At 44.3% G+C, this 49,764-nt stretch carries 47 protein-coding genes, 1 tRNA gene and 3 pseudogenes; 43 read left to right on the top strand and 8 right to left on the bottom strand.

Annotated elements, in window-relative coordinates; translation table 11 throughout:
* Window positions 1–97: 97 nt before the first annotated feature.
* Window positions 98–631, bottom strand: a pseudogene (locus ACTNDS_RS15040) (hypothetical protein); the annotation flags it as partial.
* Window positions 632–716: 85 nt separating this feature from the next.
* Here ACTNDS_RS15040 and ACTNDS_RS15035 point away from each other — a divergent pair.
* The 17 genes from ACTNDS_RS15035 to ACTNDS_RS14955 all read left to right on the top strand — a co-directional run bounded on the left by ACTNDS_RS15035 (window position 717) and on the right by ACTNDS_RS14955 (window position 13,583).
* On the top strand, window positions 717–971 hold the full coding sequence (locus ACTNDS_RS15035; protein WP_441036648.1) for a hypothetical protein: 255 nt from the start codon (window positions 717–719) through the stop codon (window positions 969–971).
* A 10-nt stretch (window positions 972–981) separates the two neighbouring features.
* Complete coding sequence (locus ACTNDS_RS15030; protein WP_441036647.1) at window positions 982–1,278, top strand: hypothetical protein; 297 nt, start codon at window positions 982–984, stop codon at window positions 1,276–1,278.
* A gap of 52 nt (window positions 1,279–1,330) precedes the next feature.
* A complete protein-coding gene (locus ACTNDS_RS15025) occupies window positions 1,331–2,359 on the top strand; it encodes a recombinase family protein (RefSeq protein WP_441036646.1) in 1,029 nt (342 codons plus the stop codon).
* A 294-nt stretch (window positions 2,360–2,653) separates the two neighbouring features.
* The gene (locus ACTNDS_RS15020) at window positions 2,654–3,250 is read left to right on the top strand and encodes a TetR/AcrR family transcriptional regulator (RefSeq protein WP_441036645.1); all 597 of its coding nucleotides are present in this window, start codon (window positions 2,654–2,656) and stop codon (window positions 3,248–3,250) included.
* A 193-nt stretch (window positions 3,251–3,443) separates the two neighbouring features.
* The gene (locus ACTNDS_RS15015; RefSeq protein WP_441036644.1) at window positions 3,444–4,211 is read left to right on the top strand and encodes an EFR1 family ferrodoxin; all 768 of its coding nucleotides are present in this window, start codon (window positions 3,444–3,446) and stop codon (window positions 4,209–4,211) included.
* 322 nt (window positions 4,212–4,533) lie between these two features.
* Complete coding sequence (locus ACTNDS_RS15010; protein WP_441036643.1) at window positions 4,534–5,694, top strand: linear amide C-N hydrolase; 1,161 nt, start codon at window positions 4,534–4,536, stop codon at window positions 5,692–5,694.
* A gap of 6 nt (window positions 5,695–5,700) precedes the next feature.
* On the top strand, window positions 5,701–6,528 hold the full coding sequence (locus ACTNDS_RS15005) for an alpha/beta fold hydrolase (RefSeq protein WP_154431773.1): 828 nt from the start codon (window positions 5,701–5,703) through the stop codon (window positions 6,526–6,528).
* 122 nt (window positions 6,529–6,650) lie between these two features.
* Window positions 6,651–7,469 (top strand): alpha/beta fold hydrolase, encoded by an 819-nt coding sequence (locus ACTNDS_RS15000; RefSeq protein ID WP_441036642.1) that lies wholly within the window; start codon window positions 6,651–6,653, stop codon window positions 7,467–7,469.
* Window positions 7,470–7,517: 48 nt separating this feature from the next.
* Window positions 7,518–8,273 carry a lysostaphin resistance A-like protein gene (locus ACTNDS_RS14995; protein WP_441036641.1) on the top strand — a complete coding sequence of 252 codons (756 nt, stop codon included), beginning with the start codon at window positions 7,518–7,520 and terminating at the stop codon, window positions 8,271–8,273.
* 6 nt (window positions 8,274–8,279) lie between these two features.
* Complete coding sequence (locus tag ACTNDS_RS14990; protein WP_441036640.1) at window positions 8,280–8,696, top strand: hypothetical protein; 417 nt, start codon at window positions 8,280–8,282, stop codon at window positions 8,694–8,696.
* 57 nt (window positions 8,697–8,753) lie between these two features.
* Window positions 8,754–9,353 carry a methyltransferase family protein gene (locus ACTNDS_RS14985; protein ID WP_154431779.1) on the top strand — a complete coding sequence of 200 codons (600 nt, stop codon included), beginning with the start codon at window positions 8,754–8,756 and terminating at the stop codon, window positions 9,351–9,353.
* A 171-nt stretch (window positions 9,354–9,524) separates the two neighbouring features.
* Window positions 9,525–9,722, top strand: coding sequence for a hypothetical protein (locus tag ACTNDS_RS14980; protein ID WP_441018190.1), 198 nt, complete (start codon window positions 9,525–9,527; stop codon window positions 9,720–9,722).
* A gap of 19 nt (window positions 9,723–9,741) precedes the next feature.
* A complete protein-coding gene (locus tag ACTNDS_RS14975; protein ID WP_441036639.1) occupies window positions 9,742–10,386 on the top strand; it encodes a tyrosine-protein phosphatase in 645 nt (214 codons plus the stop codon).
* 41 nt (window positions 10,387–10,427) lie between these two features.
* Window positions 10,428–10,943 carry a GNAT family N-acetyltransferase gene (locus ACTNDS_RS14970; protein WP_441036638.1) on the top strand — a complete coding sequence of 172 codons (516 nt, stop codon included), beginning with the start codon at window positions 10,428–10,430 and terminating at the stop codon, window positions 10,941–10,943.
* Window positions 10,944–10,983: 40 nt separating this feature from the next.
* Window positions 10,984–11,169 (top strand): hypothetical protein, encoded by a 186-nt coding sequence (locus ACTNDS_RS14965; RefSeq protein WP_441036637.1) that lies wholly within the window; start codon window positions 10,984–10,986, stop codon window positions 11,167–11,169.
* Window positions 11,170–11,221: 52 nt separating this feature from the next.
* A complete protein-coding gene (locus tag ACTNDS_RS14960) occupies window positions 11,222–12,274 on the top strand; it encodes a hypothetical protein (RefSeq protein WP_441036636.1) in 1,053 nt (350 codons plus the stop codon).
* A gap of 118 nt (window positions 12,275–12,392) precedes the next feature.
* Complete coding sequence (locus ACTNDS_RS14955) at window positions 12,393–13,583, top strand: erythromycin esterase family protein (protein ID WP_441036635.1); 1,191 nt, start codon at window positions 12,393–12,395, stop codon at window positions 13,581–13,583.
* A 122-nt stretch (window positions 13,584–13,705) separates the two neighbouring features.
* On the opposite strand, the gene ACTNDS_RS14950 is transcribed toward ACTNDS_RS14955, so the two are convergent.
* Entirely contained in the window at window positions 13,706–14,965 is a 1,260-nt protein-coding gene (locus ACTNDS_RS14950; RefSeq protein WP_441036634.1) for an IS110 family transposase, read from the bottom strand.
* Window positions 14,966–15,286: 321 nt separating this feature from the next.
* Here ACTNDS_RS14950 and ACTNDS_RS14945 point away from each other — a divergent pair, with 321 nt between their 5' ends.
* Complete coding sequence (locus ACTNDS_RS14945) at window positions 15,287–15,595, top strand: DUF1697 domain-containing protein (RefSeq protein WP_441036633.1); 309 nt, start codon at window positions 15,287–15,289, stop codon at window positions 15,593–15,595.
* 255 nt (window positions 15,596–15,850) lie between these two features.
* On the opposite strand, the gene ACTNDS_RS14940 is transcribed toward ACTNDS_RS14945, so the two are convergent.
* Window positions 15,851–17,002: an IS91 family transposase gene (locus tag ACTNDS_RS14940; protein WP_441036632.1), complete on the bottom strand. Its 1,152-nt coding sequence runs from the start codon at window positions 17,000–17,002 to the stop codon at window positions 15,851–15,853.
* Window positions 17,002–17,844, bottom strand: coding sequence for a tyrosine-type recombinase/integrase (locus ACTNDS_RS14935; protein WP_441036631.1), 843 nt, complete (start codon window positions 17,842–17,844; stop codon window positions 17,002–17,004). The genes ACTNDS_RS14940 and ACTNDS_RS14935 overlap by 1 nt, the downstream gene beginning before the upstream one ends.
* A gap of 402 nt (window positions 17,845–18,246) precedes the next feature.
* Between ACTNDS_RS14935 and ACTNDS_RS14930 the strand changes: the two genes are divergently transcribed.
* Window positions 18,247–18,852 carry a helix-turn-helix domain-containing protein gene (locus ACTNDS_RS14930; RefSeq protein WP_441036630.1) on the top strand — a complete coding sequence of 202 codons (606 nt, stop codon included), beginning with the start codon at window positions 18,247–18,249 and terminating at the stop codon, window positions 18,850–18,852.
* Between the two features lie 196 nt (window positions 18,853–19,048).
* Here the strand turns inward: ACTNDS_RS14930 and ACTNDS_RS14925 are convergent, their stop codons facing one another.
* From ACTNDS_RS14925 to tnpA, 3 genes are all read right to left on the bottom strand, one after another.
* Window positions 19,049–19,981, bottom strand: a complete 933-nt coding sequence (locus ACTNDS_RS14925; RefSeq protein ID WP_441036629.1) for a transposase — start codon at window positions 19,979–19,981, stop codon at window positions 19,049–19,051.
* Window positions 19,982–20,123: 142 nt separating this feature from the next.
* Window positions 20,124–20,465 carry an IS66 family insertion sequence element accessory protein TnpB gene (tnpB, locus tag ACTNDS_RS14920; protein ID WP_441036628.1) on the bottom strand — a complete coding sequence of 114 codons (342 nt, stop codon included), beginning with the start codon at window positions 20,463–20,465 and terminating at the stop codon, window positions 20,124–20,126.
* Complete coding sequence (tnpA, locus tag ACTNDS_RS14915) at window positions 20,459–20,869, bottom strand: IS66 family insertion sequence element accessory protein TnpA (RefSeq protein ID WP_441036627.1); 411 nt, start codon at window positions 20,867–20,869, stop codon at window positions 20,459–20,461. The genes tnpB and tnpA overlap by 7 nt, the downstream gene beginning before the upstream one ends.
* A gap of 136 nt (window positions 20,870–21,005) precedes the next feature.
* On the opposite strand from tnpA, the pseudogene ACTNDS_RS14910 reads away from it, so the two are divergent.
* The 12 genes and pseudogenes from ACTNDS_RS14910 to larC all read left to right on the top strand — a co-directional run.
* A pseudogene (locus ACTNDS_RS14910) lies at window positions 21,006–21,695 on the top strand (MATE family efflux transporter); the annotation flags it as partial.
* Between the two features lie 149 nt (window positions 21,696–21,844).
* Window positions 21,845–22,525 (top strand): hypothetical protein, encoded by a 681-nt coding sequence (locus ACTNDS_RS14905; protein WP_441036626.1) that lies wholly within the window; start codon window positions 21,845–21,847, stop codon window positions 22,523–22,525.
* 212 nt (window positions 22,526–22,737) lie between these two features.
* Window positions 22,738–24,243, top strand: a complete 1,506-nt coding sequence (malQ, locus tag ACTNDS_RS14900; RefSeq protein WP_441036625.1) for a 4-alpha-glucanotransferase — start codon at window positions 22,738–22,740, stop codon at window positions 24,241–24,243.
* Between the two features lie 162 nt (window positions 24,244–24,405).
* Window positions 24,406–24,936 (top strand): DUF3877 family protein, encoded by a 531-nt coding sequence (locus ACTNDS_RS14895; protein ID WP_441036624.1) that lies wholly within the window; start codon window positions 24,406–24,408, stop codon window positions 24,934–24,936.
* A gap of 255 nt (window positions 24,937–25,191) precedes the next feature.
* Window positions 25,192–26,610 (top strand): pyruvate kinase, encoded by a 1,419-nt coding sequence (pyk, locus tag ACTNDS_RS14890; RefSeq protein ID WP_433845172.1) that lies wholly within the window; start codon window positions 25,192–25,194, stop codon window positions 26,608–26,610.
* A 224-nt stretch (window positions 26,611–26,834) separates the two neighbouring features.
* Window positions 26,835–27,731, top strand: coding sequence for an ROK family protein (locus ACTNDS_RS14885; RefSeq protein WP_441036623.1), 897 nt, complete (start codon window positions 26,835–26,837; stop codon window positions 27,729–27,731).
* Window positions 27,732–27,773: 42 nt separating this feature from the next.
* A complete protein-coding gene (locus ACTNDS_RS14880) occupies window positions 27,774–28,520 on the top strand; it encodes a PIG-L family deacetylase (protein ID WP_441036622.1) in 747 nt (248 codons plus the stop codon).
* Window positions 28,521–28,585: 65 nt separating this feature from the next.
* Window positions 28,586–29,350: a tRNA threonylcarbamoyladenosine dehydratase gene (locus tag ACTNDS_RS14875; RefSeq protein WP_441036621.1), complete on the top strand. Its 765-nt coding sequence runs from the start codon at window positions 28,586–28,588 to the stop codon at window positions 29,348–29,350.
* A 332-nt stretch (window positions 29,351–29,682) separates the two neighbouring features.
* The gene (locus tag ACTNDS_RS14870; RefSeq protein ID WP_441036620.1) at window positions 29,683–30,867 is read left to right on the top strand and encodes a rhodanese-like domain-containing protein; all 1,185 of its coding nucleotides are present in this window, start codon (window positions 29,683–29,685) and stop codon (window positions 30,865–30,867) included.
* A gap of 12 nt (window positions 30,868–30,879) precedes the next feature.
* Window positions 30,880–30,963 (top strand): annotated as a pseudogene (locus ACTNDS_RS14865) (AzlD domain-containing protein); the annotation flags it as partial.
* 12 nt (window positions 30,964–30,975) lie between these two features.
* On the top strand, window positions 30,976–31,737 hold the full coding sequence (gene larB / locus ACTNDS_RS14860) for a nickel pincer cofactor biosynthesis protein LarB (RefSeq protein WP_441036619.1): 762 nt from the start codon (window positions 30,976–30,978) through the stop codon (window positions 31,735–31,737).
* Between the two features lie 2 nt (window positions 31,738–31,739).
* Window positions 31,740–33,092, top strand: coding sequence for a nickel pincer cofactor biosynthesis protein LarC (larC, locus tag ACTNDS_RS14855; protein ID WP_441036618.1), 1,353 nt, complete (start codon window positions 31,740–31,742; stop codon window positions 33,090–33,092).
* A 167-nt stretch (window positions 33,093–33,259) separates the two neighbouring features.
* On the opposite strand, the gene ACTNDS_RS14850 is transcribed toward larC, so the two are convergent.
* Window positions 33,260–35,212 carry a glycoside hydrolase family 31 protein gene (locus ACTNDS_RS14850; protein WP_441036617.1) on the bottom strand — a complete coding sequence of 651 codons (1,953 nt, stop codon included), beginning with the start codon at window positions 35,210–35,212 and terminating at the stop codon, window positions 33,260–33,262.
* Between the two features lie 322 nt (window positions 35,213–35,534).
* Between ACTNDS_RS14850 and ACTNDS_RS14845 the strand changes: the two genes are divergently transcribed.
* From ACTNDS_RS14845 to ACTNDS_RS14790, 12 genes are all read left to right on the top strand, one after another.
* Window positions 35,535–36,923: an alanine/glycine:cation symporter family protein gene (locus tag ACTNDS_RS14845; protein WP_441036616.1), complete on the top strand. Its 1,389-nt coding sequence runs from the start codon at window positions 35,535–35,537 to the stop codon at window positions 36,921–36,923.
* Between the two features lie 69 nt (window positions 36,924–36,992).
* Window positions 36,993–37,703, top strand: coding sequence for a tRNA (N6-threonylcarbamoyladenosine(37)-N6)-methyltransferase TrmO (gene tsaA, locus ACTNDS_RS14840; protein ID WP_441036615.1), 711 nt, complete (start codon window positions 36,993–36,995; stop codon window positions 37,701–37,703).
* Between the two features lie 144 nt (window positions 37,704–37,847).
* The gene (locus tag ACTNDS_RS14835) at window positions 37,848–39,167 is read left to right on the top strand and encodes an aspartate kinase (protein WP_195567094.1); all 1,320 of its coding nucleotides are present in this window, start codon (window positions 37,848–37,850) and stop codon (window positions 39,165–39,167) included.
* A gap of 357 nt (window positions 39,168–39,524) precedes the next feature.
* Window positions 39,525–41,882: an ATP-dependent DNA helicase gene (locus ACTNDS_RS14830; protein ID WP_441036614.1), complete on the top strand. Its 2,358-nt coding sequence runs from the start codon at window positions 39,525–39,527 to the stop codon at window positions 41,880–41,882.
* A 125-nt stretch (window positions 41,883–42,007) separates the two neighbouring features.
* Entirely contained in the window at window positions 42,008–43,501 is a 1,494-nt protein-coding gene (locus ACTNDS_RS14825; protein WP_441036613.1) for a serine hydrolase, read from the top strand.
* A gap of 181 nt (window positions 43,502–43,682) precedes the next feature.
* Window positions 43,683–44,957, top strand: a complete 1,275-nt coding sequence (locus ACTNDS_RS14820) for a sn-glycerol-1-phosphate dehydrogenase (RefSeq protein ID WP_441036612.1) — start codon at window positions 43,683–43,685, stop codon at window positions 44,955–44,957.
* A gap of 2 nt (window positions 44,958–44,959) precedes the next feature.
* Window positions 44,960–45,442, top strand: a complete 483-nt coding sequence (ispF, locus tag ACTNDS_RS14815; RefSeq protein WP_008705528.1) for a 2-C-methyl-D-erythritol 2,4-cyclodiphosphate synthase — start codon at window positions 44,960–44,962, stop codon at window positions 45,440–45,442.
* Between the two features lie 27 nt (window positions 45,443–45,469).
* Window positions 45,470–46,879 carry a cysteine--tRNA ligase gene (cysS, locus tag ACTNDS_RS14810; RefSeq protein WP_062807221.1) on the top strand — a complete coding sequence of 470 codons (1,410 nt, stop codon included), beginning with the start codon at window positions 45,470–45,472 and terminating at the stop codon, window positions 46,877–46,879.
* Entirely contained in the window at window positions 46,864–47,343 is a 480-nt protein-coding gene (locus ACTNDS_RS14805; protein ID WP_022380425.1) for a Mini-ribonuclease 3, read from the top strand. The genes cysS and ACTNDS_RS14805 overlap by 16 nt, the downstream gene beginning before the upstream one ends.
* On the top strand, window positions 47,340–48,077 hold the full coding sequence (gene rlmB, locus ACTNDS_RS14800) for a 23S rRNA (guanosine(2251)-2'-O)-methyltransferase RlmB (RefSeq protein WP_019161073.1): 738 nt from the start codon (window positions 47,340–47,342) through the stop codon (window positions 48,075–48,077). The genes ACTNDS_RS14805 and rlmB overlap by 4 nt, the downstream gene beginning before the upstream one ends.
* 80 nt (window positions 48,078–48,157) lie before the next feature.
* Window positions 48,158–48,760 (top strand): RNA polymerase sporulation sigma factor SigH, encoded by a 603-nt coding sequence (gene sigH / locus ACTNDS_RS14795; protein WP_441036611.1) that lies wholly within the window; start codon window positions 48,158–48,160, stop codon window positions 48,758–48,760.
* Between the two features lie 106 nt (window positions 48,761–48,866).
* A tRNA-Thr gene (locus ACTNDS_RS14790) sits at window positions 48,867–48,938 on the top strand.
* Window positions 48,939–49,764 lie beyond the last annotated feature (826 nt).

The following is a 49,764-nucleotide window of genomic DNA, read 5'->3' as shown; positions in this document are numbered from 1 at the left end:
TTACAGGCGTATCCGCCGATATTTAGTCTGACGCCTAAAGCGTCTGGAAGCACGCGACTTCAGTCGTGTGAGGATAAAGTTTTTAATTCACGAGTGACCACTTTTCCGGATCATGTTCCGGAAGGTTCCGGGTGCGTCCGCCATTGCTTTTGGTTGGTTTACAAGGGCTGCAGAAATAGCGGATCAGGTCTTTGCCTTCTTTAAGCTTCTGATCCTGCAGCTTCAGGACAGCTCCGACACCTTCCAACGAGAGCGGCAGTCCCATATAGGCTGACCAGATCATAGTGCATTTCCAGGATGCCGGATCCAGATACTGACCGGCGGGATCCTCCGGGATGCTGTAGCCGGTGAAATATTCCGGACGATGCTTCTTCAGCCAGTTGGAGAGACAGATGCGCTCAAAGGAAGCATTGAAAGCCCACTTGGTTACATTCTCATCAGATAATGCTGCAAGGATCTCTTTCGGGATAGTATCGCCGCAGGCAAGGTCATACACCGTGATGGGTCCGCTATCTATCGAGACTCCGAAAAGCAGTATCTCAAATTCATCAGACTCAGCGTACTTGTAGGCACCGCACTTGGTGATGTTCACGTCGCTGTAAGTTTCTAAGTCGATTGACATTTCTTTCATCTCATTGTCCTTTCTATGAAAAGAGAAGCGGCAGAAGGGACAGACTTCTGGAAATACAAAGAAAGGATCAGGAAAATATCCAGAAATGTCTGGAACGGATGCGGGAGCTTCGAGAAAATCTTCAGAAGATCTCATCCGAAAATCAGAAGCTACAAGACGAGCTTCAGAAGCTAACCGAGGAAAATCAGAAACTGCAAACCGAATTGTCCAGAACGCAGAATATCAATCTGTCGCTGCAGAGAAGCAACGACGATCTTCGGAACAGGAACGGGCTGCTGAGCAGGAAAGAGCAAGAGCAGTTCGAAGAAAAAATAAGAGACGTACAGGACCGGAACTCTAAACTGGAGAAAATGGTAGTACAGTCTTCTGTGGAGGCTGTTGAAGAGGCACTGAAAAAGCAACAGGAAGCAGAAAAGCGGATGTGTTCATTGGAATTACTGATGAAAATGGAAAGAATAGATGCTGCCTGTCAACTTGAAAAAAACAAAAAGACAAATGAAAAAGAAAACCATGGAGATAGAAAAACAACGAGATTTCGGGTGATTAGGTTTATTAATTTGTTGCTTACTATTCATTATATTTGTTTTCATTTGGTAACGAGTTTATGGAAAAGCCAGTGCTTTAGAATGGTCGGTATAGTGGCGTGAGTATTTTATCCAACAGAATTAAGTGCGGATGCTGCGGAGGATGATAACCATCATGAGTTCCCTGGCACAGGAGGAAAGCCGGAGCATTTCTGAGAACACCACCTGGGGTAAGCGAAAGCAGTTTGCTGATGGCAAAGGCAGTGTTGCCTTCAGCTGGTTCCTTGGGTACGACAAGGATTTCAAGATAAACGAGGAACAGGCAGCCACGGTACGGCTGATTTATCGGCTTTTCATCAGCGGCCTTTCCTTCTACGCTATCACAAAGGAACTGGAAAGCCGGGGTATCAAGTCACCGTCCGGCAAGGACAGATGGCACATCAGCACGGTGAAATCGATCCTTACCAACGAGAAGTACCGTGGGGATGCGCTCCTGCAGAAGCAGTACACCACGGACTTCCTGCAGAAGAAGAGAAAGACTAACAACGGCGAAATTCCCCAGTATTATGTGGAGGAACACCATGAAGCCATCATTCCCCCTGCCCAGTTTGATTTTGTACAAGCAGAACTTGCCCGCCGGGAGCAGAACGGTCGGTACAGCGGAGTGAGCATTTTCTCAAACAAAATCAAGTGTGGGTGCTGCGGTGGATGGTACGGTTCCAAGGTGTGGCATTCCACCGACAAGTACCGGAAGGTCATCTACCGCTGCAATCGGAAGTACGGCAAAGACACCCCGCCCTGCAACACACCGTATTTGAGCGAGGTAGAAATCAAGAAGCTGTTCCTCAAGGCACTGAATGCCCTGGTGGAGGCGAAAGAGGAAACAATAGAGAACCTGCAGGAGTTGATTGAAACGGTCTGCCAGATAGATTCCCTTGGCGCAGAGCAGGAACGGCTGAAACAGGAACTGAGAATTATCGCAGAGAACCTTTCGAACCTCATCCAGAAGAATGCAAGTGTAGCCCTGGATCAGACGGAGCAGGCAGAGAAAGAAAAGAAACTCCGCACCTTGTATGCTGAAAAGCACAGCCGATTTCAGGAACTGGAGGCACTCATCCAGGAAAAGAATGACACGAAGGAGATACTCACGAACTTCATCACTAAGCTGGAAGATTTGACAGGAGAACAGACAGAGTTTCGCTGAGAACTGTGGGGCGGTTTGGCGGATCACATCCGCATTGATGAGAAAGGCAGCACGGTAGTCTTCCGGGGTGGGATTGAGATTACTATTTAATGAGATTAAAATTTAATATGAAGAAACACGATTCGAAAGGGGCATCTGGCAGTTTTGCTGGATGCCTTTTTCTCGTATCGTTCATATTGAACAACAAGGATGAAAGATTGCTGTGATTCGTTTTCATGACATATTGATTTCCTAACGGATATTAGGTATAATATCCCTAACGACTATTAGGAATACAAAGATTGGAGAAACGAAATGAAAAAGATAAAAACAAAGGACAGAATACTTTTCGCAGCGCTTGATTTATTTTCTGAAAAGGGATATGACCAGACATCCATTGATTTAATTGCAGAAGCTGTGGGAATAAAAGGTCCATCCATATATGCGCATTATAAGGGCAAGGAAGACATTCTCGATTCTCTGATTACCATGATGGAACAAAAATATGATGAGAATTTCGGAAATAGCTCTAATTTGGATAAGATACCGGAATCGCTGGATGAATTCAAGGAAGATTGTCTGAGACGAGTTGGATTCACAATGAAGGATCCGCAGATACAAAAGGTCAGAAGATTTTGTGCGAAGGAGCAGTATAGAAATGAAAAGATTGCGGCACTTACATCAAAGCACCAGCTGACCGGAAATCAGAAAATGTATGCACTGATGTTAGATAAACTGATGGAAAAGAAACTGATTCGTAGGTTTGATGCCAATCTGCTTGCTTTAGAAATTGTTGCACCGGTAACAGTGATGATAGAGATTGCAGACCGGGAGCCTGACAGGACGGACGAAATGTGGACGCAGATAGGTGTGCATCTGTCACATTTTGTTGAAATTTATGGGATGAAGTAAGTTGATAGTTCAAACCATCACTAGTGAACAGATGAATGACAGGAAATTACGGAATGTGTAAAAGTAAATATAGGCATTGTGTAGATGAAAATGAAAAGATATTATGACACCGCTTTATGCAATTTCAGCAGTATGTTTTTGGGTAACCGCACTGTAAAAAAGCAAATTCCCATTTAAGGAAGGAGATGCGTTCATGATTGGAATCTATTTTAGCGGAACTGGAAATACAAAACATTGTGTCGAAAAGTTAGTCAAACTGTTGGACGCATCTGCTCAGAGTTTTCCGTTAGAACATACAGAGATGATTCAAATATTGGAAGAGCATGACATCATTGTGCTGGGCTACCCGACGCAGTTTTCCAATGCCCCTATCATAGTGCGTGATTTTATTAAAAATCATTCTTCTCTATGGAATGGGAAAAAGGTCTTTTGCGTCAATACGATGGGGCTTTTCAGCGGTGATGGAACAGGATGTACGGCTCGAATTTTAAGAAAACACGGGGCGACAATACTCGGCGGTTTGCAGATCAAAATGCCGGATTCCGTCTGCGACAGCAAACTGCTGAAGAAAACGCCAGAGGAAAACCGGGAGATCGTCCGTCAGGCCGACCAAAAGATAGAAGCTGCCGCACGGCAGATCAAGCAAGGAAACTACCCCCAGGACGGGCTGTCCTTCTTTTCCCACCTGAAGGGACTTTTTGGACAGCGGCTGTGGTTTTACGGCAAGACGGCGGGATACACAGACAAGCTGAAAATCAGCGAAAAATGCGTGGGCTGCGGGCTGTGCGTCTCTTTATGCCCCACGAAAAATCTCTCCCTGCGAGACGGGAAAGCCACCGCGGAAGACCGGTGTACCATGTGTTACCGCTGTATCAGCTGCTGCCCCCAAAAGGCCATCACGCTGCTCGGGGACGAGGTAATAGAGCAGTGCCGGTTTGAAAAATACGGCTCTGAGGAGTGAAAGTGCATGAGGGCGGAAAGCGGCTTATGGATAGAAAAATTGGGATGTCGATGCGTTTTCGGATGAGGGCAATGAAAAGCCGGTGTGTTTGCAATTTCAAGAGACGAGTGGCTCACCGGAGAATCAAAATTTGCGAGGATATGAAAATGGAGTATAGAACACTATCCGTGGATGAAGCAGAACAATTCTGGAGTTTGATGAACCAATTGGATTACTATATGGCAAGGGTAAGATAAATTCTCGTTTACACGACGATGACTTACGATATAAGCAGGTACAGAATAAAATGATAAATGCGCCCTGATGGGCAAGGAAGGAGTATATGAAAATGATCGTTTCGGAAAAAGAGCTTTGTAAATCGAACGAAGCGGACTCGTCTTCCTCGGAAAGACTTGGAAAGGCGATAATCGCGCTTCTTGTTATTGCGGCTGTGCTGATTGCAGCCCTTGCGGGAGCGTGGACCATGTTCGGCACCCAGCTCACGGCGGCCATGACCATCGAGAAGCTGGATGATCATCTGTGGAGTATGGAATATAAGGGAGACTATGGCTTCGATGGCTTTCTGGAGCAGGGCGGGGCAAAAAGCGACGCCGAGATGGGAGACTACATCGCCTCATTCCTCTCTCACGGCTTCTGGAAGCCGGACACCTCCACCGCCGGGGGAAACTACGGCTGCTCCACCGTCGCGGTGACAAGTCCCGACGGTGCGGCCCTCTTTGGCCGCAACTTCGACTGGGAAGAATGTGACAAAATGCTGGTACATACCATCCCCAAGAATGGCTATGAGTCCATTGCCACCTGCAATTTGGACTTCCTGGGCTTTGGGGAGGACTGGAAGCCCGATGGAAGCATGGGCGATAAGTTCATGGCGCTGGCTTCCGTCTACGCTATCCTGGACGGCATGAACGAAAAGGGCCTGTGCGTGGCTGATCTCATGGTGAGCCACGAGGAGGGTGTCGACCAGAATACCGATAAGCCCGACATTACCATTGTCTCCGGTCTGCGGCTGCTGCTGGACAAGGCGGCGAATGTAGAGGAAGCGTTGGAATTGCTTTCGCAGTATGATATGCACTTTTCTCTGGGCCGGGCGCAGCACTTCTCCCTCTCTGACGCTGCCGGGCGGAGCGTGGCGGTGGAGTGGAAAAACGGCGAGATGGTAGTGACCGACACCCCGGTGGTGACCAACTTCTATCTCCACGGGGACGACGGCACCTCCGGCAGCGGCCAGTCCTATGTGCGTTTTAACACGCTCACCCAGCGGCGGAATGCGGCAAAGGGTGTAATGACCGCCGAGGACGTTCGCGCCGCCCTGGCGGCTGTGGTGCAGAGCAACTTCCCCGGCGAGAACGGCGGAGAGAAAACCTGCTGGAGCTGCGTCTATGACCAGCTGGAATTGACCGCCACCTTCTACGACACCGAGGACTGGGCGCATCCCTACACCCTCTCCCTGGGACAAAAGGATTGGTGCAAAAAGGGAGAGTGAGGAAGTATGAACGAGAAAACATATTCGACACCATTGGGCAAAATCCATTATTGGGTGCATCTGATTTCACCGGACGCAATAACGTTGGTGTTTCTGCCCGGTCTGACGGCGGATCACCGGTTGTTTGAGAAACAAATCGTGTATTTTGAGGGGAAATACAATGTCCTTGTGTGGGACGCCCCCGGCCACGCCGCCTCCTGGCCCTTTGCCTTTGCCTTCGATTTGATGGACAAGGCAAGGTGGCTGGACGGAATTCTGGAGCAGGAGGGGATCACAAAACCCGTTATCGTGGGGCAGTCTATGGGCGGCTATGTGGGACAGGCGTATGCGCAAACTTACCACGAAAAGCTGAAGGGCTTTGTGTCCATCGACTCCGCGCCGCTGCAACGAAAGTATATGACAGAGCCGGAGCTTTGGCTGCTGAAACGAATGGAGCCAGTCTATCGCTACTATCCGTGGAAGGCCCTCTTAAAGTCCGGGACAAAGGGCGTCGCCCTGTCGGAATACGGAAGGAACCTGATGCGGGACCTGATGCTGGTGTATGACGGCGACCAGGAGCGCTACGCAAAGATTGCCGGTCACGGCTTCCGAATCCTTGCCGAGGCTGTGGAACGGGATTTGCCCTATGAAATCAAATGCCCCGCCCTGCTCATCTGCGGCGAACAGGACAAGGCGGGATCTTGTGTTCGATACAACAAGGCGTGGCATAAAAATTCTGGCATACCGCTGGAATGGATCAAAGACGCCGGACACAACTCCAACACCGACCAGCCGGAAATCGTAAACCGGCTGATCGAACAGCTGGCTCAGCGGGCGAAGTGTCTGGAGGTTTGATTTTACGAAATCAGTGACTGAAAAGAGAAGGTGTAAGCGAATGTGGAGTTACATAGCGGGGGGGAGTATTCCTTGCCCTGGCAATGTATTTCATTGTCCAGGGGATACGATGCGGTGCGGCGGTGAGGGAAAGTAAAAATCGTCTTGCCGCTTACAATGCCCAGACGGCGGCATTAAGCTACGGCGAAATAACCTATGTCGATTCGGGTGAGGGCGAGGTGATTTTATCCGTCCACGGCATTTTCGGCGGCTATGACCAGGCTTATGACACCTGTAAGGACTTTTGCTCCGACTATCGGATCATCGCTCCCTCACGGTTCGGATACCTGGGAAGCGACGTTTCCGGCGACGGAACGCCCGCCAGTCAGGCGGCGGCCTATGTGGAGCTGCTGGACAAGCTGGGCATTGACAAGGTGCACCTTCTGGCCACATCGGCAGGCGGCAGCGTCGCGATCCGATTTGCCCTTGATTATCCCCAGCGCACGAAGGGTCTGATTTTATACTGCTCCGCCATGCCGCCTGTGGAGAAGCCGGAGAAATATGCCGAATATGCCGGACCGCCCCCGTTCCTGTGCAACGATTACGTCATGTTCCTGTTAAGCCCTATGTTTGAGCCGATCATGGGGATGGAGCAGTCCACCATTTACAGTATGCTACCCATAAACGACAGAAAAGTCGGCGTGATACTGGACGCTTCCGTTACCAACCCCGATATGGCGAGGGACTTTGGGGAGTATCCGATTGAGGATTTACAGGTCCCCACGCTGATTTTCCACGCAAAGGACGATAAGCTGGCAAGCTACATCGAAACGGAGAGGGCGGTAGCAAGATTCCCAAATTGCACGTTCATTTCCTTTGAAAGTGGCGGGCATTTGCTGACAGGACACGCAGAGGAAATCAAAGAAGCGGTTTCCGATTTTGTGGAAGACAGATCGCATTGACAGAACTTCTTTTGGCACATTGCCGGGGAATGGGACAGGAGGCTCAAAATGAAAATGAAACGGAAAGACAGAATCGTACTGAAAACCGCCGGGGCAATGCTTGTGCTGCTGTTGTTCTTTTTCGCGCAAGGAGCAATCGTGGTGATCACGGGAATAGAGGGCATTCCCTCCGCGCTGATCAGGGGTGCTGTAATCTGGGGGCTTGTGATTATCACATTGGCGAATTCCATCATCCGATACAAAGGAATCTTAAAGCTGGGATTTCGCAGTGCGGAAAAAGGGGCAGCGAAGAGAATGCTCTATTTTTCGCCGCTTTTGCTCATTGCCCTTTCCCCTTTTACGGCGGGAATAAACTTTAACGGTGGTGCGGCATTGATTTTAGCAAACTTGTTTTTGACGCTTGGAATCGGTATGGCGGAGGAAATCTTCTTTCGGGGCATCATCTGCGGCCTGTGGTTGGAGCGCGGCGTGGGAAAGGCAATGATAATCTCATCTGTTCTATTCGGGTTCAGCCATCTCCTGAACATAGCTGGCGGTGCAGAATTGGGGGAAACAGTTCTCCAGATCTGCTTCGCTCTGGTCTACGGGATGGTATTTGCCCTGATTTTCGCTGAAAGCGGCAGTCTTCTCCCCTGCGTACTGCTCCACGCTCTGCATGACTTCTGTTCCTTCATCAGCGGGGAGGCTTCCGCTCAGTTTGAGATATTTCTGGGTGCGGTACAGTTTATCGTCTTGCTGGTCTATTTCCTCTATCTGTCCCGAATAACTGCTCGCAAAAGGGAACCGGCTATGAAAGGCAGGTGAAAACCGATGAAAAAGTATCAGGTCATGTACTATGCGGGAGCTGCGTTCAGCCTGCTGGTGGGGCTGTGGCACTTTACCGTGCCGTGGATGTTTAGCTGGGCTTCCTATATCCCCTATGAGACATTGGTGGTTCCCATCAATTATGTAAACCTGTGCTTTTCCTTTTTGCTGTCCGGGCTGAGCCTTACCGTGATCCTGTGGGGCAAAAAGGTGTTTGCAGGAAACCCGGAGGCGTTCTATCTCTACGGCTTTTTGCTGGCCCTTTGGATTTTCCGGGTGGTTGTGGCGGCGATCTATCCCTGCCCGCCGGAATCAAATGTGTGGATGTCCTACGGGCAGCTGAGCGGCTCTGTTCTGGTATGTTTTCTGCTGCTTGTACCGTTTATCCGAGTGGCCTGCACAAGGAAGAATCAAAAAAAGTAACAGGTTGCCTTGCGCTTTGCTCATGGCTAAAACAAGATTCATTTGAGGAGTTGCATAATGAAATATCCGATGGAAGAACTTCTCCCTTATTCCCTGCTTGCCCTTTTTGTGCTGGCAGTGTTTTACGGCATATATTTTGCCAAGATGCTGGCGCAGAAGCGCCGCGGCATCCGGACGCGGCAAATCGGACAGCGGAAAGAAAAGTCCATTCACACAGTGGAACTACTGATGAGCATGGCCACGCTGGGCGTTGTGATTGCACAGCTTGTGTCCATAGCGTTAGGCTGGAGCTGCCTTGCGGCAAACGCTCGCTTTACCGGCTTTGGCACCGGGATGATCGGTGATCTGATCTTTCTCCTTTCCGTTCTCAGTATGAAGGATAGCTGGAGGGCGGGCATCCCGGATCAGGATCGCACAGAGCTGGTCACATCCGGCATCTATCGGTTCAGCCGCAATCCGGCCTTTCTCGGCTTTGACCTCATGTATATCGGTGTGATGCTGATGTACTGTAACTTGCTGACCGTGCCGCTTACGGTGTTTGCCATTGTGATGCTGCATTTACAAATTTTGCAGGAGGAACGGTATCTGGAGGAAACATTCGGCGCGGCGTACCGGGAATACAAGCGGCATACATTCCGCTATCTTGGGCGGCGATAAAGGATGGTGTATAACCATATTGATTGGACAGATTTTGTTGTAGAGTAAAGGCAACACCTCACAAAGCCGTCAGGCGGTCTTTGCGCAGTGGTGTCTTAAAAGAAAAAGGGAGTGAAAATTTATGCGTGACTTTATGATGGCGGCGCTGCCGCTGGTGGTGGCCGGGATCGCTTGGCTGTGTTCTTCGCCGGACTGGCAGAAAAGAAAAAGAAGCAGGAAAAGAAAAACGGCTATGAGGCCATGGGGATGAGCCTGGGGATGTGCTTCGGGGCCGCCGTTGGCACCATTTTCCCGGAGTACATCGGCGTCACCCTGTCTATGGGGATGCTCGTCGGACTGCTGGTCGGTATGTGCGTAAAAAAATTGTGAGGAGGATACCAATGAATTTTTGCCAAAAGGAGGATTGGAGGGCAGCCGTATGGGTTCTTTGCTGAAATCAACGAGGAATACGAGAGCGCTGCCCACGGGAACCTTGCGGTATATCAGAAGCGATTATCCGGGGTGCCTTTCGGATGAAGAAGTCAGCTGGCTGCGAAAAAATGGCGTTACTACAATCATTGACCTGCGAGATAAGACTGAATATGCAGAAAAGCCGTGCAGACTGGAGACGGAAAGCGGGTTTACCTACTATCATCTGCCTGTTACCGGGGGCGGAGCCGTACCAGAATCTCCGGATTCTGTTGCCGATGCTTATGTCAAGATGATAGATGGACAGATGGAGCGGATCATTTGTGCCATTGTGAAGGCGGAAAGCAATGTGCTGTACTTTTGCGACGCGGGAAAAGACAGAACCGGCGTGGTTTCCGCGATCCTGCTGAAACAGCTCGGATTCAGCGACAGCGTGATCATCGAGGATTACATGAAAACGAAGGACAACCTGTTGGACTTCCTGAAAGCGTTCGCTGCGGAGCATCCGGAGGTAAACATTCATACCATTCTCCCAAGAGAGGAGAATATAAAAAAGGTTTTGGCTGCCCTTTCCCAAATCGAGGAGAAAGCGCAAAGCGTTTTTACCGGAGAAGCGGATATATAGAAACGAAATATCGGATCAAACCTGGAGGTATATAAGTGAGTATGGAGAAAAATGAACCGTTTATGATTACGCAGGCGCGGCCGGAGGACGCCGCCGCCCTGCTGGACTATTTGAAATGCGTCGGCGGAGAGACGGACAATCTCAGCTTCGGCCCGGAGGGCGTACCGCTGGATGTAGAGGCGGAAACGCAGTATCTGGCCGCGCAGGTCGCTTCAAAGGACAATGTGCAGTATCTTGCCTGGGCGGACGGTCAAATCATCGGAGATGCCAGTTTGAACCGCAAGCCGAGGCGCATGAGCCATCGGGGCGAGTTCGGGATCAGCGTGCGAAAAGCCTATTGGGGCTACGGGGCCGCCTCCGCGCTCATGGAAGCCGTTCTTGCGTTTGCTGTGGAAAACGGCTTTGAGCAGATCAATCTGGAGGTCCGAAGCGACAATCTTCGCGCCATCCGGCTCTATGAGAAGTTCGGCTTCCGCAAGCTGTGTACCTTCCCGGCCTTCTTTAAGCTGAACGGGCAGTACATGGACTTTGATCTGATGAACCGGGACATGCGCTAAGCAGTCATGAGTAAGATTTTTTGAAAGAGGAGAAAATGAAATGAAAAAAATATTGAATAAACTTTTCATCATAGCAAGTTTAGGTTTGATCGCAGCGGGTGTGATCTTTCTGTGCGTCAGCATTTTTGACAGAAATGAGACCACGACACCATTGGCAATCGCATTGGCGTGCATATTGCTGTCAAACCTTTTTAATGTGATTCGGATGAATATGGATAAGAAATAGCAACTTGATCATGTTCAATCAAACCAAATCTGAACCCTGAAAGGAAACCATTATGAAACAGCAAAAATTTTTCGTTATTGTTATGACCGTCTGTGCTCTCCTGCTATCTCTGGCCGGGTGCGCGTCTAGCTCCGCCTTTGACGGAAGCAGCGCAAAGAACGCGGATTCATACCACTTGGATGTCAAAATCATGAACGGCACGGACACCCACACCCTGGAGCTGAAGCAGGGTGATACGCTCAAAATTTTATTCGAGACGGTGAAAGGGTCGCTGGAGATGAAGATTACGTCACCGGACGGAACATCGCTCTATCAGGGGGACGGAACCGTGACGGAATTTACCGTGGAGGCTCCTGTGGACGGTCCCTACGCAATCGTCGTTGCGGGGCAGAATGCAAAGGGCAGGATCCACGTTGATGTGGAAAAAGTGCCTGCGAGTACGGAACCGGCGGAGACACCGGAGCCGTCGAATTCCACTGTGGAAGAAGAAATCCTTCCCGCTGAGGCTCCTACCAGGGAAACGACGGACACCTCCGTTTCCATTGTGCCACCGGTGCAGGAGCATAATAATCCGGATGCCGTGACAGCGGACGATTTGGTTGGCCCGTGGCATCTGGTGGAAGATGAAAAAGACAATGCCACCGCTATGGAGGCGATCCCCAGCGCTATGGAGTTCGGCAGCAGCATGGAGATCACAAGCGATGGCCATATCTCATGGTATATCGGAGCGGACGGCGGAACCGGTACATATTCGCTGAGTGGCGATATTCTCTCCTCCGACATGACCAATGACTTTGACCAAAGCTCCATGAAAATGGAGCTTACAGCTGAGAAAACGGATGACGGGACTTTTCTGTACACAGAATATAAGGGGCTCTTGCTTTGCTGGTTGCAGGGCGAGGACGAAACAGGAAAGGGTGGAGACGATGAAGCTGAGTCGGGTTATCCGGGAGCGGATGTGGTAGAGCTTGTGAATCTCCGCGGCGACACGACAACGGTATATAAATTAGCGGACGGCACCTATATGGATCGCATTGAACGCCGTTTTACCTATAACGGTACGGATACATGGACCGACGAGGACGGGGTGGAGTGGAAATTGTAAGTTTTGAAAATGTAAATATCACATATCCTGAACATATACATATTGAGCCGTGTGTGATATCAGGTGTCAGATTTTTCGAAATTATAAGCGTGAAAAGATGAGAGGAGTTGGTTGACGGATGAAAAAAGATCATGCAAAAAAGCGATATATTGGAAAGATAATCGTGGCGTTTCTATTTGGAGCTGCAATCATGGCATTCATAAGATATATATCTTATGGGGGCATGAACTCCGGAACACAGGTAAATAATGAAGAATTTCTGAAAGTTGCAGAGGAAATCGATGATATTGCGATACCGGAAAATGTAAAGATATTTGCTCTTGGAGAGGCGACCCACGGAAATAAAGAATTTCAGGAATTAAAGCTTGATATATTTAGAAAAATGGTAGAGGAATATAACTGTAAGGCCTTTGCCTTAGAAGCAGATTATGGTGGATGCTTATTGGTAAATCAATATATACACGGTGAGGGGAAAAATACGGAAGATGATGCAGTGGAAGCACTTGCTTTTCATATTTACCAGACGGATGAAATGAGGGCATTGATTCGCTATATGGCAGATTATAATAAACAGGCAAAACCGGAAGAGATGTTAAGCTTTTATGGGTTTGATATGCAAAACTCCGACTTGGATCAAAAATGTGTAGATGAAGCGTTTTCAGAACTTAAGATGCAGTATACCGATATGGAAGATGCTGCGGATACTTTAAAGAATATACCGGGGATGGAAATGTATGCGCAGGCAGCGAGATGTTATCTGCAAAATCAGGAGCTTAGTAATGTGTCAAATGTAGATTATGCAAAAATAAGGGATCATTATATGGCTGAAAACATCGACTGGATTTATGAGCATGTTCAGAAAGCAAACGAATCTATGCTTATGATTTCGGGGCATAACGGACATGTGGCAAAGAAGAGTACATATACTACATTCATGGGTGAAGAACTGTTTGAAAAATATGGTGATGATTATTTTGTCATTGGCACAGATTTTTACAAAACAGAATGCAATTTGCCTGGAAAAAATGGAAAAAGAATTACGCGAAAATTTTATTCTGCTGATCCTTTGGCAAATACAGCGTATGCCCTTGGGATGGATATGACGTATCTTGATTTTGATAAACTGCAAAAATCAGAAAAAATAAAGAAAATTATCAATCAGAGTATGCTGATGGGATCACTCGGAGAGGGTTATAGCTTTTTGAATAAGATCTTACCAAATAGCTATAGAATCAATGATGTCCCAGCAGAATTATATGACGGAATGATTATTGTGATAAATGCGACACCAACAGATATAAAGCATTAATGAAAAAATATGGAGGGAGGAAAGTTTGAAACAAATAAGTAGAAGACAACTAAGAAATAAAGGACATAGCAAATAAACCATCTTTCGGTGGTTTGAAAATCAAATATAGGCACAACACCTAATCAGGTAACAGGAAAAGTATCATCTTTGATGACATATCCTCGTTGTTTCAGCAGATTAAGTGCCTGTGAAGTGGTCAATACTTTTGAAGCGTTCACAGGATGTGACTCAAGAAAGCCTTCCGGTGTATATGGCTTTAAATCTGTGAGTATGTGCCAGATAGCGGTCAGGATCATACGACAGATGGCAATGATAGCTTTCTTGTGCCCTCGGCGTGCTTTTATACGTCGATAACGAGTAGTAAATTCAGGATGTTTCTTGGATTTAATTAAAGCATTTGCAACTTGCACCAAAACTGGTTTAAAATAGGAACCAGCACGGGAAATCCTAGTGGATTTGATTTTATGATTGCTTTGATCATTACGAGGACAACATCCAGCCCATGATACGAGGTTTTTAGCTGTGGGGAAGACAGACATATCACCTCCGATTTCAGAGAGCACCTGAATAGCAGTCAATGGGTTCTTATCGAATCCTGGTACAGTTCGTATAAGATTGAGAATGCTTTCATACTTATCACTGAGACGAAAGATTTCCCGTTCTATTTCTGCTTGATGCTTTTCTAATTCATCGATGTGATTCAGACATTGTCTAAGTTTTACAGCCTGTTCCATAGAAATAGCACCATCAACAGCAGCCTGTATTTCTTCAATAGGAGTTTTACACCTGCCGTCAACAAAAGGTGCCACATCAAAAGTTTCCCCAGGGTGTTGTAAAATCTGTTCCGTGATGGAACGTGAAGATTTCCCAAATACATCAGAAAAGACATCGTCAAGTTTAAAGTTGGATACAGTAAGACAATTCTGAGCACGGTTTTTTTCACCGGTAATCATACAGGTAAGTTTGAAACGATATCTTACAAGATCTCTTAACTGACGAATATCAGCTGGTGGTATAAAGGAAGGCTTGACCATACCACACATATATAGATCGCAGATCCATTTCGCGTCTTTGCGGTCAGTCTTATTTCCTTTTTGTGGTTTGGTATATTTAGGATGAGACAGAGTAACCCATAAGTTATTCTTCTCTAAGATATTGAAAACTGGAATCCAATACTTGCCGGTAGATTCCATGCACACATCGTTACAGTTATATTTAACAAGCCAGTCACACAACTCTTGCAATCCTTTAGTAAAGGAAGAAAAGCGAGCTTGCTTATATTCTGTACGTCCGTTGGAATCGGTAATACCAATACAGGCATAGATCCAGGTTTTGTGGACATCAAGTCCGCAACAGTTATTTTTGAGAATTTTAAACGACAATAAAATAACCTCCTGATGATTGTAAGTTTAAAACTGACAGTGACTGGTCATCCGGCAAAATCGAGTCGACTTTGGAAAAGATAAGTTTACGGGCTACGTTATGTGCCAATCATTGATGCCTTAACGGATGACCGACAACATATACAAATGCGAGGTCGCCGCTATACAGCCCCGCCACTCACCTCCACGTGTTCTGTAGTGTGTCAGTCTTATAAAAAGATAATATCAGAAGGAAAATAGATTAGATAGCAAAAGGTCAATGCACTAGTTTCATGACGCATTGGTGCCTTTCGCAGAAAGGCGGATTATACAAATGATGATATGATACAGAAAAGGTTTGGCTTGGATATTCCGGTTTTTGTTATTTTGCAGGAAAAGTTAGAAGATATATTAAGCAAGGCTCCCGATTGGTGGGGAACATCTGACAAAGATATATACGATAATCTAATTTTTGTGATGTCTCCTGCTACCGCTGAAATCATTGCGGAGAAAATTGGAGAACCGACAAAAGAATTGGAACAGATATGTATTTGTGATAACACTATTTTTTGGTCTTTCGACAGGAATAAATATTGTGGATTTGGTAAATCCCGAAAAATTATTTTTTATAGGGAACAGAAACTTGATTAGAAACCAATCGAAGTTGGTGTAAACGATAAAGCAGCTTACATACTTTGATAAACTGCCCTATCGTTTACATCAATTTCGATTTTTCTATAGTGAACAAAGTCGCGTCACCGGAGCCGGTATGTATGGATTTTCAATTATTCCACTTTGCCGAAAAGTAAAGGTTATGTCATTACAGCTGAGAGACTCATTTCAAAATCCAAGCACGACAAATAGACCTCATTGCTGAGGCTTTTGAAGAAATATAAATTCCAAACTTTAAATCCGTAAAGGTATCCGCTGCCTAGGCTTTCCAAGGTGACCACCACAACACTTACAGACAGTAACCTTAATGCCGTAGAGGGTTTCAAGCATCTGTGGTGTTTCCATACTTTTAAGCCTTGAAAGATACTGTTTACAGCCAAGGAGATTTCTGCATAACGTCATATATCTGGTTTTGCTTCTGGTACACAACAGGCCATAATGTCTGATTCTGACAAAGCGCTTGGGTGGCACATGCATAAGGAACCGACGGATAAACTCAATGCCGGAAATGGTAAATTCTTTCCACTTACCTTCTTCCCGGTAATCTTTCACATAGTAAGTAACTGTATCCTCATCCATACGGATAATACGGTGGTTACTGATGGCAATCCTGTGGGTGTATTTCCCAAGGTAGTTAATAACGGACTGAGCACCATTAAAGGTTTTCTTGCAGTGGGGAACCCAGTCTTTGCCATAACAAAGGTTTAGGAGTTCTTTGAAAGTATAACGGTTACGGTACTTTTCACTACTCCCATGAAACTGAAGCTTTTTCGCTTCATACAGAGATTTAAGTTCATCCATGTATTTACCACGGAACAGCTTTGACATTACCTTAACCGGAAGAAAGAATTCTTCACCCTTATCGCGCCATTGATTTTTTGCTGTCAGACCGCCACCAAGAAGAATGACATGAATATGAGGATGATAGTTCATTTCAGAACCCCAGGTATGTAAAACACAAATATATCCGACCCTTGCACCAAGATGCTTCGTATCCTCAGTTAACTCGTTAATGGTTGCCGAGACGCAGCGGTACATGGCATCATAGAGAAGCTGCTGGTTGCTGTAGATTAAGGAGTTCAGTTCCTGCGGTACCGTAAATACTACATGGAAGTAAGGGGCATCCAGAACGTCTTCCCGCCTTTTATCCATCCACTTTTCCTTGGGCAAAGCCTGACACATGGGACAGCACCTGTTGCGGCAGGAATTGTAATGAATCTGCAAATGTCCACAGTCTTCACACATACTTACGTTGGCACCATAAGCACCGGTCTTGCAGTTAATGATACAGTTAGCAACCTTGGACTGCTGTGGTGAAGGAGTATATTTATCGAGGTATTTCGGATAAAACCGTAGAAAGATATCCTGTACAGTAGGACGTTCCATTATGAATCCTCCTGTATGTCAAAGGGACTTTTAATACCAAGCAAAGTTTTGTTACTGACATGAAGATAAATCTCGGTAGACTTAGGATCCAAGTGACCCAACAATGCCTGAATGTATTTAATGTCACATCCGGCCTCCAGAAGATGACTTGCAAAGCTGTGTCTGAAGGCATGTGAAGTGACATGTTTAGGGATTCCTGCCCGTTCGGCACTTCTTCTTAATACTTGATTTACGGCAGAGATATCCAGATATTCTCCGGTCACCTGACTGGGAAACAGAATGTTTCTAGGCTTTCCGCACTTGAACCAGTATTCAGTAAGAATATCAAGAGTCCGGTCAGCAAGAATGGTGTAGCGGTCCATCCTGTTTTTGGTGTTGCGGATGTGAATGGAGTGATTGCTTCGGGATATATCATCATAATGCAAATGGGTTGCTTCAGATACCCGAAGACCGCCGGAGTACATAACAGCAAAGATGGCTTTGTATTTCAGGTTTGTGGTAACATCAAGGATTGTATTCACTTCTGCCCTTGAAAGAACAGTAGGCAGGGAACGGTCACGTTTCATTCTGGGGATTTCATCTTCATCCCAGTTGAGTTTGAGTACTCGCTTGTACATAAAGCGTAACGCACCATAGTAGTGATTGTAGGTTTCGGGCATAATGCCGGCAAGCCTTTTGGCAGTAAGATAATCATCAACATCCGCTATTGTGAGTTCCTGCCAGGGTTTACCAATGGTATACAGGAACGGACTAAGGGCATGACAATACGCCCGTGCGGTGGATTCCTTTAGATTCTTTTTCCGCGCAGCAATAGTAACTAATTCAAAAATATCTTCGTACATAAAATAACCTCCATGAAATAAAAGTAGCAATAGAAACAGTAACTACCTATCATGGAGGAGCATTTGAAAAATAAAACTGCTTGTGTAAGCAGCCTGAAAGTGATATGATTTTCATAGGCAGTTGTCGGGACTACGCCCGTGTATGAAGTTTGTTTTGGGTCGCACTTTAACAATACTATCTTGGGACAATCCTGTCACTGCCTATTTTAGAAAAAACAGAAAAACTGCGCCACAGCCTTGGCAGGCCATCGCGCAGCGATTTTGTTCACTTTGAAGTTTCTTAAGTAAATTACAACTCTACGGAGCGTAGAAACCGCTAAAACTCACCATATTCTATGTTACGTGGGTGTAAATAAACAGTGGAAATTTATACAATGAATCCAGAAAGGAGGACACGAACCTATGGACCAAATTAAGATAGGGAAATTTATTGCTGAAGAAAGAAAAGCAAAAAAATATACTCAACGGGAATTGGCAGATAAGCTTAGTATCAGCGATAAAACAATCTCAAAATGGGAAAGGGGTAATGGTTTCCCAGAAGTATCATTGTTACTTCCACTTTGCAATGAACTAGAAATTACAGTAAATGAACTTCTATCTGGTGAAAGATTGCAAGAGATGGATTATAAAAAGAAAGCGGAGGAAAATATGGTGAATTTAGTGAAAGAAGCTCAAGAGAGTAAAAAGAAGATTATAATGTCTGTAATGGTTGGTGTTTTGGTAATTGTTGCAGCAGTACCTTTATTTGTTGTTGCGGGAATGTTTGAAATGCAGGTATGGACTAGAGTGTTATTGATGGGGATAGGATTTGTAGTAATGGTAATGGGAATCGCTATTGCATGTGTATTAGACAGAGAAGCAGGAGCCTTTGAATGTCCTGAATGCAAGGAGCGATTTGTTCCTGATATGAAATCCTATGTTATGGGACCTCATACAATTACCAAAAGAAAGTTAACTTGTCCAAAATGTGGATGTACAAAATATTGCAAACATGTTTTAACCAGATAAGGTGAAAATTTCAGTTTGTCGATTCGATGCTTGACAAGTGAATTATAATAAGAAGAAAGAGATATTGACCCTTGGCTCGTTGATATCTCTTTTTTCGTAAAAGAAAAGACTGCTCTGCATCGTAACCGCCAAATAATAATGCGGTCAGATATAAAATTACCCCAGCCCTTTGCGAGTTGGAGTAATTCACTATAATTCACATGCGATTTTTGATAGATTGGAGTTTTTCACTCCAAGGTGCAAGCTCTGCGAGCTGATTATCGGTCATCTCTTTCGTTGGCCGATGGTCCAGCAGAAATTTCAGATATCTGTAAACATTCAGGTCATCTGCCATTGCGAAGCTGCGCTTCAGCAGTTCCCGGTGGAAGTAATCATACATTGGCTGAAAGTAATTCCTGGAGCAATAGATGATCCAGTTGGCAAGTGTCGTCCTGCTGATCTGGGCACCATACTGTTTCCAGTCTTTTTCCTGACGGTAAAGCGGAAGTCCATTGGCGTACTTCTGATACATCGTCCATGCAACGGTGGAAGCGGTCGCCGGGCCTTTTCCTACCAGGGCCTGCGGCACCTGAGACTTTACGATCACAGGCTTTTCCGTATCTCCCAATCCTTCCTTACAGGACGGACATCCATAACTCTGGCTGTAGTATTCGATCACTTTGCATGTGGCTGGGATGAATTCCAGCTCACGGCGGACATACTCTTCGCCGATCAGAACCATCTGCGTACCGCAGACCGGGCAGACCTGATCTTCATCCGGAAGAGGGATGACTACTTTTTCAACCTTCAGGCCTTTAAAAAGATCCTCATGGGTTGCTTTCTTCTTGCGGGTATGCTCCCGGATCACGGTCTCTTCTTCCAACAGGGAAGGATCCTGTTCCACTTCCGCTTCATCAAAAAGATGCTGCTGTCCTGGAATGTCATCGGTTCTTCTTTCGCTGGAAGAACCGAAAAGCTTTTTGGTAAGATAGTCCACCTGTTCCTGAAGGGCTTTTTCGTGGCTGGTTTTTTCATCAATAACAAGACGGAGAGATTTGATCAGTTCCGTCTGCTCAGAGATCATTGTTTTCAGCCCGGTTATGGTGTTCTTCAGCTCTCGCAGCTGGATGTCTTTTGCACCGGAAGCCATCGTTCTCTCCTTGGATTTGATGTCTTTATTATACCAGAAACGTAGCCATTTCCAAAGAAAAACAAGTGCTGAAAAACGCTGAATTTATAAGGAAATCTGCCATTTTTCTGTGCAGGATTTTTACCGGGATCCAGATGCTTTTTTACTCTGCTTTGAGTGCTTTTGGCTGGTCGATATCAATTCCTGACATCAGCCAGTCGAACTCCCGCCAGGAAAGATTCCGGACTTCCGACTGCTTCCTTGGCCATTGATAGCCGCCCCGGACAGACAACCGTTTATAGATCAGGACAAAACCATCCGGTTCACGGAACAGAGCTTTGATCCTGTCCCGTCTTCTTCCACAGAACAGGAAGAGCGCACTGGATGTCGGATCCATCTTAAGCTGGTCTTCGATAATGGAACAGAGACCATCGATCGATTTGCGCATATCTGTATAGCCACAGACAATGTAGATTTTTTCGAGGCCGGAGATATCACCTAACATGAGGTCTCCCGGATCAGGCGGAGTGTCCTGGTGAGCAGGACAGGATCGGCATCATTACTGATGCGGATTGTCACATCATTCATGGACACTTCAATCGTATGTGAATTGTCAAGGTTCGTTTGGTGCATCTGCGATGCTATATGCTGCTCCGGAAGGTGATCCGAAACAATGTCAATGGGAACCACGTCCTGCTTTGAGCGCGGAATCTCACAATGACCATAATTCGGTGCGGGGATCTGATCCGCTGCTGCTTTCCTGCAACGGCTGACCCAGTTATAAAAAGTGCTTACTGCGATGTCATTTTCACGGCACCAGTCAGCATCTGCCATACCGCTTTGGCGGCATTCATTGATAAGCCTGATCTGTTCCGCCATCGGAACACGGGCTTTGCGAGTAGTTGCCATAACCTATCCTCCGTAATTGTAGTGAAATAGTCTAAATATCTTTCGCCTACAATTATAGAGGAAATCAGAGTATTAGAAAATCCGCAGGAATATTTGGCGCTTACGTTATAAAAAACAAAATGGGTGAGGAAGAAAGATGGAAGGGAATTTAACAAAAGGTCCTATTTTAAAAACACTGACGAAACTTGCGGTTCCGATTATGGCGTCAGCGTTTCTGGGGACTCTGTACAACATTACGGATATGGCCTGGATCGGTCTGCTTGGATCCAGGGCTGTGGCCGGAGTAGGCGTTGGTGGCATGTTTACCTGGCTTTCACAAGGGCTGGCAGCTATGGCTAGAATGGGTGGTCAGGTGCAGGTGGCACAGTGTATTGGCCGTGGAGACCGGGAACGTGCCCATTGCTTTGCACAGGCTGCAGTACAGCTTTCTGCGTTTATGGGAATAGCATATGCAGTTTTGTCACTGCTGTTTACCAGACAGATGGTGGGATTCTTTCAGCTTGCAGATGCGGAAGCACATGCTGCGGCAATGTCGTATACCAGGATTGCCTGCGGTCTGATCGTATTTTCATTTCTGACATTGACATTGACAGGAATCTATACCGCACAGGGAGATTCAAAGACCCCGTTTCTGGCCAATCTTGTGGGACTGGCTACGAATATGATATTGGATCCTGTTCTGATTCTTGGTCCTGGAATTTTTCCAAGGCTTGGTGTTGCTGGCGCAGCGATTGCAACAGTGACAGCACAGGCGATTGTTATGAGCATTATGATATTAGGGATTATGGTGCAGAAGAAAGAAAATGTACTAAAAGGAATAAAATTATGGTTCTTCCGCATATTTGTATAAAAGTATTTAATAAAATTTGTCATAATGCAGACGAATATTTAAAAAAACACAGGGAGTGAGAGGATGAAAAGTTATTTATGTTATGATTAATTAATTGAAAGGAAGCAGGAATTGAAGCAGGAATTATGAGAGAAAAAAATTACAAACCCCAGATGCCGGATGTTATAGAAGCAATATTTGATGCCGCGTATCTGACCTTCGATCTAATTGCCGGAATTTTATTTTTTGCATTTTCAAAAGGAAATCCATTATTTATTCTTTATGGTATATTAACACTGACACTTTGTGGTGGAGATGCTTTTCATCTGGTGCCAAGGATTACAAGAGCAGTGCATGGAAGCAATGACAGGGTCAAGAGACAGCTGGGGATTGGATTACAGGTATCTTCTATTACAATGACTGTATTTTACATTATTTTAATGTATGTCTGGAAATATACGTTCCCGGAATTGACTGCACCTGTTGCAGTGGAAGCGATTATATGGATCTCTGCAATCATCAGAATTGTTGTATGTATCCTTCCGCAGAACAACTGGTGTACAGATGAGGGAAATATGAAACTGTCCATTATCAGAAATGCAGTTTTTGCTGTTACAGGTATAGGTGTGATCATTCTGTATGCTATTTCAGGAAATACAAACGGATATCATATGACAAGAATGATTGTTGCTATTATTATTTCTTTCGGATGTTATCTTCCGGTTACATTATTCAGTAAAACAAAACCAAAAGTTGGACTACTGATGATCCCGAAAACATGTGCATACATGTGGATCGTTGCAATGGGACTTCAGCTCCTGTTTTAACAGAATCAGAGAAGCCTTCATCGGTTGCTTTATTGTGGAAAAATGGAAAAATGGATAACATGAAAGATATATTGCAATTTGAACAAAAAATAGATATAATAAAAAAACAATTGCGCATAAGGTAGGAAAAAGCTGCTTATATGTAAACTGGTAAGTACGCCGGGATAAAGTATAGGCAGTAAAAGTGAAGAATTGCGAAGGAGACAAGAATTATGGGAAAAAGAGCAGCAGGAATTTTAATGCCGGTCAGCAGTTTGCCGTCAGATTATGGAATTGGATGTTTTTCCAAGAGCGCCTATGAATTTGTAGACTGGTTAAAGGAAGCCGGTCAGACTTATTGGCAGATTCTGCCGCTGGGACCGACCAGCTATGGAGATTCCCCATATCAGTCCTTTTCTACATTTGCAGGAAATCCGTATTTTATTGACCTGGATACACTGGTGGAAGAAGGGGTTCTGGATAAAAAAGACTGTGAGAAAGTAAATTGGGGAAAGAAGCTTGATGATGTAGATTATGAAAAAATCTACAAAGGCCGTTATCCGCTCCTGAGAAAAGCTTACGAGAACAGTGAAATCAGTAAGAATCCTGATTATCAGAAATTTGTAGCAGAGAACAGCTGGTGGCTTTCTGATTATGCTCTGTTTATGGCAGTAAAGGATCGCTTCGAGGGTGTAGAATGGACAAAATGGGCTGAGGATATCAGACTCCGTTGGAATAATGCTATGGATTATTATCGTGAGGAGTTATATTTTGATATTGAGTTCCAGCAGTATATGCAGTTCAAATTCTACGAGCAGTGGATGAAACTGAAATCCTATGCAAATTCAAAAGGAATCCAGATCATCGGCGATATTCCTATTTATGTGGCAATGGACAGTGCAGATGCATGGGCACATCCGGAATTGTTTCAGCTGGATCAGGACAATGTACCGCTGGCAGTAGCAGGATGCCCACCGGATGGATTTTCTGCAACTGGTCAGTTATGGGGAAATCCGTTGTATTGTTGGGATTACCACAGACAGACAGGGTACCAGTGGTGGATTTCCAGAATGAGCTATTGCTTCAGGCTGTATGATGTGGTAAGGATTGATCATTTCAGGGGATTTGATGAATATTTCTCTATTCCTTACGGGGACAAGGATGCCACAGGCGGTCACTGGGAAAAGGGACCGGGGATTGATCTGTTCCGCAAAATCCAGCAGGCTCTTGGATGGAAAGAGGTTATTGCAGAGGATTTGGGATATATGACAGATTCTGTACGCCATCTGGTATATGAAAGTGGTTTCCCAGGTATGAAGGTTCTGGAATTTGCGTTTGACTCCAGAGATTCCGGATGTGCCAGTGATTATCTGCCTCATAATTATCCGGAGAACTGTGTGGCATATACAGGAACCCATGATAATGAAACGATCGTGGGATGGTGGAATAGCATCACAGCGGCTGAGAGAAAATTGGCAAGAGATTATCTGTGCGATCATGCCACACCGGAGGAGGAGCTGTACAAATGTTTTATCAGTCTGATCATGCGCAGTGCTGCGCGTGTGTGTGTCATCCCGATGCAGGACTATATGGGACTGGATAACAGATCACGAATGAATCAGCCTTCTACAGTTGGTACGAACTGGAAATGGAGAATCAAGAAGAGAGAGCTTACAAAAAAACTTCAGAATGAAATCCATGATGTGACATTGCGTTATGGACGTAAGAACTGGGATTAAATACATAATGAAATAATTGGAATGATGACAGCGTTTCGGATATAAATAATATCCGGAACGCTGTTTTCGGATAAGAAATGCATTGATTTTCGGGTAATGTCTGATAAAATATTAACCAGAAAAATAATCAATTAAAACATAACCTGTCAGGAGGAGATGCAGATGAATTATAATAAATTAGAAACCAGTCTGATAAATGTAATTAAAGAAGAACAGGCGAAGCTTGGATATAGGAAGGAGAAGATTAGTCTCTATTATCCGCTTAGTTCCCTGAATCATTTCTTTGGCGGTGAGGCAGATGCAACAGGCATGATGGAGATTTTAAAAGATTTTCCTTCTTATATAGAAGAGAAATTTGGTGAAGTAGCAGTATCACACAGAGGAGATCGTTTCTGCTTCACTGTTTCGGAAAAAGCTTCCGAATATGTACATAATAATATGAAAGAGAATGAATTTATCAAGGCATTGATTGAACTGGTGGGCAGACATGGATGTACAATAGATGAAATTAAAGAACTGTTTCATTCTTATTCAGATAAAATCATTACTGAGCCGATGGATAACGGGGAATTTGATGTGATGATCCGCTTTGATAACGGATCAGATCCTTACTATTATTGTTTTAAGGACGAAGGATGCCATATCATTTACCATAGATTTCTGCCGGAAGACTATGCAGATTTTGGATTCTGATAAGAAGGAGTGAAAAAATTTTCGATTGCTGGATCAGCAAAAATATATGTGACATTTGCTATAAAAGTATGTTATTTTTTTTGTAAAATACTGACAAAAATAAGTCGAAATTCTATATTGACAGATAGTCTCAATAATGGTAATTTTTACTTGACTCCATGTTTTTATTTATAGAAACGAGTAACATTTTATTACATTATTTTACAGGAATAAATACTACATAAAATTGAATTGACAGTTGGAGGGAAAGATAGAATGAGAAAAACCAAAATTATCTGTACAATGGGACCGTCTACTGATAAAGGTGATGTTATGGAGCAGCTTGTGAGAGAGGGAATGGACGTAGCACGTTTCAATTTCTCACATGGACCTCACGATGAACAGAGAGGCCGTATCCAGAAACTGAGAGAACTTCGCAAGAAATATGACAGACCTGTTGCAGCACTTCTTGACACAAAGGGACCGGAGATCAGACTTGGATGTTTTAAGGAAGGAAAGGTTTCCCTGGAAGAAGGACAGCTCTTTACATTTACCAATAAAGATATAGAAGGAACTAACGAGCATGTAAGTATTACCTATAAAGAACTTTATAAAGATGTACAGCCAGGCGGACACATTCTGGTTGATGATGGTCTTGTAGATCTGGAAGTTCAGGATATTCAGGGAAGAGATATTGTATGTAAAGTTATTAATGCAGGTGTAATCGGTGATAAGAAAGGTGTCAATGTTCCAGGGGCAAACCTGAAGATGCCGTTTATCAGCAAAAAAGACCATGATGATCTTCTCTTCGGTATTCAGGAAGGATTTGATTTCGTTGCAGCATCCTTTACACGTACTGCAAATGATATCCGCGAAGTAAGAAAAATCCTGAAAGAAAACGGCGGTGAGGAGATCCAGATCATTGCAAAGATTGAGAATCAGCAGGGTGTTGACAATATTGATGAGATTATTGAAGCAGCAGATGGTATCATGATCGCCAGAGGTGACATGGGTGTTGAGATTCCGCCGGAATATGTACCGGTTATCCAGCAGAAGATTATCCAGAAGGTTTACACAGCAGGCAAACCGGTTATTACTGCAACACAGATGCTGGATTCCATGATCTCTCATCCAAGACCAACCCGTGCAGAGGCTTCTGACGTAGCAAATGCCATTTATCAGGGAACAAGTGCTACTATGCTTTCCGGAGAAACTGCAGCAGGTAAATATCCGGTACAGGCACTTCAGATGATGAGCCGTATTGCAGAGCATATGGAACAGAATATTGATTATAATGCAATTTTCAAGAAAACAGACAGAAATGAGAATCCGGATATTACAAATGCGATCGCACATGCAACCTGCCTGACAGCAATTGACCTGAAAGCCAGTGCAATCCTTGCAGTGACAAAATCCGGAAGCACAGCTCATATGATGTCCAAACACAGACCAGGATGTCTGATCGGTGCATGCACAAGCTCTGAGAGAGTTCTTCGCCAGCTGAATCTGTCCTGGGGTGTTTACCCAATGCTGATCAAAGAAGAATACAGTTCTGAGATTCTTTGCCTGAGAGCGATCGAAGCAGCACAGAAGCATAAACTTGTAAAAGTTGGTGACACTGTTGTATTCGCTGGTGGTGTACCGCTGGGAATTCCGGGAAGAACCAACCTGATCCGTGTCTGCACAGTTGATTAACCGAATTAATCAACCGAATTAATCAACCGCTTGACTAAAGACATAATTGCCGTAGTAACTATTTGAAAAAGTAGTTATTGCGGCTTTTTATGTTAAGAATCCCACATTGCAGGTTAATAGGGAATGTGATATACTGAAATCTGACTAAATCAGAGCAGCTCTCTGCGAGGACTGTTACAGAATAATATACAAAAGTCAATATTTGGAAAAAACGGGGGTTGGTTATGAAATATGCGGTGGCAATTGACGTTGGAGGAACGAATACAAGAGTAGCACTTGTGAATGAGCGGCTGGAAATCACAGACAGACAGCAGTTTTCTACGAATCCCGAAAACCCTGGGGAAACTTTGAGTAAGATTTCAGAGGTAATACGGGATTATGGAGAAAAAATCGTAGGTGTGGGAATGTCCTGTCCAGGACCGCTGGATCTTATTCATGGACAGATTTTAACTCCTCCAAACCTGCACGGAGATTGGCAGCATTTGTTTGTAGCCAGAGAACTGAGTACTCTTACCGGACTGCCGGTATATCTGAACAATGATGGAAACCTGGCTGCCCTTGCTGAGGCAGTTGCCGGAGAAGGAAAGGATTACCGCTATGTACAGTTTTTGACGGTATCTACAGGAATCGGTTCTGGGTTTGTAATTGACAGACAGATTTATCAGGGGGCTCATGGATGGGCGAATGAGGTAGAGAATACTGTTATGTGGGAAGGCGGACCTTGTCATGGCACGATCCTGCCCGGAGGTATCGAAGGAATCAGCAGTGGAACTGCGATTACCACCAGGGCAAAAAAAGCAGGATTGCAGGTAAAGCATGCAGGAGAGGTAAACGATCTGGCAAAGTCTGGAAATGAGGTTGCTGAGAAGATCATGACAGATGCAAAATTGCATCTTGCTAATTTTATTGCCGGAATATATAATCTGACAGATCCGGATATTGTAATCCTGGGAGGCTCTGTAGCGATTAAGATAGAGGGATTTGTAGAGGAAGTAGAGGTATTGGTGAAAAGTAAGGTTTATGAAGCACAGAGAAGCTTTATTAAAGTCAGAAAATCCATATTAAATGAGGATTCCGGACTGATCGGTGCGGCATATCTTGCTTTTTCAAAGGAAAAATAGAGCATTGTCTGAAGAGAAGGGGAAAAGTAGAATAAAGGAACAGTGAATGAAAATGGATATTTTACAGAAGTTGAAAAGATACAGAAAAAAATCTGGCTGTTTTTTCTGCTGACTGTTTTTTTGTGTGGAGCCTGTAGAACTGCCTATGTGACCGGAGCCAGATCCGGACATGTTACAATCAGGGAACTGGATAGCCTGCAGCTGGAAGACTGCACCAAACTGATGGTTGTGGCACATCCGGACGGTGAGACTCTCTGGGGTGGTGCCCATTTATTGGATGGAAAATACTTTGTAGTATGTCTGACTGATGGATATAACAAGGTCAGGAGACAGGAGTTTTTGAATGCGATCAAAGAATCCGGGAATAAGGGACTGATTCTCAGATATCCGGATAAGGTTCGTGGAGAGCGCTCCAAATGGGTAGGAGATAAGAAAGATATTATCAAAGATTTGGATACAATCCTTACCTATAAACATTGGAATATGGTGGCAACTCATAATCCTGAGGGAGAATATGGACATATCCATCATCAGATGACCAGTCAGCTGGTCACACAGGAATATTATCGTAATTATCAGATAAATAACCTGTATTATTTTGGAAAGTACTATAAAAAGAAAGTTCTTCCGGATATTGCGGATTCGCTTCCGAGAATATCGGCTAAGAGTGAATCAGCTAAAAGAGAACTGCTGCTTAACTATAAATCTCAGAAAAAAGTTGAAAATATGTTTGCCCATATGATTCCTTATGAGGACTGGAGCCAGTCAGGGGAGATCTGGGCAAAATAAAGGATCGTTCAATGTCTTTATCATAAGATTTTGAACTGTGATAAATAATAATTGGAGAACAAAGAATGCTGAATCAATTTTCTAGAACAGAGCTTTTGCTTGGAAAAGAAGCTATGGACAAATTACAGAATTCCAGAGTAGCCGTGTTTGGAATCGGCGGGGTAGGAGGATATGTGTGTGAGGCACTGGTCCGAAGTGGAATAGGTGCCTTTGACCTGATCGATGATGACAAAGTATGCCTGACTAATCTTAACAGACAGATTATTGCTACCAAAAAGACGGTAGGCCAGTATAAGACAGAAGTAATGAGAGACAGGATTCTGGAGATTAATCCCAAGGCAGAGGTGATAATCCATAATTGTTTTTATCTTCCGGAGAATGCAGATGATTTTGATTTCAGCGAGTATGATTATGTGGTGGATGCGGTGGATACTGTAACTGCCAAGCTTGAATTGATCATGCGTGCCAAAGAGTCCGGGACTCCGGTCATCAGCAGTATGGGTGCCGGGAATAAGCTGGATGCCAGTGCGTTTCGGGTGGCGGATATTTATAAGACGAAGGTTTGTCCGCTGGCGAAGGTTATGCGCAGGGAGTTGAAGAAGCGTGGCGTGAAGAAGCTGAAGGTTGTTTATTCGGAGGAGCAGCCGATCAGACCGGTTGAGGATATGGCGATCAGCTGTAGGTCGCATTGTATTTGTCCTCCGGGGGCAAAGCATAAGTGTACGGAGCGCAGGGATATTCCCGGCAGTGTGGCGTTTGTGCCGTCTGTGGTGGGATTGATTATTGCGGGAGAGGTTGTTAAGGACTTGACTGCGGAGTGCAGGAGATAAAAATGTTTATGTGGATGTGTATTGTATCAGAGATGGTATGGTGCACATCTTTTTTTGTTTGGGGGCAGGGGACGCGCAGAAAAATAATTCATTTTGTGTGCACACAAAATTTTTGCGGGGTGTTGAGGTGGGGAGAGGGATGGAGATGGAATAGAAGTGAAAGTTGGCTGCTATTCGGAGAAGTGTGGTGATGAGAAAGGGTCAACAGAGAGGGAATGTGTTGACTATCATAGGGTTTCAAAGTATAATGATGGCTGGTGAATTGGGCGGAAATATAGGGTGATTCATCAGACGTAGGCGATTGATTTTTAAGAGATAAAGGCAGGTTATATATGAATACAATTAGTGTGGAAGAGTTGGAGAAGATTGATGCTTCTGAGATTACGATCGTGGATGTGCGGCCGGCGGATCAGTATAGTAGGGGGTCTTTTCCTGGGGCAGTGAATATTCCGCTGGATGAGTTTGATGAGAAGATGGAGGCTGTTGATAAAGATAAAACAGTATATGTTCTCTGCCATACGGGGGACAGAAGCCGGGATTGTGTGGAGAAGCTGAGCGATGCAGGGTATGAGGCTGTGAATATTGAAGGTGGATATCGTGCCTATCTGAGACTTTCTCTGAGCCGTTTTATGGAGAATGATGCTAAGGATCAGAAGGAACTGAAGACGAAGGAGATTGAGCACAGTATTATCAAGACGTTCAGAAAGACAGTCTGGAGACCGTTTACCAAGGCTTTGAATGAGTATCAGCTGATCCAGGAGGGGGATAAGATTGCTGTCTGTATTTCAGGTGGTAAGGACTCTATGCTGATGGCGAAGCTGCTTCAGGAGCTGAAGCGTCATGGAAAGATTCATTTTGAACTGGTGTTTTTGGTAATGAATCCGGGCTATAATGCGGATAACTGGAAGATTATTCAGGATAATGCAGAGCTTCTGGGAATTCCTCTTACGGTTTTTGAAAGTGATATTTTTGATACAGTGGCAGAAATTGAGAATAATCCCTGTTATCTTTGTGCGAGAATGAGACGTGGTTATCTGTATTCTCATGCCAAGGAGCTGGGATGTAATAAGATTGCGCTGGGACATCATTTTGATGATGTGATCGAGACGATCCTCATGGGTATGCTGTACAGTGGTAAGGTGGAGACTATGATGCCGAAGCTGCACAGTCAGAACTTTGAGGGGATGGAATTGATCCGCCCTATGTATCTGATCAAGGAATCTGCAATCAAGGCATGGAGAGATACCAATGGACTGCATTTCATTCAGTGTGCATGCCGTTTCACCGAGAACTGTGTAAGCTGTGGAGGCGGACGTGGTTCCAAGCGTGATGAGATGAAAGAGTTGGTTGCGCAGTTTAGAAATACAAGCAGTGTGATCGAGACGAATATCTTTAACAGTGTGCGGGATATTAATCTTCGTACTGTTATGGGATATCATAAAGATGGAGAATATTATAATTTCCTGGATGACTATGATCAGCGTGGAAATAAGGGCGCTGATAAGGAAAAAGAATGATAACAGCAAAATCTTCATTTGTGGAAGAGAAATACACTGCTCAGTATTATAGCGGGAACGGCTGTCTATATGTTTCTGGTGCAGGTGGTGTTCTAAAAGGAGGGATTCATGACCTTACAGGAGATTCTTGAAAGTGTAAAAAGTGGTTCTGTATCTGTAGAAGAGGCAGAGAGAATCCTTAAGAAAGAAAGTTATGAAGAAATGGAATATGCGAAGCTGGATACAAGCCGCAAGGCAAGAACCGGTTTCGCAGAAGTAATCTACTGCAGTAATAAGGCAGATGAACATCTTCTGAATATTTTTGAAAGATTATACAGAGAAGACGGCGAGGTATTTGGAACCAGAGCTTCCCAACATCAGTATGAACTGGTGAAAGAGAAGTTTCCGGAAACAGAATATGATCCGATCTCGCGTATCTTAAAAGTTGAGAAGAAAGATAAGAAGCGTATTGGTAAGATTGCGGTGTGTTCAGCAGGAACTGCAGATATTCCGGTTGCTGAGGAAGCTGCACAGACAGCGGAATATTTTGGCACAAATGTTGAACGGATTTATGATGTGGGAGTCAGCGGAATGCATCGTTTATTCTCCAGACTGGAGACGATCCAGAGTGCGAACTGTGTAATTGCAGTTGCGGGAATGGAGGGAGCTCTTGCCAGTGTGATGGGCGGTCTGGTGAGCAGACCGGTGATCGCAGTACCGACTTCTGTGGGTTATGGTGCAAGTATGCATGGTCTTTCGGCACTTCTTACCATGATCAATTCCTGTGCGAACGGGATTGCTGTGGTGAATATCGATAACGGCTACGGTGCCGGCTATCTGGCAACACAGATCAACCGTCTGGCAGCAGGTACAGATGAGAAAGGAAATTGATTATGGGAAAAACATTATATCTGGAATGTTATTCAGGGATAAGTGGTGATATGACGGTTGCGGCTCTTCTTGATCTGGGGGCTGACCGCTCAGTGCTGGACAGGGTGCTGAAGAGTCTTAAGGTATCAGGATTTGAGACAAAGATCAGCAGAGTTGTAAAGTCCGGAATAGATGCATGTGATTTTGATGTTGTGCTGGATAAAGAGCATGAAAATCATGACCATGATATGGAATATCTGCATGGACATCATCATGAAGGTCGTGAGTGCAATCACGCCCATGGCACAGGAATAGCGCAAGACCATCACCATCACGAACACCGTGGAATAAAAGAAATTACCTATATTATAGAGCATAGCGCAATGACTGAGAATGCAAAGAAGATCGCATTGCGTATATTTGAAATTCTTGCAGAGGCAGAGAGTAAAGCACACAATGTGCCTGTGGATCAGGTGCATTTTCATGAGGTGGGAGCAGTGGACTCTATTGTGGATATTGTGTCTGTGGCGGTCTGTCTGGATAATCTGGATGTTACAGAGGTTATCGTTCCTGTTCTCTGTGAGGGACGTGGAACTGTCCGTTGTCAGCATGGCATCCTGCCAATCCCGGTTCCGGCAGTTGCAAATATAGTAAGTGCCAATCATTTACATCTGAAAATGACAGAGGTAGAAGGTGAACTTGTAACGCCTACAGGTGCGGCGATAGTGGCAGCAGTAAAAACAAAGGATAAACTTCCGGAAACATTTGAAATCCAGAAGATTGGAATCGGTGCAGGTAAACGCCAGTATGAGTGTCCGGGAATCCTAAGGGCAATGATTATCTCACAGAGCGCAGAAATAGATGAAGAAAAGGCTCAGACAGAAGAATTCAAAAACCCGGAAATCAGAAATAATCCGAAAGCTGAAAATCAGGAAATCAAAGATACGATTATCAAGATGGAAACAAACATTGATGACTGCAGTGGAGAAGTTCTGGGATTTGTCATGGAACGTCTGATGAAAGCCGGTGCCAGAGATGTGCATTATGTGCCTGTTTTTATGAAAAAGAACAGACCTGCATGGGTTCTGAATGTGATCTGTAAGGAAGAAGATATGGAAACGCTTCAGAATATTATTTTTGAAGAAACTACTACGATTGGAATTCGTTATAGCAGAATGGAACGTACGATTCTTCCCAGAGAAACGAGAACCCTTCCGACTCCATGGGGAGAAGTTCAGGTAAAGGTATGCACTTTGAATGGAAAAGAGCAGCTTTATCCGGAATATGAGAGCGTTGCACAGCTGAGCAGAGAAAAAGAGATTCCATTTGAAGAAATTTACCGTTATATTGTTTTGGCAAATAAAGATAAAGAATAACAATGTAAAAGAAAACAGTCACATACTTGAGTGAATGTCTCAACATTCATCAGATGTATGTGACTGTTTCTTTTTATTATTTTTATAAGGTGACTTCTGGTTCAGTTCTATCTGCTGCCTGGTACTTTTTGCAATTCAGGCAGGAAAAGCTGTCTGATTCGGTTAAATTACAAAGTGCTTACACCGTCATCATCATAACGGTCATATTCAGCTCCCTCATATCCGATCATGCGGATAGTAGAAGAATCGATATCCTTTACTGTCTGCGCAACATCAGCAACCGGGATTGCTTTTCCTTTGCGAATAAACAGTGGAACTTCATTCAGGGCGACTTCTACATAGTGATGTCCTTTTTCAAGAATCTCCTGAGAAATTGTTCCGTCAGGCAGGAATTTTACGAACATCATTTCTTCTGGCAGATATACATAGCGGCCTTTTGCATTCTGTGTGTAAACTGGTGCGATCATGATTTCGTTTCCAAGGAGAAGCTGGTCCTCTACCTGAGTTGCGAATGCATCCTCTGTGTAGTCAAATGCCAGCGGACGGAACATCATATCATCGTTTAATGCTGCTTTCATGTATTCACTGTACAGATATGGAACAAGGCGATATCTGACACCGATCACATGACGGAAGTCTTCGATATTTTCAAACTGGTAAGCTTCCTGTTCTCTGGTTCCCAGAGCGGAGTGGTTTCTCATAAGAGGTGTGAATACACCCAGTGCCAGCCAGCGAAGTACCAGGTCACGTGTGGTATCTGCGCCGAATCCGCCCAGATCTGCACCTGTGTAAAGGAAACCGCACATATTCAGGGATGGAAGCATCTTTAAGTTCAGAAGGATGTGTGACCACCAGGATTTATTGTCTCCCATCCAGATTCCGCCGTATCTGTGCATTCCCACATAGGAGGAACGTGAGAACATCAGGAAACGTTTGCCAGGTGCGATTTTTTCAAAGGCTTCACCTGCTGCACGGGTCATGTTATAGCCAAACAGGTTATGTACTTTGTCGTGGCGGATTTTCTGACCGTTTACATTGTGATAGAAGCGTTTGTAATCTTCCGGATTATTTGCAAGTCCTTCTACCTTTGCACTGAGAACGAATCCAGGTGCTTCTTCCTTGTCCATGAAGTTATCTTTGATGTATTCTTTTAATTCAGCAACGCCTTCCGGTGTGCAGAACATTGCAGGCTCGTTCATGTCATTCCAGAAACCGTCGATTCCTTTGGAAATGAGACGTTCATATTTCTGTCCGAACCATGCTCTGGCATCTGCGTTCAGGACATCCGGGAAATGAGTCCAGCCCGGCCATACAGCGGAAACGAAATCACTGCCGTCTTCACGTTTGCAGAAGTAGTTCTTCTCAACGCCTTCTTCATAAACATCATAGCCAGCCTCTACCTTGACACCTGCATCGATGATCGGGACAAGATGGATGCCTTTTTCTTTCATTTCATTGACATAGGCCTCAAAGTCAGGGAAGTTTTCCTGATTGACTGTGAAATCTTTGTAGTCTTCCATGTAATCGATATCCATGTATACCATATCGATTGGAATATTGTTTTCACGATATCCGTCAGCAGCTTTTCTGAAGTCGTCAGCAGTTGTATATCCCCAGCGGCTCTGACCGAAACCAAATGCGAATTTAGGCGGGATATAGCTTCTTCCGATGATTTTGCGGAACTGTTTTACGATATCGTAAGGGGTTTCACCCTCGATCACATACAGATAAAGATCTGCATCCTCACAGGTGATCTTTAACTGGGAAGAGAGTGTGTAACCGATATCAAACTTCAGTTTTCCGGGATAATCAACGAAGAGACCGAAAGTCTGTTTTCCGGAGATTACGAGGAAGTTGTGTGCTCCGTAGAGGGAGATTTTATCTTCTGTATGGTTTGGCTGGTCGGAACAGTTGCTCTCATAAACGTATCCACGTTTGTTGATTCCGCGGTTTGATTCGCCCAGACCATAGACAACATCGTTGTCATCCATGTCATAAGTAAAAGAGAAGCTGTTCTCTGTGGAGATAGTTCCGTATGCAGGAGTTCCCTCAGAAGCCGGGATGAAAGTTACGATGGCATCGGTTTCAAACGGGGTTCCGTAAGTATATTTCTGAATCATTTTGTCATGTCCTCCTTAGGTTGAAAAATGTTAAATAAATAACTGAAACGATTAAGCACTATTGGAAAATACACATATGTTTTCCTTGATTTCATATTTACAATAATAGAGGTTTGGGTGAGGAAATGCTACTGAAATTATGACAAATTTATACGTTATTTTGACTTTTGCTCAAACTGTGAAGCAGTGGAGCGGCTGATCGTATCTGTTTGCGCTGTTAACTTATTGTGCTTTAATGCTTTATCTTAATAGAATTTTTCTGTACATACGGTGAAAAAAGTGCTAAACTGTTATTATTACACGAAAGAAAGGTTTATTTAACATGCTTCAGACAATTGAATCCATCAATAACGTCGTAAATAATTTTATCTGGGGTGTCCCGGCTATGATTTGTATTATCGGCGTAGGGCTTTACCTGAGCCTGCGGACCGGGTTTGTCCAGATCCGCAAATTCCCGTATGCGCTTAAAACCACACTGGGAAGAATTTTTAAGAAGAAGGAGGCCTCTGACGGTTCCATGACACCTTTCCAGGCAGTCTGTACTGCACTGGCAGGTACAGTAGGTACTGGAAATATCGCCGGTGTTGCCGGAGCTATTGCTATCGGTGGTCCGGGAGCTGTATTCTGGATGTGGGTTTCCGCGCTCCTTGGAATGTGCACGAAATTTACAGAGGTTACCCTGGCAGTTCATTTCCGTGAGAGAAACAGACATGGAGATTATGTAGGCGGACCTATGTATTATATTAAGAACGGATTGGGAAAGAACTGGAGATTTCTTGCAGTTCTTTATTCTGCATTCGGTGTACTGACTGTATTTGGAACAGGTAATGCTACTCAGGTAAATACCATTACAACAGCAATTGATACAGCTCTTATTAACTTCAATGTGATCTCAGAGTCTTCCACAGGCAGACTGAATCTGATTCTTGGAATTGTGATCACGCTGCTGGTTGGTATGGTACTGCTGGGCGGTATCAAGCGAATCGGAAGTGTTTCTGAGAAGCTGGTGCCCTTTATGGCATTGTTTTATATTGTACTTGCATTGGGCGTTGTGATCTTAAATATCGGAAGAGTTCCGGCAGTTTTCCGTGATATTGTTTATGGAGCTTTTAATCCGTCAGCAGTGACAGGCGGTGTGATTGGAAGCTTTTTCCTCAGTATGAAAAAGGGTGTTTCCAGAGGTATTTTCTCCAATGAAGCAGGACTTGGTACAGGGTCTATCGCCCATGCCTGTGCAGATACAAGCAAGCCTGTAAAACAGGGTATGTTTGGTATCTTTGAGGTATTTGCAGATACAATCGTGATCTGTACTCTGACAGCACTTGTGATCCTTGTAAGCGGCGTGCCGGTAAATTACGGTGCAGCGGCAGGTGCAGAACTTACAATTTCCGGATTTACTGCTACATATGGAGGCTGGGTTTCCATCTTTACGGCAGTTGCCATGTGCTGCTTTGCATTCTCAACGATTATCGGATGGGGACTTTACGGAGCACGCTGCATTGAATTCTTATTCTCTGCAAAAGTTATCCGCCCATTTATGATCGCATATTCATTAGTAGCAATCCTTGGCGCAACTGTAGATCTGGGGCTTCTCTGGAGCATTGCTGAGACATTCAACGGTCTCATGTCAATCCCCAACTTAATTGGTGTATTTCTGCTTTCAGGAACTGCCATTACACTTACGAAAGAATATTTTGCACAGAAGAAATAACAATAATAGCCCGGAGAGTTATTTTTCCGGGCTATTGTTTTATCAAAAGGTAAAAAGGAGAATAATACAATGGTTCCAATCGCACATATAGAAAATGATTTCCCGACCAAATTCGGTATTCCCAGGCAGAGTGGACGTGTAGGGGCGCTTAAAGCGAGAATCGTATTCGAGCCGGAATATCGTAATGTGGATGCCTGCCGTGGCCTGGAGGAGTTTAGTCATATCTGGCTGATCTGGGAGTTTTCGGAGGCAAAGAGGACAAAGTGGTCACCGACTGTCCGCCCGCCCAGACTTGGGGGAAATGTGAGAAAAGGAGTTTTTGCCACAAGATCTCCCTTTCGTCCCAATTCCATAGGATTATCCTGCGTGAAGCTTGAAAAAGCAGCTCTGGATGAGCCGGACAGCCCTGTACTCTATATAGAAGGTGCAGATCTGATGAATGGAACACCGATTTTCGATATTAAACCATATATTCCTTATGCGGATTGCCATCCGGAAGCAACAGGAAGTTTTACCGAATATTCCAAAGATCATCATCTGAATGTAGAATTTCCCAAGGAGCTTCTGGAAAGAATACCCGGGGAAAGCAGAGAGGCTCTGATCGCAGTGCTTGCAGATGATCCCCGTCCTGCTTATCAGAATGATCCGGAACGGTCTTACGGAATGCCTTTTGGAGAGAAGGACATTCATTTTCGTGTGGAGGGAGATATCCTTCGTGTTTATAATGTGACAGAATTTGTAAAAAAACAGCAGGAATCTTCGGCAGATTGTGGAAAATAACCATTTTCGGATATTTCTGTAAGAAAGGCTTGCAAAATTGGCGTTTATTCAATACAATATTAAACAGACTTTATGTTGGTAGAGTGACAAAGACTGATGGGAGATCGGTCTGAAAATATTTAGTGACATATGAGGAGCAGGAAAATGAAGAAAATTGTTAAATTCGGAGGAAGTTCTCTGGCAAATGCAGAACAGTTTCAGAAAGTAGGGGAGATCATCAGAAGTGATGAGAGCAGACGTTATGTGGTTCCGTCCGCTCCCGGAAAGAGATTTGACGGAGATACAAAGGTTACAGATTTACTTTATAAATGTTATAATACTGCAGTTGAAGGGGAGGATTTCATACCGATCCTGCAGGAGATCAAGGGAAGATATTATGAGATCATCCGCGGACTGAACCTTGATCTTTCTCTGGAAGACGAATTTGTTCAGATCGAAGCTGATTTCAAGGCACAGGCAGGCACAGATTATGCAGCATCAAGAGGAGAATTTCTCAATGGTAAGGTGATGGCAGCATATCTGGGTTATGAATTTGTTGATGCAGCAGATGTGATCCGTTTTGATAAGAACGGAAATCTGGACGCCGAGAAGACAGACAGACTTCTGTCCAAAAAGCTGGCAAAATGTGAACGTGCCGTTATCCCTGGATTTTATGGCGCTGGTGAAGATGGAAAAGTTAAAACTTTCTCCAGAGGAGGTTCTGATGTGACAGGTTCTCTTGTGGCAAAGGCTATTAAGGCAGACCTCTATGAAAACTGGACAGATGTTTCCGGTTTCCTGGTAACAGACCCACGTATTGTTAAAAATCCGGAAGTGATCGAGAGCATTACCTACAGAGAACTCAGAGAGCTTTCTTATATGGGTGCAACTGTTCTTCATGAAGATGCGATTTTCCCGGTTCGTAAAGAGGGAATTCCAATCAATATCAAAAATACAAACAGACCGGAAGATAAGGGTACTTTTATTGTTGAGAGTACATGCAAGAAGCCGAAATTTACAATTACAGGTATTGCAGGTAAGAAGGGATTCTGCTCTATCAATATTGAGAAATCCATGATGAACAGTGAGGTTGGTTTCGGACGTAAGGTACTTCAGGTATTCGAAGATCAGGGAATCAGCTTTGAGCATGTTCCATCAGGAATCGATACAATGACTGTATATGTACATCAGGATGAATTCGAAGAAAAGGAACAGCAGGTAATTGCCGGAATTCATCGTGCAGTACAGCCGGATTTCGTAGAAATGGAATCTGACCTTGCACTGATCGCTGTTGTAGGACGTGGTATGAAATCCACCAGAGGTACAGCAGGAAGAATCTTCTCAGCACTTGCCCATGCAAATGTAAATGTGAAGATGATCGACCAGGGTTCCAGTGAACTGAATATCATTATCGGTGTGGAGAACAGAGATTTTGAAACTGCGGTAAAGGCAATTTATGATATCTTTGTAATTACTCAGATCTAATTGAGAATTGCAGGAGCTCCTTCACAGCGGAGCAATTTGTGGATATGATGTTTACCAATTATAGGATAAATAAAATAATGGACCGTCAGAAATCAGCATAGAGATTTCTGGCGGCTTTTTATATTATGGGAAATTACTCCGTAATGTTCCTATAACATAAAAAAGCCCTCCGGGAAGGATCGCACTGCGACGGAGCGGAATTATGTCACTGAAGCGACCTGTTGTAGGCGGAGAATCCTGCAAGGAGGATTCTTTCTTGAATTCAGGAGTTTTTACATGATGATGAATTCTGTGTTATAATGAACGGACGATGTTGGGTAACTATTTGATAGCTATTGTTGCGTGAGGTGTTTTCATATGGATAAGCCGGTGGTTCGTATTTCCGTCAGAAATCTGGTGGAGTTTATATTAAGAAGCGGGGATCTTGACAACCGGGGAGGATCTTCTGACAGAGAAGCAATGCAGAAGGGCAGCAGACTGCACAGAAAAATACAGGGCAGGATGGGAAGCCATTACAGAGCGGAGGTTTCTCTTAAATATAAAACAGAATATGAAGATGTAAGTATCCAGGTAGATGGCAGGGCTGACGGAATCTTCACAGAAGATGGACAGTATTGGATCGATGAGATCAAGGGTGTTTATGCAGATGTCAGTCAGTTGGAAAAGCCTGTGGAGGTTCACCGTGCACAGGCAATGTGTTATGCCTGGATCTACGCACAGGAGCAAAAACTGGAGAAGATCGGAGTGCAGATGACATATGGGAATCTGGACACAGAGGAGCTTAAGTTTTTCAAAGAGGAATATACTCTGGAAGAGCTCAGTCTGTGGTACCAGGAGCTTCTGGACAGATATCATAAATGGATCGCATACCAGCTTGCATGGAAAAAAGAACGGAATGCGTCCATGAGTGATCTGGAGTTCCCTTTTGAATATCGTGAGGGACAGCGAAAAATCGTATCCGGTGTATATCACACTATATCCACAGAAAGACAGATTTTTGTCCAGGCACCTACAGGAGTAGGAAAGACCATGTCCACGATCTTTCCGGCAGTGAGAGCAGTTGGTGCAGGACTGGGGGAAAATATTTTCTATCTTACAGCAAAGACCATTACCAGGACTGTGGCTGAAGAAGCTTTCTCTATATTAAAGGAGCATGGACTGAAATTTAAAGTGATCACCATTACTGCGAAGGAAAAGCTGTGCTTCTGCGATAAAACAGAATGCAATCCTGAGAACTGTCTGTGGGCGAGAGGACATCTGGACAGAGTGAATGATGCTGTTTTTGAATTGTGGACCACGCAGGACAGCTATGACAGGGATACTCTGCTGGAATATGCGAAGAAATGGCAGGTGTGTCCCTTTGAAATGTGCCTGGATCTGGCAGTCTGGGTGGACACTGTAATCTGTGATTATAATTATGTATTTGATCCCAATGTTTATCTGAAAAGATTTTTCGGGGAGGGTACTTCCGGAGAATACATTTTTCTGATCGATGAAGCTCACAATCTGGTGGACAGAGGAAGGGAAATGTACAGTGCCTATGTGGACAGAGCGGATGTGCTGGAGGCGAAGAAGCTGGCTGCTGATTACAGCAAAGGTCTGGTGCGAGCACTGGAAAAAGTGAATCGACAGCTTCGAACTCTGGAAAAGGAGTGTACAGAGTACAAAATCCTTCCAAATCCCGGAGCGGTTTCCCTGGGAATGCTTCAGGTGATGGGGGAGATGGACAAGCTTCTGGAGGAACTTCATGGAAAGGAACTTCCGGAGCAGCTGCTGGAATTTTACTTCTGTGTGAGAGATTTCCTGAACATTGATGAACTTCTGGATGAAAATTATGTGGTTTATACAGAAATAGGAGAAAGGGGAAAGATGATCCTGCGGCTTTTCTGTGTAAATCCTGCAGCAAATATCCACAGATGTCTGGAAAAGGGAAAAAGTGCGGTTTTCTTTTCTGCGACCCTGCTTCCTATGGACTATTACCGTACACTTTTAAGCACCAGAAAGGATGACTATGGGATTTATGTGACCTCCCCTTTCCGGCAGGAGAACAGGTGCATTCTCACAGGACGGGATGTGAGCAGCAGGTATACCAGAAGAGGATATGAGGAATATCACAGGATCGCATCTTACATTGCCAGAACTGTATGGACAAGAAAAGGAAATTATATGGTATTCTTTCCTTCTTATAAATTTATGGAGGATGTTCTGGAGGTGTATGAGAATGAGTTTTCGGCAGAATGGGTTCGTTGTATTTCGCAGACATCGGGAATGAATGAGAGGGAGAAAGAGGAATTTCTGGAGGAATTTTCTGCATCAGAGGGAACACTGGTAGGATTTTGCGTAATGGGCGGGATTTTTTCAGAGGGAATCGATCTGATGGGAGAGAAGCTGATCGGAGCGATCATCATAGGAACTGGTCTTCCTCAGATTGGAACAGAAAGAGAGATCCTCAGGCAGTATTATGATAAAAAAGGTGTGAACGGATTTGATTATGCATACAGATATCCGGGGATGAATAAGGTGCTGCAGTCAGCCGGTCGTGTGATCAGGACCCAGGAGGATACAGGAATCATACTTCTGCTGGACGAGAGATTTACAGGGAAAGATTACAGGAATCTGTTTCCTGCTGAATGGTCAGACAGGGGAAACTGTACTTTAAATACTGTGGAAGAACAGCTGGGAAGCTTCTGGAACAGGATAAGAGAAAAGAGCTGAACACTGATACTGAGATTCTGGTCTTTGCTGGAAAAGAGATAAAAATCTTGATATCCTGAATAAAACAATATATACTTTGCTTACTGTGAATGGGATGTGAAAAGAAACCGTAAAAGGAGTTTTGCATGAAAAAAAATAGACAAACAGCGAAATATTATATTAAAAGTTATATCATAGCCGGAAGTCTGGCCGGAGCCATTTCCATGGCACTGGCTTTGCCGGCTTCTGTTATGGCTGCACAGCAGAGTCTTGCATCTGTCACCGGGCAGGCACAGATTCAGCCAATGGGAGATGGAAGCGGGAAATATATGATGAAGAGTGACGGATTTTACTGTCTGGATGTGAATGGTGCCGGAAGTAACCAGACAGAGATCCATTATTTTCAGGATTATGAGATAGACGGAACTGTATTTGACGGATATTATTACCATGATGCAGATGGGAAATTCAAAGCCTGCAGTCCTCATATGGAGCATCTGAAAGGTGTTGCAGTGTTTGGGGATAAGACAGATGAGGAATCTGATACACAGAATGCCCAGGAGGCAGAGAAATTTGACGGATATTACTTTGTGAACAATCTGGGGCGTCTGTCAGCAGCACCGCAGGTAAGGTATATTGACAATCTGGCAATAGACGGGATTACTCTGAACGGATATTATTATTTTGATGAAAATGGCAGACTGGTAACAGAACCTGGCATCCATTCGCTTGAAATGGACTGTTATGAGATGAATTTTGACGGGAGCTATTATTTTGGCGGTACAAATGGCGCCCTGCTTCAGGAAAGCACAGTGACGGATGATGGTTTTATTGTGGATGATACGGGAAAGATCGTGAATATGGATGATCTTGGGATAGATAATCTGAAGCCCCAGCTTGAGAAGATGCTGTCCGGATATCAGGGAACCTGGAGTGTTTATGTGAAAGACCTTAATGAAGAAAAGGAAATCCTGATCAATGATACTTCCCTTTATTCTGCAAGTCTGATCAAAGCCTTTGTAATGGCAAAGACCTATGAGGATATGGAGCAGGTAAAGGCAGATGAGGCAAAGAAATTAAATACTGCAGATACAAAAACTGTAGATGTAAAATTAAATGACCTGCTGTGGAATATGATCACAGTCAGTGACAATGAATCCTGCAATGAACTGGTGAAGCTTCAGACAGATTCCCTTGATTTCAAAAAAGGTGCGGAGGATATTAACAAATATCTGGAAAAAGAGAGCTATACAGAGACAAGTGTGCAGCACACCCTCCATCCTGCAGCATCCGCACAGGAGAGTCTGGGTGGCAGAAACATGACTTCTGTAAAAGATTGCGGCACTCTGCTTGAAAAAATCTACAAGGGGGAATGTGTCAGTAAAGAGGCGTCAGAAGAAATGTTAAATCTTCTGTCAAATCAGGAAAACACCTGGAAAATCCCCCAGGGACTTCCGGATGGAATAAAATCTGCCAACAAGACCGGCGAGACAGATCAGGATCAGCACGATATCGCAATTGTCTATGGCGAAAAGACAACATACATTCTGTGTATTATGTCAGAAGGCTGTCCGGAGGAAACGGCGGTGACGAACATACAGAATATTTCAAAGATTGTATATAATTATTTGAACCTGTAGCCGCCAGACCTGCGCGGAATGATTGATTTTTACAGGAAAATCATGTATAATACCAATGAACTGTGCCTATAGAAAAAAGTTTAACCGAATCAGGCTGTGAAACAACTATTCAATTATGAGCAGATAGTCATGTGGATGATTTTATCCGCTTGATTCAGGAAAGTCAGGAGGAAGAATTTAAATGCGAGTTGATGCGGACGATTTTGCCCGACCTTGCAGCTGCGGCAGGGAACACCAGATTGCAGTGAAAGAGATTTTGATAGAAGCCGGAGCTGTAGAGAAGCTTGAAGAAGAGATGTCAGAGGGAATGCTCAGAGAGTACATATCCCCGCTGGTCATCTGCGATACCAATACCTATGCGGCAACAGAGGAACTTATGGAGGATATCTATGACAGGTGCCAGGTACTTGTTCTGGATGCAGAGGGACTTCAGGCAGACCGGCATGCAATAAAAATTGTGGAGAACAACATGGAAGAGGATATTGACCTGATCCTTGCAGTAGGAGCAGGCACGATCCATGATATCAGCCGTTATATTGCACATAATTACAAAGTACCTTTCATTTCAGTGCCTACCGCAGCAAGTGGAGATGGATTTGTAACAACAGTAGCAGCAATGACCCTGGATGGAGTAAAGAAGACTGTGCCTTCAGTAGCTCCGATCTGTGTATATGCAGATACAGATATTTTTTCAAAAGCACCACAGCGCCTGACTGCAGCCGGGATTTCAGATCTGATGGCGAAATACATCTGTCTTGCAGACTGGAAGATCGCGAACCTGGTCACCGGAGAGTATTTTTGCCACGAAACTGTAAAGCTGGAAGAGAAAGCGTTAAAAACTGTGAAATCTTCGATTCAGGATATTACAGAGGGAGAGGAAGATGAATGTGAACAGCTTATGTATGCACTGATTCTTTCCGGACTTGCAATGCAGATGATCGGTAATTCAAGGCCTGCTTCCTGCGCAGAGCACCAGGTCACACATCTGTGGGATATGGAAGTGATCAATGGCCCGCTGGATGCACTCCATGGTGAGAAGGTTTCTGTAGCAGCACTTCTTGTACTGGAAGAATACAAACGTATCGCTGTAGCCATCACACAGGGACGATGCCACGCAAAACCCTATGAGAATGAAGACGAGGAGCTTCTGAAAGAAACTTTTGGGAAAAAAGGACTTCTGGAAGAAATAAGAAAAGAAAACGAGCCGGAATTGTTAAAAACTATTTCACCACAGCATCTGGAAAAATGCCTGAACGGGATAGAGGAGATTATTGATGAGCTTCCCAGTGAACAGACTATGTTCCATTTGCTGGAGAAAGCCGGATGCGCGAAAACCGTTTATGATATCGGACTCGATGAATCGGCTGTTTTGCCAAGCCTCAGACTTGCTCCTTATACAAGGAGACGGTTAAGCTTATTGAGAATCAGCAAGATGCTGGATATAAGAGGAGAATGATTATGCGTGTTGGAATGGGATATGATGTACACAGACTGACCGAAGACAGAGATCTGATCCTGGGTGGTGTGAAGATAGACTGGGAAAAAGGTCTCCTGGGACATTCAGATGCAGATGTACTGATCCATGCAGTTATGGATGCACTTCTGGGAGCTGCTGCACTGGGCGATATCGGAAAACATTTTCCGGATACAGACCCTGCATATAAAGGAATTTCCAGTATTCTGCTGCTGGAACATGTGACGAAGCTTTTGAGAGAGCACCATTATGAGATCGGAAATATAGATGCAACGATCATTGCACAGAAACCAAAGATGGCACCTCATATTCCACAGATGAGAGCCAATATGGCAAAAGCAATGGGAATCAATGAGTCTCAGCTGAACATTAAGGCCACTACAGAGGAAAAACTGGGATTTACGGGAAGAGAAGAAGGAATTGCATCTCAGGCGATCTGTCTTCTTAATGAAAGAAAAGAGAGTTAATGATAGAGAAAACTGGAGGAATAAAACATGAAACTTTTTAACACACTGACACGTAGAAAAGAAGAATTCGTACCTCTTGAAGAGGGAAAAGTTCGTATGTATGTCTGCGGTCCGACTGTATACAACCTGATCCATATCGGAAATGCACGTCCGATGATCATCTTCGATACCGTACGCCGATATATGGAATACAAAGGATATGAAGTAAACTATGTTTCCAATTTTACAGACGTAGATGACAAGATCATCAAGAAAGCAATTGAAGAGGGCGTAAGCGCACAGGAAATTTCCGAGCGTTATATTGCAGAGTGTAAGAAAGATATGGATGGCATGAATGTAAAACCTGCCACAACCAATCCACAGGCAACACAGGAAATCGACGGAATGATCAGTATGATCCAGACTCTGGTTGATAAGGGATATGCTTATCCGGCAGCAGACGGTACTGTTTATTTCAGAGTTAAGAAGTTCAAAGAATATGGCAAACTTTCGCACAAGAACCTGGATGATCTGCAGTCCGGCTTCCGTTCTCTGCAGGTATCCGGTGAAGACCAGAAAGAAGATCCACTGGATTTTGTTCTCTGGAAACCGAAGAAAGAGGGAGAACCATCCTGGCCTTCACCATGGTGTGATGGACGTCCGGGATGGCATATTGAGTGTTCTGTTATGGCGAAAAAATATCTTGGTGATGAGATTGATATCCATGCAGGCGGAGAAGACCTGATCTTTCCTCACCATGAGAACGAGATCGCACAGAGTGAATGCTGCAACGACAAAATCTTTGCAAAATACTGGATGCACAATGCATTCTTAAATATTGATAACAGAAAAATGTCCAAGTCTCTTGGAAACTTCCGTACTGTTCGTGAAATCAGTGAACAGTATGACCTGCAGGTGCTTCGTTTCTTCATGCTGAACGCACATTACAGAAGTCCGCTGAATTTCAGCGCAGATCTGATGGAAGCTGCAAAGAATGCATTAGAACGTATCACAGATGCAGCAGCAAACTTAAAGGACAGAAAAGCAGCAGCACAGACAGAAACTGCAACAGATGCAGAGAAAGAACTGCTTGCACAGGCACAGGAATTCGTAAAGAAATTTGAAGAAGCTATGGATGATGATTTCAACACAGCAGATGCACTGGCAGCAATTTTTGAACTGGTTAAATTTGCAAATACAAATGTATCAGAGGCAAGTTCCGCAGAATTTGCAGGAGCACTTCTTGACACAATGGTGAAATTATGCGATGTACTTGGTCTGAAGGCTGTGAAAACAGAAGAAATCCTTGATAAAGAAATCGAAGACCTGATCGCAGAGCGTCAGGAAGCAAGAAAAGCAAAGAATTTCGCAAGAGCAGATGAGATCAGAGATGAGCTTCTGGCTAAGGGAATCATCCTTAAGGATACCCGCGAGGGAGTAAAATGGAAACGAGCTTAAATGATATGAGTGAGACAAACGGACTTAATGAAGAGAATTTGAGTAGTTTGAAAGGCATGCTTCATCAGTTGTTTCATTTGGAAGATAAAGACTTGCGAACCTATTCTCCGCTGACATTGGCGTATATCGGAGATGGCGTCTATGAACTGGTAATCCGCACGATCCTTGTAAAAAAAGGCAATTGTCCGGTGAACCAGCTTCACAGAAAAGCCAGCAGTCTGGTTAAGGCAGGAACCCAGTCTTCCATGATGGAAGTGATTGAACCCATGCTCACAGAGGAGGAACACAGCGTTTACAGAAGAGGAAGGAATGCTCATTCTCCTACAATGGCTAAACATGCAACCATGGCAGACTACCGCAGGGCAACAGGGTTTGAAGCTCTGATGGGCTATTTATATTTAAAAGATGATTTTAGCAGGATCATAGAACTGGTCCGTGCAGGGATTGGAGAGGATAAGATATGAGTGAACAGATAGAAGGACGTAACGCAGTCCTGGAAGCCTTTCGTTCCGGCAAATGTGTAGATAAGCTTTTTATCCTGGACGGATGCCAGGACGGACCGGTCCGCACTATTGCCAGAGAGGCAAGAAAAAAAGATACGATTATTAACTATGTGGCAAAAGAACGTCTGGATCAGTTAAGCGAGACAGGCGCACATCAGGGCGTAATCGCTCAGGTGGCAGCCTATGAATATGCAAGTGTAGAAGATATTCTTGCGAAGGCAAAGGAAAAAGGAGAAGATCCCTTTATCTTTATCCTGGATAATATTGAGGATCCTCATAATCTTGGTGCGATCATCCGTACAGCAAACCTTGCAGGTGCACATGGGGTGATTATTCCCAAGAGAAGAGCAGTTGGCCTGACTTCCACAGTTGCCAAGACTTCAGCAGGTGCATTAAACTATACACCTGTTGCAAAAGTTACCAATCTGGGACATACCATCGATGAACTGAAAGAACAGGGCATGTGGTTTGTATGTGCAGATATGGGCGGTGAAACCATGTACAATCTTAACCTGACAGGTCCGATCGGCGTAGTGATCGGCAATGAAGGTGAAGGTGTAAGCAGACTGATCCGTGAGAAGTGTGATTTCGTGGCATCTATTCCTATGAAGGGTGACATTGATTCCCTCAATGCATCTGTGGCAGCCGGAGTACTTGGATATGAGATTGTACGTCAGAGACTGCAGAAGAAATAAAATTATTCCACAATATTGTTATGTTATAAGAAGCCCTCTGGGCGAATGATAGAGATTTTCAGAAAAACGGAAGGGTTAAATTGATGAAACAGTATGACGGAATTAAAGATGAAGAATTAATTTCCCATTTCAAAAACGGGGAATCAGAAATCCTCGACTATCTGATGGAAAAATACAAGAACATGGTCCGCAAGAAAGCAAGGACCATGTTCCTGATAGGCGGGGAGAACGATGATTTGATACAGGAAGGTATGATCGGACTGTTTAAGGCAGTCCGCGATTACCAGCCGGACAGAGATGCTGCATTTCAGACCTTTGCCAGTATATGTGTGGACAGACAGATCTACAACGCCATCCAGAGTTCCAACAGGCAGAAACACCAGCCGCTGAATTCCTATATTTCTCTCAGCGAACAGGATGGGGAAAATGAAGAACATCTTGGAGATAACTGGGGAGAGAACCCGGAGTCTATTATTATTGACCAGGAGAATGTCCAGGATCTGGAGCAGGAGATAACAGCAACGTTAAGTCCAATGGAGAACCAGGTTCTTGAATATTATCTGGCAGGAAACGGATACGGAGAGATTGCCCGGATCATGGGAAAAACACCCAAGTCCATAGATAATGCATTACAGCGCATCCGAACCAAAATCAGAGAGCAGTTGGAGCAATATCAAAAATAGAAAGATATCTGTATAAAATAAAAATCAAAAAGTTAAAAAATAGGGATTGACAATACAAACAAGTTCTGGTAATATATTCAACTGTGAGCGGTAAATCCGACACAATGCTGATGTGGCTCAGAGGTAGAGCACTTCCTTGGTAAGGAAGGGGTCACGGGTTCAATTCCCGTCATCAGCTTGCTAAGAATGGCTTATTTACTGGGTTTGTGAGGTGCCAGTAAATCAAAGTTACTCAAAATAATCAGGACATAGGTTCTGATTATTTTTTTTGTGCAATTTGCAGTTCCGGGATACTGCTCAGAATTGCAGTTTTTGTACTGAGACTCTTCCTATTCCTGAAATAATGATTTTAGGATGATATACTCGAATAAACCCAGTATTATTTTATAAACTTCTAAGAACTGTTTGTACCTCCAGAATGACAAGAGATATGTTATACTTACAGTGTTGTCCAACCGATACCCGGCAACACTAACCTGGCAGTTTCTTGTCTGCCATAAAAAAATAAGAAGAAGCCCCCAGTATTCGCACTACTGAGGGCTTCATTCTTTTTGTCTACATGGACTTGCTATTTCTTTTCGCCTACTGGCATTATAGCATATGCAGATCAGGAAATCAATATGCAAGTGATTCTGAAACATTCTGAAACAAATAAAAAAGAGTAAACTATCTCCTTGGTTTATGCCTTGTTTTTCAAAAATGGCTCAGTTGATAGGTTTATTCTTTTTAATAGTCTGCATCCATGCCTATTGCTGGTGTACCGACAAGTTGATTTCTCGAACAATCTTGCGTCTAAATTTCTTATTTCCGCGTTGTCGTCGGTCGCCGTAGCCACCGCTACGCTGAGGCTTTTAGACCTGTGCAATCGGATTCGCAGACAAGTGAGTGGTATAGTTATTTCGAAAACGATGTACTAGTACATCGACCATTTAATAAGTACCATATTAAACAGATGCAGACTCAGTCTCTTCAATATCATCCATTTTGTATTTCCAGTGGTAAAC

This window comes from Blautia sp. HCP3S3_C12, from assembly GCF_052064155.1.
Taxonomy (GTDB): domain Bacteria; phylum Bacillota; class Clostridia; order Lachnospirales; family Lachnospiraceae; genus Blautia_A.
Note: the sequence above shows the minus strand (reverse complement) of the source record. Positions and strands in the feature narration are given on the sequence as shown.

What these genes read in the sequence shown, in the direction of transcription:
- ACTNDS_RS15030 (WP_441036647.1), top strand. Translation starts at nt 982, where the DNA reads ATGGTAGTACAGTCTTCTGTGGAGGCTGTTGAAGAGGCACTGAAAAAG.
- ACTNDS_RS14990 (WP_441036640.1), top strand. Translation starts at nt 8,280, where the DNA reads ATGAAAAAGTATCAGGTCATGTACTATGCGGGAGCTGCGTTCAGCCTG.
- larC (WP_441036618.1), top strand. Translation starts at nt 31,740, where the DNA reads ATGGGAAAAACATTATATCTGGAATGTTATTCAGGGATAAGTGGTGAT.
- ACTNDS_RS14905 (WP_441036626.1), top strand. Translation starts at nt 21,845, where the DNA reads ATGAGAGAAAAAAATTACAAACCCCAGATGCCGGATGTTATAGAAGCA.
- ACTNDS_RS14805 (WP_022380425.1), top strand. Translation starts at nt 46,864, where the DNA reads ATGGAAACGAGCTTAAATGATATGAGTGAGACAAACGGACTTAATGAA.
- ACTNDS_RS14960 (WP_441036636.1), top strand. Translation starts at nt 11,222, where the DNA reads ATGAAACAGCAAAAATTTTTCGTTATTGTTATGACCGTCTGTGCTCTC.
- larB (WP_441036619.1), top strand. Translation starts at nt 30,976, where the DNA reads ATGACCTTACAGGAGATTCTTGAAAGTGTAAAAAGTGGTTCTGTATCT.
- tnpA (WP_441036627.1), bottom strand. Translation starts at nt 20,869, where the DNA reads ATGGCAACTACTCGCAAAGCCCGTGTTCCGATGGCGGAACAGATCAGG.
- ACTNDS_RS14945 (WP_441036633.1), top strand. Translation starts at nt 15,287, where the DNA reads ATGATACAGAAAAGGTTTGGCTTGGATATTCCGGTTTTTGTTATTTTG.
- ACTNDS_RS14965 (WP_441036637.1), top strand. Translation starts at nt 10,984, where the DNA reads ATGAAAAAAATATTGAATAAACTTTTCATCATAGCAAGTTTAGGTTTG.
- ACTNDS_RS14940 (WP_441036632.1), bottom strand. Translation starts at nt 17,002, where the DNA reads ATGGAACGTCCTACTGTACAGGATATCTTTCTACGGTTTTATCCGAAA.
- pyk (WP_433845172.1), top strand. Translation starts at nt 25,192, where the DNA reads ATGAGAAAAACCAAAATTATCTGTACAATGGGACCGTCTACTGATAAA.
- ACTNDS_RS14985 (WP_154431779.1), top strand. Translation starts at nt 8,754, where the DNA reads ATGAAATATCCGATGGAAGAACTTCTCCCTTATTCCCTGCTTGCCCTT.
- ACTNDS_RS14845 (WP_441036616.1), top strand. Translation starts at nt 35,535, where the DNA reads ATGCTTCAGACAATTGAATCCATCAATAACGTCGTAAATAATTTTATC.
- ACTNDS_RS15035 (WP_441036648.1), top strand. Translation starts at nt 717, where the DNA reads ATGTCTGGAACGGATGCGGGAGCTTCGAGAAAATCTTCAGAAGATCTC.
- ACTNDS_RS15015 (WP_441036644.1), top strand. Translation starts at nt 3,444, where the DNA reads ATGATTGGAATCTATTTTAGCGGAACTGGAAATACAAAACATTGTGTC.
- ACTNDS_RS15025 (WP_441036646.1), top strand. Translation starts at nt 1,331, where the DNA reads ATGAGTTCCCTGGCACAGGAGGAAAGCCGGAGCATTTCTGAGAACACC.
- ACTNDS_RS14895 (WP_441036624.1), top strand. Translation starts at nt 24,406, where the DNA reads ATGAATTATAATAAATTAGAAACCAGTCTGATAAATGTAATTAAAGAA.
- ACTNDS_RS14930 (WP_441036630.1), top strand. Translation starts at nt 18,247, where the DNA reads ATGGACCAAATTAAGATAGGGAAATTTATTGCTGAAGAAAGAAAAGCA.
- ACTNDS_RS14955 (WP_441036635.1), top strand. Translation starts at nt 12,393, where the DNA reads ATGAAAAAAGATCATGCAAAAAAGCGATATATTGGAAAGATAATCGTG.
- cysS (WP_062807221.1), top strand. Translation starts at nt 45,470, where the DNA reads ATGAAACTTTTTAACACACTGACACGTAGAAAAGAAGAATTCGTACCT.
- ACTNDS_RS15020 (WP_441036645.1), top strand. Translation starts at nt 2,654, where the DNA reads ATGAAAAAGATAAAAACAAAGGACAGAATACTTTTCGCAGCGCTTGAT.
- ACTNDS_RS15010 (WP_441036643.1), top strand. Translation starts at nt 4,534, where the DNA reads ATGAAAATGATCGTTTCGGAAAAAGAGCTTTGTAAATCGAACGAAGCG.
- ACTNDS_RS14850 (WP_441036617.1), bottom strand. Translation starts at nt 35,212, where the DNA reads ATGATTCAGAAATATACTTACGGAACCCCGTTTGAAACCGATGCCATC.
- ACTNDS_RS14925 (WP_441036629.1), bottom strand. Translation starts at nt 19,981, where the DNA reads ATGGCTTCCGGTGCAAAAGACATCCAGCTGCGAGAGCTGAAGAACACC.
- ACTNDS_RS14935 (WP_441036631.1), bottom strand. Translation starts at nt 17,844, where the DNA reads ATGTACGAAGATATTTTTGAATTAGTTACTATTGCTGCGCGGAAAAAG.
- ACTNDS_RS14835 (WP_195567094.1), top strand. Translation starts at nt 37,848, where the DNA reads ATGAAGAAAATTGTTAAATTCGGAGGAAGTTCTCTGGCAAATGCAGAA.
- ACTNDS_RS14875 (WP_441036621.1), top strand. Translation starts at nt 28,586, where the DNA reads ATGCTGAATCAATTTTCTAGAACAGAGCTTTTGCTTGGAAAAGAAGCT.
- ACTNDS_RS14870 (WP_441036620.1), top strand. Translation starts at nt 29,683, where the DNA reads ATGAATACAATTAGTGTGGAAGAGTTGGAGAAGATTGATGCTTCTGAG.
- ACTNDS_RS14995 (WP_441036641.1), top strand. Translation starts at nt 7,518, where the DNA reads ATGAAAATGAAACGGAAAGACAGAATCGTACTGAAAACCGCCGGGGCA.
- ACTNDS_RS15005 (WP_154431773.1), top strand. Translation starts at nt 5,701, where the DNA reads ATGAACGAGAAAACATATTCGACACCATTGGGCAAAATCCATTATTGG.
- ACTNDS_RS14830 (WP_441036614.1), top strand. Translation starts at nt 39,525, where the DNA reads ATGGATAAGCCGGTGGTTCGTATTTCCGTCAGAAATCTGGTGGAGTTT.
- ACTNDS_RS14970 (WP_441036638.1), top strand. Translation starts at nt 10,428, where the DNA reads ATGGAGAAAAATGAACCGTTTATGATTACGCAGGCGCGGCCGGAGGAC.
- tsaA (WP_441036615.1), top strand. Translation starts at nt 36,993, where the DNA reads ATGGTTCCAATCGCACATATAGAAAATGATTTCCCGACCAAATTCGGT.
- ispF (WP_008705528.1), top strand. Translation starts at nt 44,960, where the DNA reads ATGCGTGTTGGAATGGGATATGATGTACACAGACTGACCGAAGACAGA.
- malQ (WP_441036625.1), top strand. Translation starts at nt 22,738, where the DNA reads ATGGGAAAAAGAGCAGCAGGAATTTTAATGCCGGTCAGCAGTTTGCCG.
- ACTNDS_RS14820 (WP_441036612.1), top strand. Translation starts at nt 43,683, where the DNA reads ATGCGAGTTGATGCGGACGATTTTGCCCGACCTTGCAGCTGCGGCAGG.
- tnpB (WP_441036628.1), bottom strand. Translation starts at nt 20,465, where the DNA reads ATGTTAGGTGATATCTCCGGCCTCGAAAAAATCTACATTGTCTGTGGC.
- ACTNDS_RS14825 (WP_441036613.1), top strand. Translation starts at nt 42,008, where the DNA reads ATGAAAAAAAATAGACAAACAGCGAAATATTATATTAAAAGTTATATC.
- ACTNDS_RS14885 (WP_441036623.1), top strand. Translation starts at nt 26,835, where the DNA reads ATGAAATATGCGGTGGCAATTGACGTTGGAGGAACGAATACAAGAGTA.
- rlmB (WP_019161073.1), top strand. Translation starts at nt 47,340, where the DNA reads ATGAGTGAACAGATAGAAGGACGTAACGCAGTCCTGGAAGCCTTTCGT.